This is a genomic window from Acidobacterium sp. FHG110202_01 (genome assembly GCF_059115305.1).
The window spans coordinates 346,029-403,699 of the sequence record NZ_JBZYWJ010000002.1; the positions used below are offsets into that span (position 1 = coordinate 346,029).

The window sequence follows — 57,671 nt, forward strand, 5'->3', positions numbered from 1 at the left end:
AGAGATCAAATCCTGGTATGCAAAAGCTGCGGAGTACCTGCTTTGCGGCAACGATAAGTTTGAGAGCCAGCCTGTCCAGTTACCTCCAGCGAACACAGCGTTGTCCATCGCCTGCCTGGAGCGGTGGGCAACAGAATCCCGAATAGCACTGATACACCGCGAGCGTATCGCCAGGTCTGAACGGATTACGCTTTGCCTGAACAGCACCGTTGTCGATCTCGAATTCGACAGAAGCGGGCATTCGGTAGAAGGTCTCGTAGTGGCTAAGCCCGATGGCACCAGAACGACAGTAAAAGCACGAAATGTCGTTCTTGCTACTGGAGGCGTAGAAACAACGCGTCTGTTGCTTGCTGTACAACGGAACTGGAAAGATCATTTCGGCGGCATGGACGGCCCTCTGGGTCGCTATTACATGGGGCATATATCCGGCAAAATCGCCAACATTATTTTCGATAAGCCTGAATATGCCGCCAGCCTCGATTTTGAGAAAGACGCCGCAAGAGCTTTCACGCGCAGACGCTTCACTCTTACAGCAGAAGCACAGATGCAGCACAGGCTGATGAACACGGCTTTCTGGCCGGACAATCCTCCGTTCTACGACCACACCCACCGCAGCGGAGTACTGTCAGCCGTTTTCCTTGCACTGAGTTTCCCCCCGCTGGGGCACCGCCTCGTTTCTGAAGGAATCAGACTGGCGCATATTGGAACCAGACCACGCCATTACGCTTCACATTTCAGCAATACCATTCTCGGAGCGCTCGCAGGGGCCAGAGATATTACGAATATTCTACGGGAGCGGTTCCTGTCCAAACCGCGCAAGCCTGGCTTTCTGGTGCGTAACAAGGCAGGCAAGTATGCGCTTCATTATCATGCCGAACAGGAACCTGATCCGGAAAGCCGCATTGTTCTGTCCGATGAAACAGACAGGTTTGGGCTGCCACGAGCGATCATTGACTTCAGATTTACTGACAACGATGTAAACAGCGTGATCGCATCGCACCAGGTACTCGATGACGCTCTACGCGCAAGCGGTATTGGACGGCTTGAGTACAGATATCCTGTCGAGACGTTGCCTGACCGGGTACGCGCCCAGGCTGCCGATGGATACCATCAGGCAGGCACGACACGAATGGGACGCGACACGAAAAGCAGTGTTGTCGACGCTGATCTGAAAGTGCATGGAGTGGAGAACCTCTATATTGCCTCCTCCAGCGTCTTCCCCACGACAGGCCAGGCCAATTCCACATTCCCCGCCGTCGCGCTTGGTCTCCGGCTTGTGCACCATCTGGCAAAGGCTGCAGACCAGTATGCTGAAAAAGCTGTAGCGAAAAACATGAATGCACCATGAACTACACCTCGCTATGCGATCGGTGTGGTTGTCGCATAACCTGTAGTCATAACCGCACGCAAGTTTATTCTTGAATCTGCTGCTCTCGCTACGAGGTGAACTTGAGGCCGTCTGTCGTTATTCTGACCTACAATTCTGAGCTGTCCATTGCCGAAACGCTGCAATCTGTGGCCCGGCTTTCGGACGACATTCACATCGTCGATTCCTACAGCAAAGACCGCACAGTAGAGATTGCATCAGACTTCGGCGCTAAGGTCGTGGAACATCCCTTTGAGAATTACGGAGCGCAAAGGAACTGGGCCATCGATTCCCTACCCGTGAAGTACGCGTGGCAGCTGCACCTTGATGCCGATGAGCGCTTGTCTCCGGAGCTGCAGGAGGAAATCCTCTTTCTCTGCGAAAATCCGCAAATGGATGGATTTTACTTCCCGCGACTCATGCTCTTTCTCGGCAAGCCCATTCGCCATGGCGGCATGTTTCCTACCTGGCATCTGCGTCTCTTCCGCACTGGACTCGGGCGTTGCGAATCGCGCAAGTACGATCAACACTTCTACCTCAAGTCCGGCAAAACGGCGCAGCTCAAAAATCATATGATCGACGACATTCGTATGCCGCTGAGCGAGTGGACCGTGCGGCACAACCGCTGGTCCGATCTTGAAGTGGAAGAACAAACCGAAGCCGCAAATGCTGGCAGAATTGAAGGCAGGCTCTCCGGCAATCCCGTGCAGCGCAAGCGCTACCTGCGCGGGCTGTATAACGATGCCCCTCTCTTTGTGCGGCCGTTTCTCCTCTTCCTTTACCGCTATTTCCTGCGCCTGGGTTTTCTTGACGGCGCGACAGGATTCATCTTTTTCGTGCTGCAGACCTTCTGGTTCCGCTTTCTCATCGATGCAAAGCTCTACGAGAAACGGCACAATCTGTAATCCTTCTTCATTGCACAGCTCCGGTTCTTGTAGACTCATTCAGTGATGGACTTGAAAGGTTGCGGCACTGCGCTGGTCACCCCGTTTCACGCGGACGGATCAATCGATGAACCGTCGCTCCGCGCGCTCACCGACTGGCAGATTGAAAGCGGCATCGATTGGCTGGTGGCATGCGGCACCACTGCCGAAACGCCAACGCTGAACGATGAGGAATGGCTGCGCGTCATTCGCATTGTGGCTGAGACCGCGGCAGGACGTGTCCCCGTATGGGCCGGCTGCACACACAACGCGACGCGCGAGGCCGTGCGGCGCACGCAGACTGCCGCACAAATCCCTGGTGTGACTGCAATCCTCAGCGCGAACCCTTACTACAACAAGCCTGGACAGGAAGGGCAGTATCAGCACTTCAAGGAGGTCGCCGATGCGGTGAAGCTGCCGGTAGTCCTCTACAACATTCCCGGGCGCACAGGCGCAAACCTCGAACCGGCCACGGTGCTGCGGCTCATTGCAGATGCTCCGAATATCGTTGGTGTGAAGGAATCAAGCGGCAACCTCCCCCAGATCACTGACCTGATTACCCAGGCGCCGCGCGATTTCCTCGTCTATGCCGGCGATGACAACATGGCGCTTGGCGTGCTCGGCGTAGGCGGTGCAGGCCTTGTCTCGGTGGCATCGAACGAGATTCCCGCAGAAATGGCACAGCTGATTCACGCTGCACTTGCCGGTGACTGGGCTGCAGCGCGGCAAATCAACCGGAGATTCTACCGGCTGATACAGGCGAATTTCCTGGAAACGAGCCCTGCTCCGGTAAAAGCAGTACTGGCCATGATGGGCCGCATTGAGGAGCACTACCGTCTGCCGATGGTCCCGGTTTCTTCAGCAACTCGTACGAAGCTCGAAAAACTGGCAGGCGAACTGGGACTGCTTCAGAGAAGCGCCGCGAGGGCCTCATAAGCAACATCAACGCTTGTTAGACTCGATTTGTGACCCAGAACAATTTACAGGCAAAAATTGAACAGTATTTCTCTGCCGGGCCGTCCGCGATTGGCGATCCTGAAGCACTGGCCGCATTTGAAGAGCTTCGCCAGGCACTCGAAGCAGGCACACTCCGTTCCGCTGAACCCGATGCCGCTGCGCCGACAGGCTGGCGTGTGAATGCATGGGTAAAACAAGGCATTCTGCTGGGCTTCCGGCTGGGACAGCTGGCGGCCTCGGGCAGCGAGCTCTCGTTTGTGGACAAGCATACCTACCCTGCGAGGAAATTCACTCCAGAGCAAGGCATCCGCATCGTTCCCGGAGGATCATCCGTCCGCTCGGGCGCGTATCTGGCAAAGTCAGTGGTCTGCATGCCTCCGATGTACGTCAACACCGGCGCATACGTTGACGAAGGCACAATGGTCGACTCGCACGCACTGGTTGGCAGCTGTGCGCAGATCGGCAAGCGCGTGCATCTCAGCGCCGCGGCGCAGGTTGGAGGCGTACTTGAGCCGGTGAACGCTAGCCCCGTCATTCTTGAAGACGATGTGCTCGTCGGCGGCAACTGCGGCGTTTATGAAGGCACGATCGTTCGCCAAAAAGCAGTGCTTGCAGCGGGAACCGTGCTGACGCGCGGCACTCCGGTGTATGACGTGGTGAGTGGAACCGTCCTGCGTGCCGACGGCGATATTCCACTCATCATTCCCGAAAGTGCAGTCGTTGTGCCTGGAGCGCGGGCCGTCACCAAAGGCAAGGGCCAGGAGTGGGGTCTGAGCGTTTATACTCCAGTCATCGTCAAATACCGCGATGAGAAGACCGAACTGAGTCTCGCTCTCGAAGACTTGCTGCGGTAAAGATGCCAAATCCCCCATGATTCTTTGCCTATCGATACTGTGATTTACTAGAAATAAGAACCGTTCCACAAAAACCTCATGCGCTGAAAGCGCGTGCGCCTGGACGGCAAGTCCCAAGATGGCTGACGCAAAACTGCAAATCATTCCGCTGGGCGGGTTAGGCGAGTTTGGCATGAACTGCCTCGCTATCCGCTATAAAGACGACATCATCGTCATCGATGCCGGGCTTATGTTCCCCGAGTCTGAGCTGCTCGGCGTCGACATTGTCGTACCTGACATTACTTTCCTCGTCGAGAACCGCGAACACGTGCGCGCCATCATCCTGACGCACGGGCACGAGGACCACATCGGCGGGCTGCCCTGGATTCTTTCCGAGCTCAACGTTCCCGTCTATGGCACCGAATTCACGCTGGCTTACGTCGAAGGCAAGCTCGAAGAACACAAGCTGCTCGACGAGACAGAGCTGGTCGAGATCACTCCCGGCGCCAAATTTTCACTTGGGCCATTCACGGTCGAGCCGATTCGCGTGACGCATAGTCTTGTCGATTGCGTCGCGCTCGCCATCGATACGCCGGTCGGCGTCATTGTCCATACCGGCGACTTCAAAATCGATCTCTCCCCGCCGGACGGCAAGGCCTTCGACCTGCACAAATTCGCTGAATACGGCAGGCGCGGCGTGCTCGCCCTGCTGCAGGACTCGACCAACGTCGACCGTCCCGGCTATACGCCGAGCGAGTGGGCGGTCAAGCCGCGCCTCGACGAGCTGTTTTCGCGCACCAGGAAGAAACTATTCTTCAGCTGCTTCTCGTCGTCCATCTATCGCATCGGCATTGCTGTCGATCTCGCGCACCGGCATGGCCGCAAGGTCGCGATTGTTGGCCGCTCGATGGTCGAATCGGCGGAGATTGCACAGGATCTCGGTTACCTCGACGTACCACCAGGAGTCGTCATCAATCCCGGACAGATCGGCGACTACGCGCCGGAAGAGGTGATGATCCTCATCAGCGGGACGCAGGGCGAGCCTATGAGTGCACTCAGCCGCGCGGCAGTCGACAACCACAAGCACGCGCGCATCCAGCCCGGAGACACGATCGTTCTCAGTTCGCGCGTCATTCCTGGCAATGAGAAGAGCATCTTCCGCGTCATCGACCACCTCTACCGCCGCGATGCGAACGTGATCTTCGATGATGGCGCGTCGGGACTGATCCACGTCAGCGGACACGCCAGCCAGGAAGAGCAGCGGCTGATGATCAACCTGCTGCGGCCCAAGTTCTTCATTCCTGTGCACGGCGACTACCGCCATCTTAAGAAGCACGCCGAGGTGGCGCAGAACATGGGCGTTGTCGACCTGGCGCTGGTGATCGAGAACGGCGATATCCTCGAGCTCTCACCGGACGATGCACGCAAGAACGGCACCGTCACCGCGGGCCGCGTATGTATTGACTCCGGCTCGACCGCCGATGTGGTAGAAGACCTTGTCATCCGCGACCGCCGCCACCTGAGCGAGGACGGCATTGTGCTGCCTATCCTGACCATCAACAAACTCAGCGGCAAGGTGGAGCGCCAGCCGGAGATCGTAAGCCGCGGCTTCGTCGGCGCCGACCCCGAGTTGCTGGAAGCAGCGCGCAGCGTGGTCACGCAGACGCTGGAAAATTCAAGCGCCGAAGAGAAGGCCGACTACGGCGTAATCAAGGAAAAGATCCGTATCGACCTGAAGCGCTACATCCAGAAAAACACCAGCCGCCGGCCACTGATCATGCCGGTCATCCTGGAAATCTGAGGGAAACGACCATGCGCAGTAAGCTGTTTGCAATCACGATTTGCCTGCTGTTTGCTGCGCCGCTCCTTCAGGCACAGGCCACTGCATCCTGCTCTTCCACCAAGACGCTCGATGAGCTGATTAAGGCTCTCGACGACGCTGTAAGCGGGCCTGCGGACAAGGACCGCACCTGTCTGCGGCAGATCATGGAATCAGACGCGCGCCTGATCCCCGTCAGCAAAGGCAAAGACGGTACGATTGCGCCGCACGTTCTCTCGGTAGATGACTGGATCACCCGCGTCAAAACGAGCGGGCACCAGGCATTCTACGAAGTGCAGATCAAGTCTCCCGCCGATGTGTATGGGCACATCGCCCACCTGTGGAGCACGTACGAAATCCGCCCCACTCCCGACGGCAAGCCGGAGATGCGCGGCATCAACAGCATTCAGGCTTACTACAACGGGACGGAATGGAAGGTTGTCGAAATCCTGTGGCAGGCCGAGACGCCGGAAGAGCCGGTGCCGCAGAAATATCTGCCATAATCTCGTTCACAATCAAGGGAGCCATCCTTTGCTCGTTTCACTCGAAGAGTTTCGTGCAGCGCAAAAGCGCATTCAAGGCGTGGCCGTGCATACGCCACTGGTGCAGTTACAAATTCCCGGTTCGCCGGGCAAGGTCTATATCAAGGCTGAAGGGCTGCAGCCCATCGGCAGCTTCAAGCTGCGCGGCGCGTACAACAAGATCGCCCAGCTGAGCGATGATGAGCGCAAACGCGGAGTCATTACTTATTCAAGCGGCAACCATGCGCAGGGCGTGGCTTATGCGGCTCGCGCTCTGGGAGCGAAGGCCGTCATCGTGATGCCCTCGAATGCTCCGGAGGTCAAAAAGCAGGCAACGGCGGCCCTGGGAGCGGAGATCGTTTTTGTCGGGCCCTCAAGCTCGGAGCGAAAACAGAAGGCCGAGGAGCTCGAAGCAAAGTTCGGCTATGTGATGATTCCTCCCTATGACGACCACGCCATCATCGCCGGACAGGGTACCTGCGGGCTTGAGATCATCGAAGACCTGCCCGAAGTGGACCTGGTGCTTTCTCCGGTAAGCGGCGGAGGACTGCTGAGCGGCGTGGCCACGGCCATCAAGCTGGTTAAGCCGGATGTGCGCGTCTTCGGCATTGAGCCGGAGCTGGCGGGCGATGCGCAGGAAAGCTTCCGCGCCGGAAAGCTCATCAGCTGGCCAGCGGAGATGACCACCCGCACCATGGCAGACGGGCTGCGCACGCAGAGCCTGGGCGAGCTGAACTTCGAGCACGTCCGCGCCTATGTGGACGACATTCTCACCGTCAAGGAAGAAGAAATTGCCGAAGCGATGCGCGTGCTGCTCTACCAGGCCCGCCTCACACCTGAGCCAAGCGGAGCAGTAACTACCGCGGCCATGCTCTTCCATCATGAGGCACTGCTTCCTTTCCGTAATGCCGTGGTGGTGATGAGCGGCGGGAATGTCGAGCCGGAGGTTTTGAAGAGGGTGCTGTTCGCCGGATGAGTGTACATCTGGCATCCTGCAAACCTCCCACCCTGACTACGTCAGGATGGGGCACCCAGGTAACACTTCCTGTCTATAGCTCTAGCTCCCACGTCTGCCCGATCAGGTCTGCGCCGAAGCTGTGGTGCGGTTCTTCATGGACCAGCTTGAACCCCACTTGCTGATAGATATGGTGGGCGGCGGTGAGAATGCTCTGTGTCCAGAGCGTCATCTTTTTGTAGCCGCAGGTGCGGGCGAAGTTCACGCACTCATTCACCAGCGCTTTGCCAAGACCCAGGCCACGTGCGCTCGGTTCGACCAGCAGCAGGCGCAGCTTCGCTGTTCCCTCCTGCTCGGGATGCTTGACGAGGAAGATGCAGCCGAGGCGGTCGCCATTGCGCTCAGCGATCCAGCAGCGTTCGCGTTTTGCGTCGTAATTCGTGATGAAATCGGCGACGATGCGTGCCACCAGCGCCTCGTATTGCTCATTCCAGCCGTATTCCCGCGCGTAGATGGCGCCATTGCGGCTGACAACCCAACCCATATCGCCCGGGCGGTTCTGCCGCAGGATGCAGGGCGCTGAAGACTCGCGCATGGCAAGTGCATCTTCGATCACAGCCATCGATTGGACAAGCGCGGCACGTTTTGCCGGAATCAGGCGATCGAGCAGTTCCCTAGCCTGTTTGTCCGAACGCTGGTTGAGCTCAGCAAAGGCTGCCTTGCCGCGCCGCGTCGGGCTCAGATGCATCTGGCGTGCGTCCACCGGGGACGCCTCTTTTTCCAGCAGCCCTGCTTCTTCAAACTTGCGCAGGATACGGCTCAGATATCCGGCATCGAGTCCCAACTCTTCGGCAATTTCTTTCGCCGTGGTCTGGCCGCGCGTCGCCAGCTCGTAGAGCACGCGGGCCTCGGTGAGCGAATATTGGCTGTCGAGCAGGCCTTCGTTCAGCGTGCCGATTTTGCGGGTATAGAGACGATTGAAGCGCCGGAAAGCTGCGATTTCGGTGTCGATGGAGGAAGGAATATCCACAACAGTTGCCATAAATCACCTCATGGCAATCAATTTAGTTGACCAAGTCAAATAAATGCAACTAAGCCGCTGCCCGATACAATCAAGAAACCAATGCTGCGCACAGTTCGAGCAACCCGGTATGTGACTCCCCTGCGCGAAGGCGGTTCGCTGCCGGCAATTGTGGAAGCGGACGACCTCGGCCTTTACGTTGTGAAGTTTCGTGGAGCCGGACAGGGGCCGCTGGCCCTGCTGGCTGAACTTGTGGCAGGAGAAATCGGACGGGCCCTCGGTTTGCATGTCCCGGAACTTGTGTTTATCGAGATAGATGCGGCGCTTGGACGGAATGAACCCGACGAAGAAATCCGTGACCTTCTGAAGGTCAGCACCGGACTGAACCTGGCGCTTGATTTCCTGCCCGGCTCGACGATGTTCGACCCGGCGGCGGGAGACACAGCCCCGGCACAGATTGCTTCTCTGGCCGTGTGGTTTGACGCGTTCGTGACTAACGTCGACCGCACTCCGCGGAACGCCAATCTGCTCAAATGGCACCACGAGCTTTATTTCATCGATCATGGAGCCGCGTTGTATTTCCACCACAACTGGCAGAATCTGCACCAGGCCGCCCTGTCGCCCTTCGTTCCTATTCGCGACCATGTGCTGCTGCCGTGGGCCACGCAGCTGGAAGCAGCCGAGATAGAAGCCCACAAGAAGCTCCATCGTGACGTATTTACGCGAATCCTGGACGATGTGCCCGATGCATGGCTGCGGCCTGAACCCGGTGTTCCTGACCCGGCGGCCAAGCGTTCTGCTTACGTGGATTACCTGAGCCGCAGGCTTCATGCCTCGTCGAACTTTGTAGAGGAGGCCATCCGTGCCCACGCTCAGTTCGTTTGATTACGCCATCATCCGGGTGGTTCCTCGCGTGGAGCGCGAGGAGTTCATCAATGCAGGCGTGATCGTCTTCTGCCTGGAGAAAGGATTTCTGGGGGCGCGCATCCATCTGGATGAGGCGCGGCTGAAGGCCCTCTGGCCTGACGTCGATCTAGAGCTGGTGCGTCGGCATCTTGAGGCCTTCCCGAAAATCTCTGCCGGCGATCCCTCTGCCGGTCCCATTGCGCGGATGAGCCTTCGCGAACGTTTCCACTGGCTGGTAGCACCGCGCAGCACCGTGATCCAGGTGTCGCCTGTGCACACGGGAATTTGCGGTGATTCTCCAGAAAAGGTGCTGGACGAGTTGATGGAGCAAATGACACAGTGACATTTACTCTAAAACTGTTTGCCATGCAAAACCGTCTGACTAGCGTGATGTGGAATCGAGTGCCTGCCTGCCTTGCCGTTCTTCTGTTCAGCGCCGCCGCGTATGGACAGAAAGACAAGCCGCCATCAAACGGTGTCAAAGCAGTCCTTGTGCACCAGGAGCCCCTCTATGTGCAAGCCGATGAGTCGGCCTCGAAGGTTGCAACCCTTGCGCCCGGGCGCGAGATGATCATCGCCGAACACAGCGGGCAGTGGCTGCGCGTCTTTGCCAACACGGACGTTTCGACTGTGCACGACCAGGATGTTCCTGTCTTCGGGCAGGAAACGAATACGCCGCCGATCTCCGGATGGCTGATTGACAAGGGTGTGGTCACCGGTAGCACTCCCAACGGAGACGCGATTCTTTTTGGCGAAGCGGCAAGCCTGGAGCTGCAGGCCAGCGAGTCGCATCCTCCACCGGGCGCGGCCCAGAGCGCGCGCGGACTTTATCGCATGACCGCCGAGCTCTTTCCTCAGTCGCAACGCATTCAGGAAGCGATGTGGCGCGCCGCGGATATCCGCTGGCAGCTGCAGAAGGCCGATGCATTCTCGCTGCCTTCCGCGCATGAGAAAGAATCGTACCTCCGCCAGCAGATTGACGAGACCGAGATGAAGAAGATCATCAAGCTCTACCCGCACTCACGCTGGGCAGCGCTGGCCGCTTACGACATGCTCGACAACAAGATTTGCGGCGACTGGCAGGGATCGGAGAAGTGTCCGGAAAAAGAGGCGGAGATGTTCGCGAAGTATGCGGACGAATATCCGGACTCTCCGAAAGCCGCCGAAGCGCTCTATGAAGCCGCATGGCGCGAAGCCTCGGCCGGCGATATGTTCCAGGCCGACAACGACGATAAAAAAGCTACTGAAGCGCGCGGACGTGCCAAAGACCTGGCCTCGCGCGCCATCAGCAAGTATGCGCAGAGCGATTACGCAGCGCGCGCCGCCGGTCTGGTATATAAAATGGAGCAGAAGATCCCAATCTATGGATCCACAAGCAACTAGGGACTGCGCGTCCAGCTAGCCTGTCCTGAGCGAAGTCGAAGGACGCCTTCGGCGCATTCTTGCCCTCGCATGTTGCTGCAATTTATTCAGACCTTGAGGAAAACTTAAGGAAGGTATGCTTTGCTAAGAATGCAGTTCTCCATCCTGCGACAAGTAATTCACAAAGAATGCATCGAATTCGGCATCTGAAGAAATGATCTCTTAAAATTTTTAGAACACTGGTGCCGAAGGCGTCCTTCGGCTTCGCTCAGGACAGGCTAGCTGGACTCGCAGTCCCACAATTCTATGGAGGATTTTTGAACGATTACATTGTTTCTGTATTGCTCGGCATTGTGGAAGGCTTAACTGAATTTCTTCCCGTCAGCTCGACGGCCCATTTGCGCATCAGCGAGGCTTTGCTGCATATTGACCTCACCGATCCTTACTGGAAGATGTACACGATCGTCATCCAGCTGGGCGCGATTCTGGCCCTGTTGTGGATTTTTTCCGGGCGCATCATTAATTTTCTGCGGACATTTCCCAACGGCGAACAGCATGACCGTACCATCTGGAACCACCCGCTGACGCTGACGATTGTGGCATTCATTGTGACTGCCGTTCCATCGCTCCTGCTGACCAAGGTGATTGGAAAGAATCTTGAAAGCATCCGGGTCATGGCCCTTGCGTTCATCATTGGCGGCGTGGTGATGTGGGCAGTTGATTTGTGGAGCGACCGCACTGAGCCTGCAACGAAGCATGTTGAGCAGATGTCGCTTGGGCAGGCCATCTGGATTGGATTTTGCCAGATCGCCTCGGCGGTATTTCCAGGCACATCGCGTTCCATGTCGACCATTTCCGCTGGACAGCTTGCTGGGATGTCACGTCCGGCAGCCCTGGAATTCAGCTTCCTGGTTTCTATCCCTGTCATGGTCGCCGGAACGGGATACGAATTGCTGAAGACACTTCATCCCAAGCACCTGGAAGGCGGAGACGCGATCACACCCCTGGTCATCAACTCCCATGGATGGGTCATTCTGATCATCGGCTTGGTCGTTTCGTTTATCGTGGCGTTCGGCGTGGTCGAATGGTTCCTGCAATGGGTACGCAAGCACGGATTTGTGCCGTTTGCCGTGTATCGCATTATCCTGGGGATTCTGCTGCTGATCTTCGGAGCAAAACTGGCCTGAACAGGGTACAGCGCTCAGAAAACATTGACGACGATATGGCTGAATCGTACCAGGACCTGAAAGTTTGGCAGCGTGCGATTCAGCTGTGTGTTGTCCTGTACAAATTAACGAGTCAATTTCCGCGCGAAGAAATCTATGGATTGACCAGCCAGCTTCGACGGGCTGGCGTATCTGTAGCCAGCAATATTGCCGAAGGATATGGTCGCTCTTCGAGAGGCGAATACAAGCATTTTCTCGGAATGGCACGGGGGTCTGTGCTAGAGATACAGACTCAGATTGTTATTGCAAGGGAGCTTGGCTTCGCCGATGCAACAATTCTGAGCGAAGCTGAAAGCTTGTCGCATGAAATTGGCCGAATGCTGTGGGTGATGCTGAGGAAGTTTTCTGCACCCTGAGCGCTGTGCGCTGCACCCTGAGCAATGCCTGTTCTCTCTTTGGGTTCCCCCTTCGATTTTTCATCGAGGGAACCCCTTCCTCGTCTGAAATAATAAAAGTGCTCTGGGGGTTCGGAACAGCGAAAAGCATACGTGTCTCCAATGAAGCCCCTTAAACTGGTTCTTACGCCAACGCGCAGCCGCCGCCTGAACGAGATGATCGGGCTGATGGTGCTGGTTGTCGCCGGCCTCCTGCTTCTCGCGCTCTTCTCTTATCACCCAACGGACCCGTCGTTCAACACCGTCGTCGGCGACCCCGGCGCGCGTCCTCAGAATTGGACTGGCCTTGTCGGCGCGTATGTAAGCGACATTCTGCTGCAGCTTGAAGGTGCGGCAGCCTTCTGCCTGCCGCTGCTGCTGGCTGCTCTTGGCTGGACATGGATGCGTTCCCTGCCCGCAGGCTCTCCGCTGGCAAAGGTACTTGGTGCGGCGCTTACGTTGCTCTTTGTGCCCACGATTTTTGGACTGCTGCCCGGGCATCCGCGCTTCCTGCATGGGCTCCCGATTGAGGGCCTCGTCGGGCGGCTGATCACCGACACGCTTGTCCATTACTTGAATTATCCCGGCGCGTGTATCTTCGCCATCGCCATGGTGGCCGTGGCTGTCTATCTTTCGACCACCTTCAGCTTCAATACGGCGCGTGAGTGGCTCTCGATCCGCTTCGCCTTCATCATGGCCTGGCGTGACCGCTTGGCGAACTGGAAGCTCGAGCGCGCCCGCCGCCGCGAAGAGAAGCGAGCCGCGCGTGAACAGGCGCAGCGCGAGAAGGAACTGGCAAAAGGGCTCAAGCGTGCGGCCAGACAGGAAAAGCTCGATCTCAAGAAGCAGCCTGCTGCGCCCCCCGCACCAGCGCCGGAAGAAGCACCGATACCTGCGCATCGCCAGAGCGCGTTTGCCGAAATGGCCGTCGAGCCTCCTCCGCAAAAAAGCGTGTGGGAACAGATGCCGCGCGCGACCGTGCCTGATCCTGAACCGGAGCCAGAGCCTGAACCCGAGCCACCTGCAGCGCCCAGCATCGCAGTGAAAGGACGCGCCGATGCCGATGTGCGCACCGTAACCGTCGCGCCTAAATCGCACAACGGATTCCGCCTGCCGCCCAGCACGCTGCTGCATCGCAGTGAAGATACACAGGTGGTCCGCGAAGAAGAGCTGCGCGAAGAGGCGCAGGTGCTGGTCGAGAAGTGCGCGGAATTCGATGTCCACGGGCAGATCACGCAGATCAATCCCGGCCCGGTGGTCACTACGTTCGAGTTCAAGCCGGAAGCAGGCGTGAAGTACAGCCGCGTCACCGGCCTGGCGGAAGATCTCTGCCTCGCGATGCGCGCCGAAAGCATCCTCATCGAGCGCATGGCGGGCAAGAGCACGGTCGGCATTCAGGTGCCGAACCGCGAGCGCGAGACCATCTGGCTGCGCGATGTGATTGAAGCTGAGAATTTTGCTCATTCGAAGAGCAAGCTGACGCTGGCGATGGGCAAGGACATCAACGGCCGCATCGTCATTGCTGATCTGGCGACGATGCCGCACGTTCTGATCGCAGGCTCCACGGGTAGCGGCAAATCGGTTGCGATCAACGCCATGATCATGTCGGTGCTCTACAAGGCAACACCTGAGCAGGTGCGCATGATCCTGGTCGATCCCAAGCGCGTTGAGCTGGGAATGTATGAAAACATTCCACACCTCTTCACGCCGATCATCACCGAGCCCAAGCTCGCGGCCAATGCTCTCAGAAACGCTGTCCGAGAAATGGAGCGCCGCCTGAAGCTGCTGGCCTCGCGCAGCGTGCGCAACATCGACCAGTACAACAAGCTCTTTGAAAACGGCACGCCCAGCCTCTTCGACGAACAGGAAGAAGAGAAGCCGCTGCCCTACATCGTCATCATCATCGACGAGTTGGCCGACCTGATGATGCTCGACAAAGCCAACGTCGAAGAATCAATCACGCGTCTCGCACAGATGGCGCGCGCTGTTGGCATTCATCTTGTACTGGCAACACAGCGGCCTTCGGTCGACGTTATCACCGGCCTCATCAAGGCAAACGTCCCCACGCGCATGTCCTTCCGCCTGGCCACCAAGGTCGACTCACGCACCATCCTCGATTCGAACGGCGCGGAATCACTGCTCGGACGTGGCGACATGCTCTTTCTTCCTCCGGGAACATCGCGCTTGCAGCGTGTACACGCTCCGTTTGTGACGGAAAAAGAAATCGCCGCGGTTACAGATTTCTGGAAGAAGCAGGGCGAAGCCGAATACGTGCAGGGCTTCCTCGAATCGCCCAGAGATGAGAAGGGCCGCGAGCTCGACATGGATGGCGACGGCGAAGACACGAACGACGAGCTTTACGAAGATGCAGTACGGCTCATTCTGGAATTCGGCAAGGCTTCGACTTCCCTGCTGCAGCGCCGTCTCCGCATTGGCTATGGACGCGCTGCGCACCTCATCGACATGATGGAGCGCGACGGCATCGTAGGCCCAGCCGAAGGCTCAAAGCCGCGCGAAATCCTGAAACCGCCAGACTGGCTGAACGAAGTAGAACAAGCCCTCCACTAGGGGGACTACGCGTCCAGCGACACGCGCCTTTGGCGCCATTCCTGCTTCTACTTGCGGTATTGATTTTCTTACCGCTCCCGTTGGTCGCTTTGTTGGCGATTTATCTGCAGTTGTCATCCTGAGTGGAACGAAGGATCTGCTTTTTGCACCAGTAGCCATAAACGTGGGTGCCCCATCATTTCGCGTTTTTTGCGACAGGGTGGGAAGCAATACCTTCATTCGCTCTTCTGCTGCTTTCGCAGGTTGAGCCAGTCGCGCTGATAGGCAAAGCTAACAGTGAGCAGCAGCGCTCCCAGGCCAAGAAAGCTGAGGATGCGGTATCCCTGGCTGAGCTGCCGCGTATCGACGATAAAAACCTTGCCGATGCTGACCGTAATCAGAACAAGCGCCTGCCAGCGCAGAAAGGCTGTCTTCTTCCAGAACCCGACAGCAAGCAGCGCAGCTCCAAAAAGCATCGTCCATGCCGAGTAGCTGAACTGCTCATACATCCTGTACTCATTCAGTCGACTCAGCGGCCAGACTTGCCCAGGCGGCAATTGAAACCGCCAGTAGGAGTGGATCTCCAGGCAGACGGCGATCATGATGAGTGCGTTCACGGCGATGACCGCTCCGCCGGCGATAGCGCGCCATGGCAATACATCTCCGGGTTTGTCTTCTGATGCAGCTTTGGCTGCGATCCACGCTGAAAACGCGAATGCTGCGATGCCTGCAAGATAAGCGGCAAAGCGCTCGTTGAAGACAACCATCGCTGATGCTGCAGGGTTCTCGACAATCAAGGCAAAGAACCCGAGCAGCAGCGCGCAGATCGCAAGCACGCGCAATGAGAGCAAATGCAGACGGCGCGCCAGCCACATAAGAGCTGCGCCTTCGACCAGCCATCCAATCGTGATCCAGCGGCCCTGCAGCTCCAGAGGAACCGCAATGGTAAGAAAAACGACCGCGATTGCCCGGTGTACGGAAGACAGGATGTCATGCCTGCCTTGAGTTCCCTGCCTTTCCGGAACCCATAAAAGCATGAAATAAAACGCAGCGAAAACAACAGCCATTCCGGGTTGCGCCCACCGGCGTCCAGGCTCTTCAAGAAGACTGTAGAACTCGAGAAATCCAAACGCGGCATTTACCAGCGGCAGAGCAACGAGCATAATGTCGTCCGGCATGGCCGCGCCTCCGGCTGCTCGCATCTTCGGAGCAACCGCAAAAAGCAGAAAGAATAAAGCAACAAAAAATGCCGTCTGCCAGAACTGTGAATCGTTGTAGAAACGGAAATACCAGGCAACGCTATAGAAGACCGTGCCGGCAAATGCTCCAAACAGCAGCCTTGACCACGGACGCAGCGCAATCAGCACGAGCACTGCGACATCGAGCAGCAGCAAATAGCTGAAGAGTATGAACTGATTGTTTTCTCCAGTAGAAAGCAGCAGCGGCGTAATAAAGCCGCCGACAATCGCGTAGAACGCGAGCAGCTCTGCATCCTGTACCCAGCACAGGAAGCCGTTCCACGCTGTCACCAGTGCCATCCCGACAAAAGCAACGCCATATGGGATGAGGTGGTATAGCTCAAACGCAGCCCACAGCGAGAGATACAGAATGCCGCTGCCGATGGCCTTCAGCGAGTATGCAAATGCAGGATATCCCTTGCTGCGAAAGCGCTCTGACCACACGACCAATCCAACGCCAGCGATGAGGCCAACCAGCACGCGCCCCAGCGGCCCGATCCAGTGATTATCGATGGCGAATTTAAGGAACCACGCCATGCCGATCAGCACAGCGAGAATGCCGACGCGATTGAAGATCTGAGAGCCGATGCGGCGTTCGAGCGAGCCTTTGCGTTGCGGTTCTGCCGCAGCGGCAGCAATCACCGGAACACTCGCCTGCTGCTCCACGCGAGGGATTGGGTTGGCCTGAGCCTGCTCCAGACGCCTGACGCGCTCGGTCAGCTCCGCGACCTGGCGCCTCAGCTCATCAACATCATTGCTCATCCCGTTCAATGTACAGGTAAAGCAATAAAAATGGGAGCCGGCGAGCGGCTCCCATTGTGGTGATTTACATCGATCAATAGGTCAGCTTCAAGCCAAACTGGATGATGCGCGGCTCATAGGTGGTTGTAATCTGCCCGCCGCCTGTCGGGCTCGATCCCTGCGTACCGCTGATGCCGCCCGGCAGATAAAAGTTCGTGTGGTTGAAGAGATTGTAGAACTCGGAACGGAACTCGACCTTCAGGCTTTCAAGAGGAGTGGTGAATTTCTTGTTCACTGCAAGGTCGGCTTCATTGTAAGGAGGCGTGCGGCCCGGATTGCGCGATGCATTGCCAAACGGGCTGAGCACATTTCCGGCAGCGTCCCTGATTCCCGGCAGCGCAAAGGCATTCAGGTTGATGTAATTCACATATCCGCTGCCCGCGGCACGGTTTGACGTGCCCCGTGTCACCTTCTGGCCAGGCACCCGATTCGGACGATATTCGTTGGCTCCGCGGTAAGTTGCGGAAATCTGCTGAGAAACCGCCTGCGCGCTGTTGGGCGAGTAGGTTACGTTGAAGGGTGTGCCCGCCTGCGAGGTATTGATGGCGCTGATCTGCCATCCGCCCACAACGGCATTCTCGATTCCATTGACATTCGAGAGGAACTGCTTGCCATGCCCGAAGGGAAGCTCATAGACCAGGCTGGTTACATTCGAGATCGGCAGGTTATAGTCCGACTGCGAGTAATCCGCCGCAATGTTGAAAGCATTCTGCGGCGAAGGCGTGTTGCCTTCGAGCGATGCGCTGGCATTGTCGAGCGAATGCGACCAGGTGAAGGAGTTGAGCAATGTGAGGCCGCCTACGAAGCGCTGCTCATAACGTACCTGCAGCCCGTTGTAGTTGGACCAGAACTGGTTCAGAGCCTCGGTGATGTCGCTTGGCCAGTTTCCAAAGGGACGCTTGAAGCCATTGGCCGGGTCCTTCTGGTTTCCGTTCATGAAGCCCTGCAGCTTGAGTCCATGGTTGCCGACATAGGCAACGTCCAGCACTGTGTTTTTGGCGAGCTGCTGCTGAACGCTGAAGAAATAGCTTTCAACATAGCTGTCCTTGGTATCTTTCGGGACCCAGGTAATGTTGTCGGTCGCCGGATTGAAGTTTGTGACCAGGCCTGAAGGATATCCCTGGCTGGCTGTGGCATAGCAACTCGGTGTCACGGAGTTGATGGGGATAATCTGCGCAGGCAGCGGAGTGCTGCACTGGTTTGTTGTAGTCGGAGCAATCTGCGTCACAGCGGCAAACTGTGCCTGCGGTGCATTGATGGCAAGGATATCGCCCGAACCGGCGCGAGTGTAATGCACGAACGACATGCCGAAGCCGCCGCGGATCGCCGTCTTCGGAGTAGCAGCATAGGCAAAGCCGATGCGTGGACCGAAGTCGTTCAGGTCCGGGTTCACCAGCGTCTTGCCATAAACACCATCGCGGCTGATAGGTGTAATGCCGTTGCCAGCGACCGCTCCCGGCGTAATGGTCAGCACGCTCTGCGAAACGGGATCGAAATTGGAGATGTAATTTTTATCTTCCGAATAGGGCGAGCCGTACTCCCAGCGGAGACCCAGGTTCAGCGTAAGGTTCGGCATCACCTTCCAGTCGTCCTGCGCATAAGCGCTATGCATGTTCTGCCGCAGGTGCACTACGAAGTAGTTGGCCAGCTGATAGCTGCTTGTCGTGCCGAACAGGAAGTCGGCCCAGTAGTTATCGGAAACGGTAGGAGCGGTAGCGGACACCTTGCTGTAGCCGCTGCCGTAGGTCCATGAACCGTAAAGAGGGTTGTTGTCGTTGACGGCCATCCAGATACGCTCGAACTCATAGCCGAACTTCAGCGAATGTCTTCCCTTGACCCATGTGAAGTTGACCTTGGGATCAAGCAGAGCCGGGTTTTGCCATTGCGGATTGGTGACCTGGCGACCGAAGGCCGTGAAGCCGGTAATTCCGATGCCCGGCAAGCCGCCGGCAATCGTCGGGTCCGAGGGCAGGCCCGGAATCGAGAAGGCATTGTCTCCGATGGAAAGCGTGAACTTGCCTGCCTTGGTGCGCGATAGCCCAAGACGCGCGTCCAACACCTTATTCCCACCGAAAAGGTGGGTATAACCCAGCGCTACCTGCTGATCGAGTACCCGGATCGTTCCGTTCGTCTGGCCGTCGAGAGGCAGAGGAATCGCAGGATAGTTGACGCCTGTTTCCTTGCGGTCACTGACGCGCAGGAACCAGGAGCTGCTGACATTCTGCTGCCAGTCAAGGCGCAGGTCACCTTTATCGGAGTTATCGGTAAACGGGACCTGGACCGGATAGTCATTCGAGGCCAGGCCGGTCGAAGACGCTCCGGCAACAGGAAGTCCCGGAATCTGCTTGAAGAAGTTCACGATCTGCAGCGAAGTGGGATCGAAGGCGCTGGTCGGAATCGGAGTGTTGGCCGGGTAAACGGCTCCCGTAAGAGGGTTTTTTACATCTGTCACGAGAATGCCGTTGAGCTCATTCTGTGTGGGCAGCGTAAGAACGCTCAGAGGCTTCAGCGTCTGGCGGAAGCCTTCGTAGTCGAGGAAGAAGAACAGCTTGTCCTTGAGGATCGGGCCGCCGACGTTCATGCCGAACTGGTTGCGGTTGAAGGTCGGTTTCTGGAATGGAGTGGTGCCGACCGTAGGCTTGAAGAAGCCAACCGCGTTCAGGTCGGTATTGCGGATGAACTCATACAGCATGCCATGGAACTGGTTGGTTCCGCTCTGCGAGGCAACGTTGATCGTCGCGCCTGAGGAGCGGCCGTATTCCGCGCTCTCGTTATTGGTGACAATCTGCCACTGCGAAACTGAATCCGGCGGGATGGCGATGATCTGGTTATCAAAGCCCTGGTTGCTCTCGCCGTAAGCATTGTTGTCCATGCCGTCGAGTAGAAAGTTGTTGAACATGCTGCGCTGGCCATTAATGTTGTAGGCTCCGGCGCGCACAAGGCTGTTGACGGAGCTGGTCATCGCAGCGGTAGGAGCCTGACGCGAACCTGTAACGAGGCCCAGCAGGTCAGAGTAGTTGCGGCTTACCAGAGGATAGGCAGCGCTCTGGTAGCCCGTGATCACCTGGCCGCGCTGGCTCGACTCGGTTTCAAGCTGCAGCGCCACGTTGGTGACTTCGACCGTCTCCGACGCCTGGCCTACCTGCAACGTCAGGTCGATACGCTGGCGGCTGCCGACTGAAAGTGTGACATTGTCCGCTACAGCATTTGAGAATCCCTGCATTGAAGCAACAACGCGATAGACACCGACGCGCAGCGAAGGGACTTCCCAGTCGCCATTGCTGTTGGTTGTGGTCTTGCTTTCAATTCCTGTAGCCGTGTTAGTTACAGATATCGAAGCTCCGCTGATGTTTGCTCCTGTGGAATCGTGAAGCGTACCCAGGAGGCTTCCATTTTCATATTGCGCTCTTGCAGCCATGGAGAATAAAAACAAAGCCAGGCCTGCCAGAAAAAGGCGTACTAATCCTAATTTTTGTGGTTTCATGTGGTTACCTTAGCGGCCTGTCTGAAATAAATGTTTAATTTAATGTGAATGCAAGATGAATGGCGCCGAAATTAGTGAGTCTGTTGGTAACACTAATTTCCGAAATTGGTTGCTCCAGCAAGATTAGATTTCACGATTATTTTCAGGCCGAAGCACGGTCATTTCGGCTATCCCTGCCTGTTCCAGGAGCATCTATTTATCAGCGGCAATATGCCGGCGGTTTCCGCTGTCATGTTGCCTTTTTTGCTTCACTGGCAACACGGAGTTTGATCATGAAAAAACAATTGCTTCTCTCTGCACTTTTTGCATTCACCATGTGCGGTCTTGCCCGCGCCCAGGAGCCGAACCCTGCGAGCTCCTATAAATGGCCGCAACAGGGACAGACGCCTCAGCCGGAAGTGCGCGAGGGCGGAGTTCCTGTGTATCGCATCGAGGTTGTGGGGCGTGACATTCCCGCGGTGAACTATTTTCATCGCAGCGGCAAGACAAAGATCGGCCTGGCAGGCACAAGCCTTCTGCCCGACGCCAAGGGCTCCGCGATAGTCGAGAGCCGCCGCGGACGCACAGTCATCGAAGCCAAGATGAAAGGCCTGAAGCCCGCCAATGCTTTCGGGGTGCAGTACCTCACTTATGTTCTGTGGGCCATCACGCCGGATGGACGTCCGGTGAACCTGGGAGAAATCCTTCCTGAAAATTCGGAGAATGAAATCACTGTGACAACCGACCTGCAGACCTTCGGCCTGCTAGTAACGGCTGAGCCATATTTCGCTGTCACCATGCCGAGTGATGTAGTCATCATGCAGAACTATGTTCTCAAGGACGAGACCCAGGGCATGGTCCAGCCCATCAACGCGCACTTTTCGTTGCTGCCCCGCGGCGCCTACGGCGAAACCAGCGGCCAGCACTCCACTCGCGAGCTGATTACGCGTAACGATCAGTGGCCCCTTGAGCTCTATGAAGCAGTCAATGCCGTACAGATTGCCGAAGCAGAGGGCGCAGGCAAGTACGCCAGTGAGACCTTTGCACAGGCAAAGCAGCAGCTGCAAAATGCCATGGACATGCAGAACCATGAGAGCCAGCGTAAGCAGGAAATCAGCTATGCCCGCGCTGCTGTCCAGACTGCCGAGGATGCGCGCATCATGACCATTCGCCGCAAGAAGGCTGAAATAGAACGGGCAAAGGCGGGGCCAACGGCTCCCGCGCCGCAGCCTGCAACCAATCCGAATTCTCCGCATCAATAACCAACTCTTCCCTCAACCCTCATGAGGCTGCCCGGCGTCGGGCAGCCTCTTTTTGTTACACTCGCATCCCGCACGCACCTGTGCTTATCTAAACTCGTATGCGCATTGCATTTCTTGGTTTAGGTCAGATGGGCTCGCCCATCGCTTCCCACCTTTTGAAAAACGGGCACGAGCTCACCGTATGGAACCGCACTGCCTCCCGCACCAAAGCGCTGGTCGAACAAGGCGCGCAGGCCGCGAGCGCTCCCGCAGAAGCCGTCAAAGAGAGCGAGGTCGTCTTCAGCATGCTGATGGATGACCGTGCGCTTGAAGAAGTCGTGTTTGGCGACGGTTTGATTGAAGCCATCCCTGAAGGCGCGATCCATGTCGCACAGAGCACCATCAGCGTGGAGCTTTCGCAAAAATTGACCGTGGAGCATACGGCGCGCAAGCGGATCTTCGTCGCCGCGCCGGTCTTTGGGCGGCCCAACGTTGCTGCCGATGGAAAGCTGTGGACAGTGGTTGCAGGAAAACAGGAGGCCGTCGGAAAGATAAAGCCCCTGCTCGATACCTTCAGCCGTGGCGTCACCGTTGCAGGCGAAAAGCCTTATAAGGCCCACGCACTGAAGATAGGCGGCAACTTCCTCATCACCGCCATGATTGCCTCGCTCAGCGAAGGCTTCGTCTATGCCGAATCGCAGAGCATCGATCCTGCGCTCTACGCAGAGGTGGTCAACTCCGCACTCTTCCAGTCGCCTTTCTACGCAAACTATTCGAAGATCATGCTCAACCCTCCTGAAGCTGCGAGTGCAAGCCTCGCCATCGGGCAGAAAGACATGCGGCTCTTCCACCAGGCGGCCGCAGCCACCAATACGCACACGCCATTGGCCGACCATTTTCTGGAGCAGATCAACGACGCAATCGAAGCTGGACTGAGTGATCGTGATTGGGCCGCCGGATATTATCAGTTCGTCCGCAGCATCTCGAATAAAAGTTAACTCCAAATATTGTCATCCTGAGCCCTTCGACTTCGCTCAGGGTAAACTTCGTCGAAGGACCTGCTTTTCGTCCGTTCAACCACCAGTCATAACATCAGCTACGATGATCACCATGGAAAATCTGAAGAACAAGATTGTCTTCATCACCGGAGCAAGCGCCGGCATCGGCGAAGCCACTGCCCTTGCCTTCGCTGCGGAAGGCGCGCGTCTTCTGCTGGCTGCGCGCCGCATAGATCGCCTGAACGAGATCAAGCCGAAGCTGACAGAAGCAGGCGCAGCCGATGTCCATACCTTCGCACTCGATGTACGCGATGCGGCACAGGTGGCAAAGCAGTTCGACGCGCTTCCCGAGGAATGGAAGGCCATCGATATCCTCGTCAACAATGCGGGCCTGAGCCGCGGTCTCGATAAGCTCTACGAGGGCAAGCTCCAGGACTGGGAGGAGATGATCGACACCAACGTGAAAGGCCTGCTCTATGTGACGCGGGCTGTCGTTCCCGGAATGGTGGCTCGCGGGCGCGGGCACGTGGTCAACCTCGGCTCGACTGCCGGCGAGCTGACCTATCCCGGAGGCGGAGTTTATTGCGCCACCAAGGCCGCTGAGCACTCCATCAATGATGGCCTGCGCCAGGACCTTCTAGGCACGCCGGTGCGCGTCACCAGCATTGATCCCGGTATGGTTGAGACTGAATTCAGCAAAGTGCGTTTTCGCGGCGATACAGGGCGCGCAGCCAAGGTCTATCAGGGACTGACGCCGCTTACGCCGACCGACGTTGCCGAGACGATCGTCTGGGCTGTATCCCGGCCGGCGCACGTCAACATCGCGCGCGTACTGATGACCAGCATCGACCAGGCAAATTCTCTCTTGTTCAACAGGAAATAGGATGCCGCACCCTGTCGCATTGATAGGGACAGGGCGGGAGAGGAAGGAAGACTGCGGCGCGAACCTCTACGAGATCGAAGACAGCTTGGTCTCGATATCCGTCAAAGCCGCTTCCAGCGCTGCCCTGCGGAGCGGACTTGACGTGCGTTCATCGAGAATCCGCTCGCGCTGCAGTTCCAGTTCCTGACGTTGACGTTTCCGCGCTGCCTCTGCAGCCGCATCCGGTTTTCCGTCGATTATCGCTGAAGCGCTTTGCATCTCTGCCACCTGTTCCTCCACTGATTTGCTTTCCCATCCACGGGCCATGTCTCTATGGTATCGCTACACTGCGCATCATTAAAGGGAATATCTCCATCTACATAGTTATCAGCACTATGGGAGACGATGAATGAAAGCCTGGCAGATCCCGGCATTTGGCATTGAAAATCTTGCATTGATGGAAAAGTCCGATTCGAAACCCGGCCCGAAAGAAGTTCTGATCAAGATCCACGCCGTTTCGCTGAATTACCGCGACCTGATGGTCACACTCGGCAAATACAACCCCAAGATGCGTCTGCCGCGTATCCCTGCCTCTGATGGAGCAGGCGAAGTCGTCGCAGTGGGCGAGGGTGTAACGCAATTCAAGACCGGCGACCGGGTTGCTGGAATCTTCATGCAGAACTGGCTCGAAGGGCCGCCGAGTGCTCAGAAACAACATGGCGCGCTGGGTGGAGACATCGACGGCATGCTGGCCGAATATGTCGTGCTGCCGGAAAGCGGCGTCGTTTCTGTCCCCGGGCATCTCTCATGGGACGAAGCCGCCACTCTGCCCTGCGCCGGAGTCACCGCGTGGAATGCCCTGGTGCATGCAGCCAGAATCAAGCCGGGCGATACCGTCGTAATTCAGGGCACAGGCGGTGTATCCATCTTCGCGCTGCAGTTTGCGAAGCTGCTGGGAGCGCGCGTCCTCGGCACATCGAGCAGCGATGAAAAACTAGCCCGCGCCAAAAAGCTTGGCCTCGATGCAGGCGTTAACTATAAGCAGAATCCTGACTGGACGAAGTGGGTGCTGGAACAGACTGGAGGCGAAGGCGCCGATCTGGTGGTTGAAGTCGGAGGTGCGGGGACCTTCGTGCAGTCACTCAAAGCTGTGCGGGTGGGCGGCACCGTGGCGCAGATCGGTGTTCTCAGCCAGTCCAGTGAGCCGCTGCAGATCACACCCATTTTGCACAGACAGATTCAGGTACATGGCATTTATGTTGGCTCCCGCACCGATTTTCTTGAAATGGATAAGGCCATAGTCGAAAACCGTCTTCATCCCATTGTGGATGAGGTATTTGCCTTCGCTGATGCACCAAAAGCGCTGCAGCGCATGGAGTCTGGCGCGCACTTCGGCAAGCTTGTAATTCATGTAAATTAATGAGTCTCCGAACTGCGCTGGGAGCGACATTTTTGCCCGACTTGCATCTTATCTGGTGTACGTCAAGGCCATTGTTGTTGGACTGAAACGTTAGATTCTTCATAAGCACTATGAAGGCGAGAAAGGGCCAGCAATGAAAGTGCTCCGAGCTATCGTCACTTTTCTGTATGAGATTTTCCTTGGTTGCCGTCACACCCAGGTAACACGTCCATTCACGATTGAACAGCAGACATATAAGGTATGCCTGGATTGCGGCAAGCGTATTTACTACTCGCCTGACACCATGCGCCCGCTGAGCGCGCGTGAAGTGCGCCGCATCGAGGCCATGCAGGCTGGCGAGCTCAAAGTCGTTCCCGTTGCCTCCGCTGCAAACACGCTGGCTTCTGAACCTGACTCCAGAGCAGCCTGATTCTCGAAGCTGAATCCTCAAAGCAGGTTCCCACACGGATGGCGCCGGAGGCGCGTATCGCTGGACGCATAGTCCCGCTTTGATAAAATTGTTGTGTAATCCCCTCTATGACAAGTTGACCGTCACAATTGTCTAATACAATTTGACCGTCAGTTATTCCTGCATGTCCGTCTCCTGGAAAATTCGTGCGTCTGCTGTGCTTGCGCCCCTGCTTCTGTTCGTCGCAGGCTGCGGCGTGCAGTTGAGCGGCATCAGCAGCGGTGGCTTTTCTGTCAGCGCGCAATCCGCCACTGTTAGCACTACGGGACAGCTGCATTTCACCGCCACCATGCCCGATGAAGAGCCTGCAGCAGTGACGTGGTCGGTCACCTCGGCTCAAAGCAACGGATCTCTCGGCGCCGGCTCCATCGATGCAACAGGCCTCTATACACCACCGAACGCGCTTACGACTGACAACCTGACCGTGCAGGTCACAGCACACTTGCAGAGCGATCCATCACGCGCCACAAGCCGCACCATCACCATCACTCCCGGATTTCTTCAGCCTCTGCTGCCGGAAAATGCAACTGTGACAGCAGGAGCAACGCTTGAAGTCTCGGCGCAGATCGCGGAGATCAACGGCGGCACAGTTCACTGGAGCCTCAATGACGGCACCACCGGAACGCTGACCCCAACCACCTGCACTAGCGGTAAGCGGCAATACACGATCTGCAAAGCCCTTTACACCGCGCCTTCAACCCTTTCATCAAAACAGTCGCTGCATGTAATTGCAACCGTGAATGATACAAATACGCAGGCGCGGCTGCACCTGCTGCTCAACAATGACGGGGTCAATTCGAGCGCTCTGGCCAATCAGTCTGTGCAGAATGGACCGGTAGTGCTTGGCGCTTCCGGCAGCAATGACACCGACTTCGACGTTTACAAAGATGCATCCGGCAACAGCTATATCGCGGACTGCTGCGGTGGCACGCTTGGCGCGCTGGTCGAAGACACGCAGCACAATCAATACATCCTGAGCAACAACCATGTCCTTGCCGAGTCCGATCAGGCAAAGATCGGCGACACCATCGACCAGCCCGGCCTTATTGACGATGCTTGCCGTCCCTTGAACCAACAGGGCTCGCCTGTACGTCCCGTAGGAACGTTGCGGCACTTCGTTCCTCTCGCCAGCAGCCTGACCAATGTGGATGCGGCTCTCGCAGCCGTCACTCCCGGCGCCGTGACCTCAGATGGCAGCATCCTTCAGCTCGGGGTACCGGACACAGCAGGCAATGCTTCGCTCGGTTCTGCTCCGCCGATGGCAGGCACAGGAGAGGACTTGAACGCCGACACCCTGAGCGGTCTGCGCGTAGTAAAAAGCGGACGCACCACCGGGCTAACCTGCTCTGCGGTCGAGACCGTGAACCTCGCAGTTAAGGTCGATTACTACAAGGACTGCGCAGAGACTCAGCCCTACTACACCAAAACCTTCACCGGACAGATCGGCATCGGCGGCGACAGTTTTTCTGACAGCGGCGATTCTGGCTCTCTCGTCGTGGACGCGAGCAATGCGCAGCCCATTGGCCTCTTCTATGCCGGAGGAACAGATGGCGACGGCAATGGTCTGAGCGTCGCCAACCCTATCAGCGATGCGCTGAACGAACTTGCCTCTGAAACCGGCTCCCGATTGAGCATCGTCGGCACAAGCAAGCCACACGCTGTCAGCTGTCTCGATTACGACAAGAACACAGAGACTCAGCCTGCGCTTCCTGACCTGTCGAACAAAGCGCAGGCCGCGGCAAAGAATGCTGCGCTTAATGCATCGGCTGAGCTGAGCCACGATAAAGGATTCCTGGGAGCCGTTGCAGGAAAGAGCGCCGACAATCCCGGTGATCCTGCGGTGGTCATCTACATTGACAAGACCAAACCCAGTGCATCCGTGCCGCAAGTCATAGCAGGTGTACGTACATCGGTTGTTCTCGCCGATGCCGCCAGCGTTGCCAGCGGCACAGCGCCAAAACTTCCTGCCGTCAGCGCAGGCATCGAGCTTTCTGCCAGTGCATTGACCAGCGCAGCCGGCATCGCAAAGCAGTATGCTGCGCAGTTGATGTCCGATCCTGCAATCTTTGGAGTTGGCGTATCACAGAGTCACGACGATCCGCGTGAAGCCGCGCTGCTCGTGCTTGTCGATATGAACAAGATGCCCAAGGCACAACCTGCAACCATCGGCGGCCTGCGCGTGCGCTACCTGCAGCTGCATCGCTTCCATGTTACCCGGTCAAAATACCCAGGAGCGCAGCGCCCGGTTTCAAGCTGTGCCTTGGCAGGGAATAGGTGATCAGCGGTCGGTAAGGTTCTGGTGTTGTTCTTCTATTCCCTACTTCCCTTCTCCCTATCTTCCTTCTAACTCACCGCCTGCTGGCTTGCTACCAGATTCTCAGCCTGCGCCTCTTCCTCCCTCACCAACGGGAAGAAGATCATGAAAACAGTACCGGATGGATGTTTCTTGTCGCTCTCCGCTGCTGCCCGGCTGCGAACGCGGATCACGCCGTGATGCTTCTGCACCACCTCCGCTCCCACCCAAAGACCAAGGCCAGTGCCGGTAGCTTCTTTCGTAGTGAAAAACGGCTCGAAGATACGCGAGCGCACCTCTTCCGGAATGCCGCAGCCTGTATCCGCAACCGCGACACGTATTCCCTCCACCGATGGGTCATTCCAGGAGCGCGACTTCCAGACATGAAGTATCAGCCTCCCTGGTCCGGGCATGATCGCGTCGAGAGCGTTGCCGATCAGGTTGGCAAAAAGCTGGCGCATCTCTCCCGCAAAGCAGAACAACTCCACATCAGGCTGATATTTCCGCCGCACTTCTACCTGCAATGAATTCACGCGACCATGGTGCAAAGTCAGCACGGAGTCCATCAGCTCACTGATATTTGCCGTTATAGGCAGCGTCGACTGCCGGTAGAAGCGCAGCGTCTGCTGCGCAATCTCTGAGACACGCGCCAGCTCGTGCTGCGCCAGCTCGACATATTTCTCTGTTTCCAGCGGAAGCCCTTCCTGGATGCGGATAAGGTAGAGGAGATTCGTCACCGCTTCCAGAGGATTGTTGATCTCGTGAGCAATCGAAGCGGCCAGGCGTCCTGCAGCAGCCAGTTTTTCAGTCTTGCGCAGCGCTTCTTCTGATGTGCGCCGCTCCGTCGTATCCACGATCACGGCGCCAACCCAGCGAACGGCATTTGTGCTGGTATGCACCGGATAAATATTCACGAGCCACGAATGCATGCGTCCCGACTCGCCGTCGAGCTCGCCCATAAGCTCCAGATCCTGCACCGGTTTGCCGGTGGCAAAGATGGAATCAATGGCGCGCTGCAGCGGCAATGCTGCCGACTGCGGAAAAACCTCAAGCACCGTGCGGCCAAGATGCCTGCTGATGGTGCTGCGGTTCATGTTCGCCAGAAACTGGTTCACGCGCACAAAGCGGAATTTGCGATCAAAGAAGGCGAAGCCGATCGGCGCATTCGCCAGCATCGAGTCGAGCAGCGCCAGCGTGTCGTTCAGTCCGGATCGCTGCTCTTCAATTGAAGCCACCATCATGTTGAAGGCGATCACCAGATCGGCCGCCTCGTTCGAAGAAGAAGCAGGCAGCGGAAATGCCGACGTGTCCTCGGGATCACGCACGATTTGACGGGTCGCGCGCATCAGCGTATTCAATGGCTTGGTAACGGTGCGCGCCATCAGTGTCGCCAGCAGCGTGCAGCCCAGTGTCGCCAGGATGGCGGAAATCAGCGTAACGCGAAGCAGCGAGTGGAGCTGCAGCCGGTCTTCCGCAACATTTGGATAAATCCACACCAGCGCCTTCACATCGCCGTCCACAATGACAGGAGCGACGATCTCGCGCAATTTGTCTCTAAGCGTAAAAATGGTTGGCTTTACCAGGCTGCGCAGATAGTTGCGCTCTGTAGGCGTCAGATTGAGCTTGCCGTTCATCGAGGCATCCGTGCCGGCAATCGCCATGCCATCGAGATCGGTGATCTGCACGCTCCCGATGCTGGGATAGCGCAGCATGGAGCCGACCATCTCCTGTAGCGAATCGGTTTTGCCCTCAGCAATAGCGCGGCCGGCCTGGAACGCCATCTGCGTCCCCTGGTACTCGAGTCGCCGGTCGACACGCTGCTGCAGCTCTTTCTGTTGCTCACGCACCAGAAAAAACGTAAAGAGGCCCAGCGCCAGCAGTTCAAATAGAACGAGGCTGGCAACCAACTGACCGCGAATTGTTCGTGGCCGAAGCAAGCGCCTGTGTCCTTTGGGTAGCAGGTATTTACAAGATTACGCCCTTCATACCCCGGCAGACTTTCCTTCAGATGGCACGCCCCCGCGCTTTTATTCACGCCATCCTGACTTCAGCATTCCCTGCAGTTCTTTTTCTTTTTGTAATCAAGGCCTTTAAGCCTCAGAACCACAGTCTTTCCAATCCGTCTCTGCTAGTGCGCCGCAAGGCGCGCATCTATTTTTTCCTTCAGATCTGCGGCGATCTGCCGCCCATGAAAACGGCCATTCTCAATAAAAATTTCGTTCGTCCGTTCGCCGGCGATAATCACTCCGGCAAGATAGATTCCGGGCACGTTGCTCTCCAGGCTCTGCGGATTGCACTCCGGGCAGCGGTGCCTGCTTTCCAGGCGTACGCCCATCGCTGTAAGAAAATCAAAATCAGGATGATAGCCCGTCATGGCAAATACATAGTCATTCTTGAGCGTCACGCTGCCCTCAGGCGTATTCAATGTGACAGTGTCTTCCTCAATGCGCTCCACCGAGCTCTCAAAATGTGCCGTGATTTCCCCATTCTTGATGCGGTTTTCAATATCCGGCAGAATCCAGTACTTCACATGTTTGTGCATCGAAGGCCCTCTATGCACCAGCGTCACCCGCGCTCCATGACGCCAGAGATCCAGCGCCGCAATGGCCGCTGAATTCTTTCCTCCGATTACCAGCACATCAAGATCATAGTATGGATGCGGATCGTCATAGTAGTGATGCACCTTGGGCAGGTCTTCGCCCGCAATACCGAGATAATTGGGCAGATCGTAATATCCCGTAGCTACCACCAGCTTGCGCGCATAATGCGTAAATTTGCGTCCGAAGTGGTCGGTTACGTGGACACGGAAGTCGCCATCCGAACCTATGACTGAATCCACGTTCTGGTACTGCCGCACATCGAGTTGATAATGCTCGGCCACCTTGCGGTAATATTCGAGCGCCTCGTTGCGGCTGGGCTTCTGGTTCACGCTGGGAAAGGGAATGTCGCCGATCTCCAGCAGCTCCGGCGTGGTAAAGAACGTCATGTGCGAGGGATAGTGAAAGATGGAGTTGCACAGACAGCCCTTATCCACCAGGACACTGCGCAGCCCGCTGCGCTGCGCCTCAATCGCGCAGGCCATTCCCGTAGGCCCGGCGCCAATGACAAGAACATCGAAGACCTCATGCGGCTGCGTATTTTCACCCATGTTTTTAGATTAGACGATATCAAAGCCCACGGGCTGCACGAACATGGGTGCCCCATCCTGTCGTCGTGTTTTTCGGCGACAGGGTGGGTTATTCGTTAAAATTAAAGAAGAAACCATGGCAACCATCAAGCAGGAAGACCTGATCCAGAGCGTAGCCGACGCGCTGCAATACATCAGCTACTACCATCCGGTGGACTACATCACCAATCTCGCTCGCGCCTACGAGCGCGAAGAGTCGCCTGCCGCGAAGGACGCCATGGCGCAGATTCTCATCAACTCACGCATGTGCGCCGAGGGCCACCGCCCCATCTGCCAGGACACCGGCATCGTCACCGTTTTCCTCAAGATCGGCATGGACGTCCGCTGGGACTCCGAGCTTACCGTCGAAGAAATGGTCAATGCAGGCGTGCGCCGCGCTTACCTCAATCCGGACAACGTTCTGCGTGCCTCCGTGCTCGCCGACCCCGCAGGAGCGCGCAAGAATACCCGCGATAACACCCCGGCTGTCGTTAGTATCCAGTTGGTAAAAGGGGGCGAGGTTGAAGTTATCGTAGCAGCAAAGGGCGGAGGTTCTGAAGCTAAATCCAAGTTCGCCATGCTGAACCCATCTGACTCCATCATCGACTGGGTGCTCAAGACTGTGCCCACCATGGGCGCGGGCTGGTGTCCTCCGGGAATGCTCGGCATCGGCATTGGCGGCACAGCAGAAAAGGCCATGCTGCTCGCCAAGGAAGCGCTTATGGAGCCGATCGACATTCAGGATGTCATCGCGCGCGGCCCGAAGAACACGATCGAAGAGATGCGCGTCGAACTCTACAAAAAAGTGAACGAGCTGGGCATCGGCGCGCAGGGACTCGGCGGCCTGACCACAGTGCTCGATGTGAAGATTCTCGATTACCCAACGCACGCGGCCAACCTGCCCATCGCCATGATTCCTAACTGTGCCGCCACGCGCCACGCTCACTTCACGCTCGATGGCTCAGGGCCCGTAGCGCTTGATCCGCCGTCGCTCGATGACTGGCCGAAGCTGACCTATGACACATCGTCTGCGCGCCGCGTTAACCTCGACACCGTGACCCGTGAAGAAGTAGCTACATGGAAACCCGGCGAAGTGCTGCTGCTCAACGGCAAGCTGCTCACCGGACGCGACGCCGCGCACAAGCGCATGACCGACATGCTCAATCGCGGCGAAAAGCTGCCGGTCGACTTCACCAATCGCTTCATCTACTACGTCGGTCCTGTCGATCCTGTGCGCGAAGAAGTGGTCGGCCCCGCCGGCCCCACTACCGCAACGCGCATGGACAAGTTCACGCGGCAGATGCTCGAACAGACTGAACTGCTGGGCATGGTCGGCAAAGCCGAGCGCGGCCCTGTGGCCATCGAGGCCATCCGTGATAACAATGCTGTGTACCTCATGGCCGTTGGTGGAGCGGCCTATCTTGTCTCGAAGGCCATCAAGGCATCACGCGTGCTCGCATTCGAAGACCTCGGCATGGAAGCCATCTACGAGTTTGAAGTCGCCGACATGCCCGTAACCGTAGCCGTCGATTCCAAGGGAACCTCCGTCCACGAAACTGGCCCGAAGGAATGGCAGGCGAAGATTCAAGCGAAGTTCGCCGGCATTCCGATTCTTGCCTGAGTTAGAAGCACAGTGTCTCTGTGATTTCTGTGCACTCTGTGGTGAAAGAAGTTTCTCTCGCGTATCTTGGCGTTTTTAGCGCCTTGGCGGTAGATTTTTCCAATCAGTCAGACGTGGATATCTCTTGCCCGTCTTTTACGTCGGGCATCTAATACTCAGAGATGCCCGGCACACGCAAAGAAAAAGATTCCCTCGGACAAGTCGAAGTCCCCGAGCGCGCCTATTACGGAGCGCAAACCGCACGCGCCGTTGAGAACTACCCTATCTCCGGCATGCATGCGCATCCCGCATTGATCCGCGCCTTCGGCATGGTGAAATGCGCGGCGGCTGAAGCCAATAAAGATCTCGGCTTGCTCGATGCAAAGCGCGCAGACGCCATCATCCAGGCCACTCAGGAAGTCATCGACAGCAAGTGGAACGATGAATTCGTGGTCGATGTCTTCCAGGCCGGAGCAGGCGTCAGCTTCCACATGAACACCAATGAGGTCATCGCCAACCGCGCCAACGAAATCCTCGGTGGCAAGCTGGGCGAATATGCCGTGGTTCATCCCAACGACCACGTTAACTATGGCCAATCGACCAACGACGTCTTCCCCACCGGAATGCGCGTGGCCACGCTGCTGAATCTGGAAACACTGTATCCCGTGCTCGATGCGCTCGTCGCTTCTTTCGCAGCAAAGGCAAAAGAGTTTGACGGGATCATGAAGTCCGGGCGCACCCATATGCAGGATGCTGTGCCCATCCGTCTGGGACAGGAGTTCGCCGCATACGGAATCGCGATTGCGAAAGGAAAGAAGGCCCTCGAACAGGCTGCCGGTTCCCTCCGCGAGCTGGGGCTGGGCGGCAGTGCCGTAGGCACGGGCATCAACACGCATCCCGACTATCGCGCCAGGGCCATCGCAAGCCTCGCCCGCATCTCCGGACAAAAATTAATCCCGGCCGAAGACATGCGCTGGGCCATGCAGTCGAATGCCTCGATGGGCGAAGTCAGCGCGGTGCTGCGGGCCATTGCGCTTGAAGTCATCCGCATCTCGAACGACCTGCGCCTCATGTCATCCGGCCCCAATACAGGCTTCAACGAAATCCATCTGCCCAGCCTGCAGCCCGGCTCATCGATCATGCCGGGAAAGATCAATCCGGTCATGCCGGAGCTCGCTGCGATGGTGAGCTTTCAGGTCATCGGAAACGATGCGGCTGTAGCCTACGCCGTGCAGGCTGGTCAGCTCGAGCTGAACGTGATGATGCCGACGATGGCCTATAACGTTCTGCAGAGCACTACGATCCTCGCCAACATGCTGCGTCAATTCAACGATCGCTGCGTCGCCGGAATCACCGCCAACGTCGAGCGCAACAACTTCTACGCGCAAAGCACCGTCTCGCTGGCCACCGCGCTCAATCCTTATATTGGCTATGCCAAGGCCGCCGAGATCGTAAAAGAATCGATTGCCTCCGGAAAGTCGATCATCGAGATTGCCCGCTCAAGGCAGCTGCTGAGCGAAGCGGAGATCGCCGAAATCCTGGACCCTGCGCGCATGACCGAGCCGCAGCCTCCGCTTGAAGCGGCGAAGAAGCGGGACAACGCGTGACCTGCGAATAGAAAAGCCATGCGCAATGCATGGCTTTTTCGGAACACTCACAACGGCCGCTTACTGCCGTCCAAAGCGATATACAACCCCCGCAGTAAATCCGCGATTGTTCTGCGTGGTACCGCCATATCTACTCATCAGGTAGTTCGGAGTAAGACGGATAGCCAGCCCAGGGCTCAGGTTGTAGTCCACCGAAGCGCCGACCGTCAGATTGAAAGAATTCCCGTCTTTATAGAGGCCGATCAACTCCGGAGGCAGTCCGCCTGTGCCGGTCCCGAAATTGCCGTGCCCCACACCAGCCAGGACATGCGCCGTCCATCCCCAATGCAGTCCTTCAAAAAAGCGGACTGTCGGGCCGGCCATGAAAGTGTATTGGCTGATGCTCGGCTGGTACACACTGTACGGGTTCCGGCCCGTGTAGGCTGTGCCGTAATAGCCGCGGCCATCGGCCGTAATCCCGATCTTGCCGAAAGCATAATCGGTAATGCCAGCATGCCAGCCGGACTCATTGATGTGCTGCAGGTTGTCCCCGGGACGGAAGCGCAGATAATCCCCGCCGAAATAAGCCTCGTATTTGTGCGTGTAGGTATCCTGAATCGTCTGCTGGTCGCGCAGCCGGCGGCGCGCCTTCACTCGCTCCTGCGCCTGGCGCAGCACCTGGGCGCGCTCCTGCGTATTCTGCTGCGGCTGTGGTGGAGGCGCAGTTTGTTGGGGAGCAGTCTGTTGCGTCGTCTGCTGTTGATCGGTGATTTGTTGCGCGTGCGTTTGAAGCGCCGCCAAAGTTACGAGTGTGAATGCCAGAACCGGATAAAAACGGTTGGATTGAAACATGAACCTGAGTGCCTCCACTGCCGGCGAAAACAAAAAGTCTAGGCCACCGTGCCTGGTCATAAAGACAGTACCGGTTTGTAAGGCCAAAGCTCTTTTTATTCTAGTGCCTTAGACGGATTTGCGGGGCTTCCGGCATCCGCTTTCTACCGCATGACATCTCTTACATCAAGAAATCACTTGCCCTGCGGACCTTATGCCTGTTTTCCTGTTGGGGCACCTGGATTTTGAAAAACCATCATCTTCTTCAGGAAAACAACTGCATGAAAGGATTCATCATCGGCCTTATTCTCGGGCTCGCCGTGATACCAGTCACTGTCTTTCTGTATTTCCGCACAGGCCATCCCCCAGTTGCCGTCGCAGACCCGCCCTTCCCCATGGAGCGCCAGTTTGTACGAGCTCCGCTGCACGCTCGCATTGACAAGGAAATGCCGAAAAGCGCGCCTATCTCTCCAAGTGAAACAAACCTTCTCATTGGTGCGCATATCTACCGGCAGCACTGCGCTGTATGCCATGGCCTCTATGGCCACCCCACGGATTTTGCCGAGCATATGTACCCCAAGGCTCCGCACCTGTGGCAGCCTCATGGTAACGGAATCGTGGGCGTCAGCGATGATCCGCCGGGAGAAACCTTTTGGAAGATGAAAAACGGCATTCGCCTTACCGGAATGCCGTCCTTCGATCAGGTACTGAATGACACGCAGATGTGGCAGGTCACGATCCTGCTGGCGAACGCCAACCAGACCCTTCCTGCAAGCGTCTTCAACCTGCTGAAACAGCCTCTGGATCTCGACCCACAGATAGCGCCGTCCGCAGGCGCCTTGCCGGATGCGAAATAGTAGTATCTTGGTGGTATGAAGGAGAAGACATCCATCACACTATCTCAGGATGTGCTGGTAAAGATCGACCGCATGGCTGGCACAAGAGTTTCACGATCGGCCTTCATTGAAGAGGTGCTCCGCGATTATTTCCGTCAGAGGGCCCGTCGACAGCAGCATACGCGTGATCTTCGCCGCATCAACGCTGCCAGCGATCGTTTAAATCAGGAAGTCGCCGAAGTCCTGGGATATCAAGCTTTTGACTAATAGAAAGGCGTCGGGAGCCAGCGATGAAGCGCGGAGAGCTGTATCGGGTGTTTCGGCCAGGCGGAGACTCAAAGCAATTTAGAGCTTTCGTTATCGTTAGCCGTCAAATCCTAGTTGATTCCCGTTTTTCAACCGTGATTTGCGCCCCCGTTTTCACTGCTGGTGAAGGTCTTTCAACGCAAATTGCTGTCGGCCCTTGATGAAGGATTGAAGCATGAAAGCTGGATCATGTGACAATCTCGTGAGCATCCATAAATCCGATCTCACCCAATATGTCGGTTCTCTTTCCAGCGCCAAACTCGCAGAACTGAACCGCTCACTGAGAACGGCCCTCGACCTGGGCTAAAAATGAAAGCGAGGCACGCAAACAAACCGTGCCTCGCTTTTAACTCAATACGACGACTTGATCGCGTAAGTCACGCCCATAGTGAACGTGAACGAGTTACGCTTTGTCGGCGGCACCGTGGCCGGCGGATCATTCAGATACGAATCCACCGACCCGACTGTGAAGCTCAGGTTCTTGTAAGTCGGGAAGACAAGCGAATCCGTCTCCGTGACCGAGTAGTCATGGAGCTGGTTCCATGCAGGGATATACAGCAGCTGCTGATTGAAGACCAGCCCTTTGGGCAGCTTTCGGTTGTAGTTGGCTCCAATCGTAGAACCGATCAGGTTTATTTCTGATTGCGCCGGCGGAATGACGTTGAAGAATGCCTGTCGCTCATACTGGACAGTTCCCTTCAAGTCGAGCTCCTGCTTGGCGTCTTTGAATGCTGTCCAGCCAAGACCGCCGCCATAAATCTGCTGCAGGCCGAGGCTCTGGCTGTAGTTGGTGTCGAAAGCAACCATGCCAAGCGCATATACGCGCGGCGAAAAGTACTCGTCGCGTTCCGCATCTGCATGCAGGATCGAGCTCTTCGTGAAGGTTGCCGGGACAACAGCACCCGTTGTCGGATCAGTATAGGCAGGCTGCGTGATCTTTCCGTAGGACTGCATATAATCGATCGTCGTGCGGTTGCGCGGATCAAGCCAGCTCACCGTCGGCACCACGCGCATAAGGTTCACGGCGCCGGTAAAGGTGTACTGGTTCTGTGTTGCTGAAACGATCGTGGCTCCGGCTGTTGCACCGCCGTTCCATCCCTGGAAAAAGCCCGGGTGACCGCGCAGCTGCTTGTCAAAAGTGGTTTCATCCACCACAACCTGCGCATTCTTCACGGGAATTGCAGGAATGGTTGCCGTAGCCGACTGCATCGCAATCTGCTGGTCAGATACGGAGACCGTCCCGATGGGGAAATCCGGTGGAACATGACCGTCTTTGATCTTAACGCCTTTTTGAAGGACAGCCAGCTTCTGCGCAGTGTGCAGTTCCTTCACCTTGTCCCAGCCAATGTTCACATCGCCTACAACATCGCTGTGGAACGTGACCGTATCGCCGATCGATCGCACGAATTTTCCCGTAAGCTGATCACCGTTCGTGAAGATGATCACGTCGGGTTGAGGCTTAGGCTGGTCGTCAGCGGCAAACAGGTTTGCTGTGGAAACGAAAAGCGCCGCTGCGGCAGCAAGCAGAAAAAATGGGCGGCTCACACGGGGAATGAGAGTCAGCATAGAAAAGCGTCTACTCCTAAAAAGATTTTTGCGGCTTCAATCAGGGGCCCGAACCCTATAGGTCTTTCTGATGCGCACACAGGAAAAGCAGCAAACGGAATTAAAAGTAAGTCAAGAGCCATGATACTGCTTTCAGCCCTTTAGAATCTTCACAATCAGGAAGAAAACCCGTGACAATTTCGATACTGCTTTGAACGCGAAACCCTGCCTTTAAAATAAATTCATGTCGATCACACGCCAGCAAGCCCTCGATTTCTTCCTTTCCGACGACCTCATCGGTCTCGGCATGGAAGCCAATGCAGCACGAAATAAGATGCACCCCGAGGGCGTGGTCACCTATGTCGTTGACCATGGTGCACCTTCTGATTCCGGGATACAACTGCAGCCCAATGAAGAGCGCTCGATCGAATGGTTTGAGCAGTCGCTGAGCAGCCTCCGGCAGCAATTTCCACAGACACCGTTGCACGGCTTTACTGGTTCCGAACTTCTCACCCTCGCAAAGCGAAGCAATGTCAGCCTGCACGAGACGCTGATGCGCCTGCACGATGCCGGTCTCGACTCCATCGCAACAGGCGGCAATGTCTTCGCAGTGTCTTCTCCTGATGAATGGCCGACGGTGCATCGCACTGCGCATCAAGTCGGTATGCGGACGTCTGTTTCTGTGATCTTTGGCGCTGGCGAGAACTTCGACGAGCGTCTGGATGTGCTCGACCAGATTCGCCAATTACAGGAAGAGACCCGGGGACTCATCGCCTTCACTCCCGTAAGCCATACACCTGAGCGAGAACTGGACGCCCCCACCGGCGTCGAGTACCTGAAGATGCTCGCCATCTCACGCCTCTATCTCGACAGCATCGAGAACATCCAGGCCAGCCCTGTCTCCCAGGGACTGAAGGTATTGCAAATGGGCCTGCGCTTCGGCGCTAACGATACGGGTTCCGTCCGAAACAATGCTGCAGAAGAAGATCTCCGCCGCATCATTCGCGATGCAGGCTATAGACCTGCCGAGCGCGACCTGCTCTACAGGACCATGTTCCTGAATTAGCTCCTGACATTCTGATATTCTGAATATCGGAGATTCTGCCATGGAAACCAGCCGCATGGGAAAACGCGGGACCATCGTTGTCCCGGTAAAGCTGCGTCAGCGCTTCGGGCTCAAAGAAGGCGACCTGCTCGTGACCGAAGAACGCGAAGATGGCATCCTCCTTCGCCCTGCCATTGCAGTGCCAGTGGAAATCTACACCCCAGAGCGCAAAGCCGAGTTTCTGCTGAACAATGCGGTGACTCAGGAGAACTACGACGATGCCTGCGAGGCCATACGCGAAATGGGTCTCAACCCGAGGAAAATCCCCAACACGAAGAATGCCCGTCGTGAATTACTCCCAACGAACAAGGAATTTGATGCAATGATGGCCGGGCTTCAAAAGAAACTGGCTAAAGCCGAACCACCCCGTAAAAGACGTCATGCCTGACCAGATTTACGTCTTCATCGACGCCAACATTCCCTTTTCGGCCTCTTACCAGATCAATCACCCTTTTCTCCAGTTCTGGAACACCCTTGGCGTAATTTCTATGACCTCGTTCTATGCTGCAAACGAAGCAAAGCGGAATTGCAAGAGCGTCGAACAGATGGGGCGCCTGGAACAATTGCTAGAAAGAACATTCATGGTTTCAGATATGCCGGGAGATTCTCTTCCTGCCCACATCAGGTTGCCTCGGAAAGACCAGCCAATAATCATGGCCAGTGCAATCCGTTCAGGGGCTCACTATCTGGTTACAGGCGATACGGCGCACTTCTCAGCGTTCATGGACCGCCCGATAACGACACATCTCGGCATACTCACTGTCTTGAGACCTTCAATACTGCTTGCAATGCTGGCAAAAAGAACTTGATTTCTACTCCCGTCCCGTACAATAACGTTTGGCCATTCGCGCGGAGGCTATGCGCTGTTTATCCAGGTTGCATCTCACATCCCGATGCTCTATCCAGTCCATAGCTGCATAGCATTGCTGGCGCAGGTGAACCAGCACAGCCTCTCGCACTACCTGCGCTCACACTACGGCACCAATCCCTTCCAGCATCTCTACCGTTGGAACCTCTTTGACACCGCACTGCTCATTCCCTATTTCGTCGTGATGGTGATCCTGGCGTTCTATGGGCTGCATCGTTATCAGCTGGTCTATCTCTATTACAAGCATCGCAAAAATGCCGCTAAAGAGCCTCCGAAGCATTTCACGCAGCTTCCGCGCGTCACCGTCCAGCTTCCGATTTTCAACGAGCAATTCGTCATTGACCGCCTGATCGATGCCTGCTGCAACCTTGACTATCCGCGTGAGCTGCTTGAAATCCAGGTGCTCGACGACTCGACCGACGAGACCAAAGAAGTGGCTCGAAATCTCGTCGAGCAGTATCGCGCCGCAGGCAATCCTATCGTCTACATCCATCGCGAAGACCGTTACGGATTCAAAGCCGGCGCCCTCGATCATGGCCTGAAGACCGCAAGTGGAGAACTCGTCGCCATCTTCGACGCCGACTTCGTCCCGCCGCGCGACTGGTTGATGCGGGTCGTCCATCACTTCGCCGAACCGGACGTGGGCATGGTGCAGACGCGCTGGACGCATCTCAACCGCGACTACAGCTTTCTCACGCAGGTAGAAGCCATCCTGCTCGATGGCCACTTTGTGCTCGAGCACGGCGGACGCTCACGCGCCCAGGTCTTCTTCAACTTCAACGGCACGGCCGGCATGTGGCGCCGCAACGCGATTGACGAAGCAGGCGGCTGGCAGCACGACACTCTCACCGAAGACACAGACCTGAGCTACAGAGCACAGCTCAAGGGCTGGCGCTTCAGATATCTCCAGGACGTGGAATGCCCGGCAGAAGTGCCCATTGAGATGACTGCTTTCAAAACGCAGCAGGCACGATGGGCCAAGGGCCTCATCCAGACATCGAAAAAGATCCTGCCCAGAATTTTGAAGAGCGACGCCCCGTTCCACGTCAAGACCGAGGCCTGGTATCACCTCACCGCAAACATCAGCTATCCGCTGATGGTCATCCTCTCCACGCTGCTGATGCCGGCCATGATCATCCGCTTCTATCAGGGATGGCTACAGATGCTCTTCATCGATGTCCCTTTGTTCATGGCGTCGACCTTCTCCATCTCATCGTTCTATCTGGTCTCGCAGAAGGAACTCTATCCGCGCACCTGGTACCGGACATTTCTCTACCTGCCTTTCCTGATGTCGCTCGGTATCGGATTGACCGTCACCAATACCCGGGCCGTGCTCGAAGCGCTCTTCGGTATCAAGAGCTCCTTCAAGCGCACGCCGAAGTATCGCGTAGAAAAGCGCGGAGAGAAATCAAAGGCCGCCAAATATCGCAAACGCCTCGGCATCGTTCCCTGGCTTGAACTGCTCATCGGCTGCTACTTCGCTCTTACCATCTGGTACGCCATCAGCAATGAGAACTACTTCACCGTGCCCTTCCTGCTGCTCTTCGTCGTAGGCTACTGGTATACCGGATTGCTCTCCCTGCTGCAGGGACGCTTCGAGCGCTGGCGTTCTGGCGCGAACTTTGAAGAATCCTCACCCAAGCCGTACCCTGTCGGTATTTAGTTATGTCCGATGCACGCTCTCAGATCGAGCACTTTCAACAACAGCGTGAATTACTCGAACGCGCACTGAATTCCGCACCAGAGACAAGTTTCGAGAACGGCATTCCCGGCAAATGGAGCGCGCGCGAACACTTTGCGCATCTGGCACGTCACCAGGGGATTTTTCTCGATCGCATCCACAGAATCCTTGATGAAGAGAAGCCAGCGCTTCCTTCGTATGTCGCAGAAAAGGATGAACACTGGCCGGAATGGAGCCGGTTGCCCCTGAAGGAAATCGCAGCACGATGGACAGAACAACGCTCCACCTTCATCGCTCTGCTTCAAACACTTCATCCTGATCAATTTCTCCGTATCGGAACTCATTCATCGATGGGAGACTTGACTTTAACTAAGTGGCTGGATTTCTTTCTCGTCCACGAAGGTCACCACCTATACTCAATCCTGAAACTCATACACAGGAGAAGTACGTGAAATTACGATGCATCATTGCGCTTTGTGTTTTATTTCCTCTTGCTGTTTCTGCTCTCGACCGCCAGCCCGCTTCCGACTACCACGCGCGCCGCGTTGCTCTTGCCGGCAAGCTGAATGGCGGCATCGCCGTCCTCTTCGCCGCCAATGAACCGCCGCTCGAATATATGGAATACCGCCAGGATGAGGACTTCTACTACTTCACCGGATGGAACGAACCCGGCGCCGCGCTGCTCATTGAATCTCCAGTCGAAGCCCAGGGATCGCACCCAGCACGTCCCTACCGCGAAATTCTGTTCCTGCCCACGCGCAATCTGCGCATGGAACTCTACACCGGAGTGAAGCTCGACGCGGCTACACCGAATGCGCCGCAGATCGCAGGCGTTGATGAAGTTAAATCCATGAGCGATCTCGCTGTCACTCTCAACCAGGTTGCAACAGAGAATCGCACAGCCCTTTACCGCATCTGGTCACAACCGGACATGGACCAGGCCAAATCGCTTCTTGCCTGGACTGCGACCACGCTCGGCATGGACAGTGCACCGCATTTCTCTGACGTGCACACGCTGGCATTGCAACTGCGCTCCACCAAAGATGCAGGCGAGTTGGCTTTGCTGCACAAGGCCGCCGATGCTTCCGTTGCCGCGCAGCTTGCCATGATGAAGTCCGTGCATCCCGGCCAGAAGGAGCGCACCGTCTCCGGCATCATCACTGAAAAGCTGATGGAGAACGGCTGCGAGCGTCCATCCTACCCGTCCATCGTCGGTTCAGGAGAAAAATCGACGGAGCTGCATTACTCTGAAAACAGTCAGATCATGAAAGACGGCGATGTGGTCGTCGTCGATGCAGCCGGTGAGTATTCGATGTATGCATCCGACATCACGCGCACCGTTCCCGTCAGCGGACACTTCACTGCCCGCCAGCGCGAGATTTATGACATCGTCCTCGGAGCGCAGAAAGCAGCAATGGAAGGCTTCGTCGCCGGCAAATCACACTTGAACGATCCGCAGCACAAGTACGCTGACTCACTCGACACCATTGCCTGGAACTATATGAATGCCCACGGCAAAGACCTGCACGGCGAGCTGCTGGGCAAATACTTCATTCACGGAATCGGCCACTCCGTCGGCATCGACGTGCATGATCCATACGATTACTCGCAGCCCATCCAGAAAGGCACAGTCTTCACCATCGAGCCGGGCATCTATATTCCTGAGGAAAAAATCGGCGTGAGAATCGAAGACACCTTCTACGCCAATCCAGATGGCAAGCTTGAATGCCTCAGCTGCGCGCTGCCTAAGGAAGCCGCCGAGGTAGAAGCAACGATGCGCGAAAAATGAAGCCCATCGCGCAATCTTTCCTGGCCATTCTCGCCGGATTCATCACCATCATCGGCCTGTCCGGAATTGCCGCCGCATTTCTGAAGCGCTTCGAAGAAGATGGGCCGCTTGATCCGCTCATAATGGCCGTGAACGTCGGCATAGGGCTGGTGACCTCCCTGCTCGGCGGCTACGTCGCTGCGCGTTTCGCCCAGGGCAATCCGCTGGTGCACGCCCTCATGCTGGCATTCGTAGTTCTGTTCTTCAGCGGATTCTCAGCCGTGCAGATGAAGAGCAGGCAGCCCGTCTACTATCTGCTCGTCATCACAGCGATTCCCCCGCTCGCGGTTTTATGTGGAGGACTGCTGCGCCTGCGGCAGCTCGGAGTTCATTGGTAAAAAAATAAAGGGCGGAACTCTGTCCGCCCTTTACAATTTTTCTTCAATTCTCCGCTTCCTAAAAGCGAATACCAAAAGTCACAGGAATCAAGCTTGAGGTTCCTGAGCCATATGGGTCTTGGTTGCTGGCGACCGGAGAATCCACCCAGGTATATCGGACCTCAGTAAACAGTTTTGCGTTGCTGTCTTCTCCGAAGGCTTTCCAGTAGAACCCAACTCCGATATTCAGGCCGCCCTGGTTGCTCGAGGAGTGAGCGATGGTTGTCGGAAAGTAGCCTTCATAGCAGAAGTAATAGCAGTTGATTCCCAACACCGGCGCGGTGAAGTTCGTAACCTTGCGGTAAAAGCCGCCACCGCCGGTCACATAGGCACCTGCATTAGCTGATACAGGGAGATAGTAGATCGGCTCGATAGTGAACGACCATATATTCACGTTGCCACCAAAAGGCGTAGACGATCCACTATCGATGGCAAGCTGTGTCAGCGTGCTTCCAGGGATTTTATCGCGGTTGAAGTTGTACTCCAGCAAGGTGCCGAAATGTTTCGTAAAGTTCCATCCCGCGCCGAGCCTCAGGTTGTATCCGTAGGTCTCCCAGCCATGCGTAGTGTTGCCTACCGGAGCCGTGAATCCACCGCCGCCTACAAAAGCAAGGTGACTCCACTTGCTCTGGTATGTGGGATAGGTGCTGCGCGTCTGCCCATATTGTGGACTGGGTGAAGGATTGGGCGCCGCCGCGGGCGATGCGCCGTCGATATCTTCTCCGTTCAGAAGAGCCGTGTTGTCCGAAGACGACGAAGAAGCATTGGAAAAACTGTGACTGGTATCTTGTGCCCGGACAGAAAGTGGAAGCGAAGCCAGTGCGACAACTGAAAACGCAATGGCAATACGAAGGAATGACTTGCGCAAAGGACTCGAACCGACCACCATAAAAGTGCCCTCTTAAATTGAATTGGCGGAGGCTCGTGGGATGGCCTCCTGCACTTTCATTAACACCGTTCCCATGCTTTTGATTCGCAGGGCAATATATTTATCCCGTTACTAACTAATTACCCCCTGCCTCCATGCCGAAATCAGGGGGTAAGAATGCCGCTAAGCACAAAATATCAGTGAATATCGAATTGCTCCGGATGCAGTGTCGGATCGCTCTTGACGATGATCGTCTTGCCCGTCATCTCTTCCATTTCATTCAGCCAGCGGGCATTGCTGGCCTTGAGCGTCTTTACCACTTCCGGATTCACGCGCAGCAGCACATCGTTGCGCTCCAGGTGCTTCTGCATCTTGCGCATCTCGATGTAGATTTCGTTGCACACCGTCATCGGGCTCTTCACCATACCGGTGCCGGTGCAGATGGAGCAGGGTACGCTCAGCGTCCGCTCAAGCGATTGCTTCACGCGCTTGCGCGTAATCGCAACCAGTCCAAAGTCGTTAAACTGCAGCACCTTTGAAGGAGCACGGTCGTTCTTCAGCTCCTCTTCAAGCGCCTGCATCACCTTGTGGCGGTTCTTGCGCTCATCCATGTCGATAAAGTCGATCACGATGATGCCGCCCAGGTCGCGCAGGCGAATCTGCCGCACGATCTCCGGAATCGCATCGAGGTTCGTCTTGAGAATCGTGTCTTCAAGCCGCGCCGTCTTGCCGACATACTTGCCGGTGTTGATATCGATCGCAACCAGCGCTTCCGTCTGGTTGATGACGATCGAGCCGCCGGACTTGAGCCACACCTTCGAGCGCAGCGCTTTGGTAATTTCGTCCTGAATGCCGAACTGCTCGAAGAGCGGCGTCTCCTTGGTGTAGAGCTTCACACGCCGCACCAGCGATGGCTGGAAGCGGTTCAGGAAGCGCACGATGCGCTCGTACTCGCTCTCACTGTCGGCCCAGATGGTCGAGAAGTTGTTGCTCACCTGGTCGCGCAGCACGCGCTCCACCAGGTTCAGGTCGTGATAGATCAGCGCCGGGGCCTTCGCGTCATCGGAACGCTGCTTGATGTCATTCCACAGGTTGATGAGGAAGCGCAGATCAGCGCGCAGCTCGTCTTCGCTCGCGCCTTCGGCTGCAGTGCGGACGATGAATCCGCCGGAAGCCGTTCCCTTCTCGCTGATCAGAATGCGCTTCAGGCGATAGCGCTCATCGTCGGAAGCAATCTTCCGCGAGACGCCGACATGATTGACTGTCGGCATAAAGACCAGGAAGCGTCCGGGCAGCGCAATGTGGCTGGTGATGCGCGCGCCCTTCTTTGCGATTGGCTCCTTGGCAATCTGAACGAGAATTTCCTGTCCAGGCTTGAGCAGCTCGGTGATCGCCGGCATGTTGGTCACCTGCGCAGTAGCGCGCCGCATGCCTCCACCACCCTGACGGCGGCGGTTATGGCGTCCACGTCCGCGACGGCGCTCACGCTGCTCCTGCGGACGGCCCTCTGTCGCTACGCGGGTCTCCGCGTCAGCCGTGCCTTCCTCTTCCTCGACATCCTCGTCCTCTTCTTCCTCGACGTCCTCATCGGAATCCTCTTCCTCTTCCGTCTCCTCGGCAAGCGCACCCTCAGGGCCGAAGTGCACGCGCTGATTGATGTGCAAATCGCGCACCATCGCTCCCAGGTCGGTGCCGTTGATCTCCTGGTGGTTCAGCGTCTCTTCTTCCAGCTCTTCGAGGTCATGCTCATCGGCATGCGCATGGATCGGCTCGAAGTCATACTCTTCTTCATCGATAACTTCTTCTTCGACCAGCCCCGCGCCGGGTGCGAAGTCATGGCTGTGAAGAGAATTTTCTTCCTCCGTTACAGCCGCACCGTGCTCCGGAGCCTGCGCTTCATCCTCTTCCTGAAATTCAACTGAGTATGAAGGCTCGGCCTGTACCGGCTCAGCCGCGACTTCTTCTGTAACTGTGTCAGGCACAAAATGCACATGCGCCTCGACGGGAGCCGTATGCTCTTCCTGCTCCACTTCTTCGGAATGCTGCGCGGTCTCGGATTCTTCTAAAACGCTGGAGACACGAAACTCGCTCGGAGCAACTGGATCAACACGATGTGATGCCGAAGCATGCTCCGGCTCATACTCGCGGACTTCCTCTACAACCTCGACGGGCGCGTGATGCTTGGCAGGCGCTGATTCCTGGGAAGCCTCTGGCTCTGATGAAACTTCGATTGCAGGTTCCTGCACTTCAGGTGTAACAGCTTCCGGCGCCTCGGGAGTAACTGCCTCAGGGAAAACCTTCGTCGTCTCGGCTTCTTCTATTGCAGGAATCTCCGGAACAATCGCAGCAGCCTCACCCGCCGGCACCGATGCCTCAACCTCGTGATGAGCAGGGCGCCACGCGCGCGACTCACCCGGCAACAGCGAGTTGCCGTCCCATGCAATCGGCCCTTCGATCAGAGTGGAAGGCTTCGATGTGGAAACCATCGGCTTGGGCGCAGCATGCGCCGTCGTTTCGCTGGCCGCCGGCTTGCCGCCGTACTTCGACAGCGACTCGCCCGGCAGAAGAATCGGCGAATGCGAAGTGGAAATGCCGCCTGGTGCTCCGTGCTCTGGTAGCGGAGTCGGTTCAGCCGAGATGCTTTCCTCTACGGCTTCCTGTGATTCGATGTGCCCGTTGCCTTCGTGGGCATGAGGATAGCGGTTGTTGTCGCGACCACGCCGTCCGCGGCGGCCTCTCCAGCGGCGGGTGCCTTCTGGAGAATGTTCGCCGTTATGCGACTCTTCGGTTTCCTCCGCTTCGTTCGTGCTCACTGTGCCAGGACCGGCCTCGCGAGACTGAGGCGCCCGCTGCGGCGGCCCGCCGATGCCCTCAAAGTCAGCTGAGTCTTCCTGCTCTTCAAGAAAATCCGTGACGTAGAGAAATGCGTCACGTTCGAGTCCGAGGTCCACAAATGCCGACTGCATGCCGGGCAGGACCCGCGTCACGCGTCCTTTGTAGATCGAACCAGCTAGGGTGTATTCGTTTTCGCGCTCGTAGTAAATCTCTGCGAGCTGATCATCTTCTAAAATCGCAAGCCGCGTCTCATGCGGCGTGCTGGAAATGCAAATTTCTTTTGCCATGCTGCCTCTCTTGCCCGCCGGCTCTTACGGCCCTAGGGCAATTGGTCGAGGCAGATTACACCGGAAAACCGGACGAGACCAGAGATGACAATGAGATGGCCATACTCCACCGGAATTCATGTTGCCGCGGCCCGTCTCCAGGAGGCGACTTGTGAAAGGGATGGATTGTTTCGGGAAGGCAATCTGGGCGCAGAGATTTTGTGACCGCTTCAGCCAACTCAACCGGCGGGGCCGTTACCCGTCTCAGCGCGCTCATTCCTTGGTCCTGACCGGCCCGGCGATCCGCCTCGGCCGGTTAATAGTTAAACTTCCTGAACTTCCTTTACTGGCTCCCGCAAACTGGCGAGAGTCACTGAAAATAAACCTTTTATGCCTTCAGTTCACGAAGCGGCTCATTCGCACATTCATCACCATGCCCAGAGCCAGAAACGTGAACAGCACCGACGATCCCCCGTAACTCATTAACGGTAAAGGAATTCCGGTAACTGGCATCAGCCCGATCACCATGCCGATATTGACCGCGATCTGAAAGATCAGTACGGCCACCACGCCCATCACAATGAACGTTCCCGGCAGGTCGGCGGCTGTTTGAGCGTTTTGAATCAAACGCATCAATATTAAAAAGTATAGCAGCAAGACGATCACCGCGCCGATAAACCCATGTTCCTCACTGTATGCGGCGAAAATAAAGTCGGTATACGGAATCGGCAGAAAGTCGCCCTGCGTCTGTGTGCCCTTTGCCGCCCCCCGGCCAGTCACACCGCCATCGCCCACGGCAATCAGTGACTGGCGAATCTGGTAGCCCGTACCCCGCGGATCGTCATCCGGGTTCATAAAGCTCGTCAGGCGGGCCTTCTGGTAGGGCTTCAATAGCTTGCCGCTCTTCCACACCACGCCCACCGCCAGCAGGCCGACCAGCAGAATGATTCCCCCCTTCTTCCAGTCAATGCCGCCCAGAAACAGCCCCAGCAGCAGCACCGGCGAATACGTCAGCGCCGTCCCCAGATCAGGCTGCTTCAGAACCAGCAGCATCGGCACGCCCACCAGCGCCATGGCCTTGAAGATGTCCTGCCAGGTCAGTTCCCTGCCTACCAGATTGGCGAAATATCGCGCCACAGCGACAATCAGCACCAGCTTGACCCACTCCGATGGCTGGAAGTGCGCTCCCCCGGGAAGCTTGATCCAGCGCTTGCCGCCATTCACCCTCGTTCCCACGGCAAGCACGGCAATCAGGGCAACAATGCAGAAGCCGTAAATCCAGTGGATGAAATCGAGCAACCGATGATAATCGATCAGCGAGACGATAAACATCGCCACCAGCCCGCCCATCAGCCACAGAATCTGCATCTTGTGGAAGCCCACAAACTTTGTATGCATCGTAGCGCTGTAGATTTCGAGAATGCTGATGATCGAAAGGATCATCACGAACCCCAGCAGGGTCCAGTCGAAATCCTGAAAGGAAAGAAAACGCCGCATTAAGGCACCTTCGCCGCAGCCACCGTCGCCGGCACATTCAGATAAAAATGGCCGCCCCACATGGCGTCTGGATTATGGTTGTCCGGGAGCACAGGCTTGCCGCCCAAGTTGTTCTCTTCGCCAGGATTCGTCCACAGCGCGCCCACATCCACCGTCGCCGGGCTCTTCGCAATCAGGTTGTTGTTCAGCCGCCGCTGCTTGGTTACATAAGCGGAAATCACTTGCGCCGCCAGGCGTCCGGCAAGCGTTCCATGTTCGCCGCCTTCAAATAACGTGCAGACCACAATGTCCGGATTGCGCCGTGGCGCGAACCCGACAAACCAGGCATTGTCGTTCATCGAATGCGCGTGTCCCATTCTGGCTGCCAGCTGATTACTCATCGTCTGCGCGCTGCCTGTCTTACCGGCAAAATCAATGCCTTCGAGGTGCGCGCTCGAGTCCGTGCCGCCCGGCGCCATCACCTGCGTCATGGCGTCGGTAATCGTCTGCCAGCTTGCAGGATCTATCGAAACCCGCTGCTCTCCGGTCCCGGGAAAACTCTCGTACATGGCCTTGCGATAGTCCGGCGAAAGCTCATCTGGAAACACAATATGCGGGCGTTTCAAAACACCACCCGAAGCGATGCCGCCGATAGCACGCGCCATTTGGATTGGCGTCGCTGCCACTGCTCCCTGCCCGATACCAACCGAGATTGTCTCGCCCGCAAACCACTTCTGATGGAAGTTTTTCATCTTCCATTCTTCTGATGGCATCGTGCCCGCAACTTCACTGGGCAGGTCTACACCTGTCTTCTGCCCCAGCCCGAAGGCGTGCGCCCACTTCGCGATCCGGCTGATGCCCAGCTTTTCGGCCAGCGTGTAGAAGAAAACGTCACAGGACTGGTAAATAGCCCGCGTGATGTTCACATCTCCATGTCCACTGTGGACCCAGCACTTGAAGTAGCGGCCATAAAAGCTTGCGCCGCCCGAGCAATGCACCTTCATGTCCTGAGCCACGCCCTCTTCAAGACCGGCCGCCGCCATGATGATCTTGAAGGTCGATCCGGGAGCAAGCTGCGCCTGAATCGCTTTGTTCAGCAGCGGATGCTCAGGATCGGTAATCAGCTTGTTCCACTCATCGCGCCCGATGCGAACAGCAAAAGCATTGGGATCGAAGACCGGCCGGCTCACCATTGCTAGAATCTCGCCCGTGTGCGGATCCATAGCGATAATCGAACCGTTGTGGCCCTGCAGCGCATTCTCCGCTGCACGCTGGATATCAATGTCAATCGTCAGCTTCAGGCTCTTGCCCGGAACAGGATGCTCGGTGCCCAGCTTGCCCACTTCACGTCCGTGGCTGTCGACAATCACATCGCGCGAACCATCCTGCCCGCGCAGAACCGCGTCATACGACTGCTCTATGCCCGACCTGCCCACCACGTCGCCCGGTTCATAGTAGGCATACTTCGGGTCATTGTTCAGCATGTCTTCGCTGACCTCGCCCACATACCCGATCAGGTGCGCCGCAAATCCATCTTTGGGATACAAACGCCGCTGCACCTCGACCGTTTCCAACTCAGGAAACTCGTCGCGGTGGGCTTCCAGAAACTCCTCCTCATCGGGAGTGATGTCCTGCTTGAGCGGCAGAGGCTGGTACTTGGGCGCAGTCTGATACTTCTTCAGAATCGCGTCGATCTGGTCGACCGTCATGTGCAGACCGCGCGCAATGATCGGCAGATCGGCCATGTAGTCATGGCCCTGCTCACGCACCAGAAAGCAGGAAACAGAAGGATAGTTGTCGACCAGCAGCCGCCCTTCGCGGTCGAAGAGCTTGCCGCGCGGCGCGAGAATAGGAACCTTGCGGATGCGGTTAGCCTGGGCTAGCGCATGATAGTTTTCCGCGCCTACCACCTGCAGCCGCCAAAGCCCGAAGATCAAAACCAGAAAAACGCCCACGATGACGTACTGGACGACCGTCAGTTTAAAGGATGGGAGCTTCTCTTCCCGGATGAGCATGGTCAGTGACTTCGCAGCCCGCATCACAGGCTGCTTTTAGGATACCCGCAAATGCCCGCTATGCGCTCATCAAAGACGTTACTGATTGAATGCAGAATTCCGTATTGGGATCTAGTTCTGGTAGACCTGAAACTGAATGCCTCCGAATTTGTAGGAAGCCTCAGACGAAAACAGTTCGCAGCCAGCAAATACGTCCTTGTGCAAGGGAGTACTGTAAATGAGCCAGAGCTTGCGTGGATGTTCTTGCAGCGAGCGGCGCAGGTTGGCCAGAAAGTCGACCATTACCGGCCGATCAAAGGGATTGAAGAGGAAAAGCACGCTTTCATCCGGGCTGAACCTGTAACTAGTCGCATCGGCTTCGATGATTTCTACAGCCCCTGAAAGGATCTTCCCTTTCTGTGAAAAAATATCGACGTTTTTCCGTGCGGTCTGGCAAAGTTTGCCGGAGAACTCAATACCGACCGCCCGGCGAAAACCATACTGCGACGCGATAATTGGCACTCGGCCTTTTCCAGCTCCGACATCCACAAACGTGCAGTCTCGGGAGAGGTCAAGCTCTCTGAAAAGCTTCAACAAGGGTCTGGCTTTTGTCACCCGATAATTGGCCGAATAGTGCAGATGGGCGGCGTCGACACCAAAATCTTCCCGCCTCATAAATCTGGCGGTATCGGTTCCGTGCATCCAGTCAAAATGCAGGTCAATGATAACGTTGAGAGCGATCTGAGCGGTCTGAATCAGGCCTTTCTTCTGCACACTCTTTGCCGCCCAAAGGATCGGGTTCCGCGATCTCATTCGTAATTATTTATTATTTCTGGATTGTTTTCGAGCTTTTAGTTTCGAGTCATGTCCTGGGCCGATCGGTCTGTTCCAACGATCAGAGAGCATTTCAGCCAGTCCTCAATTAGGAATGGCATGATCCGCCACCACATCCTCCCCGGCCCATATCCGCTTCTGTGTCCACGCCTTCGCCGGGGCCGTCCAGAAAGGATCACCCGGCGGCAGCCCCAGGTGCAGCAGCCCTACCGCGCAGAGATAAAGGCTCCCGGTAGAGATATATCCCTCGCCAATCCGCGCCTGATGCCCCACTGACCCAATCTGCAGCCAGCCATGCGAATCAAACGTCCCCGGAGCTTCAATCATCCGGTGCACCACCGCTGTCAGCGCCGAGCGTACCGCGCCCGGATCGAGCGGTTCGGGAAGCTGGTGCATCAGGGCCATCTGTGAAAGTACCTGAAACGCGCCAAACCGGTATGCGCTCGACCGTCCCAGCACAGGAAACGTCCCGTCCGGAGCAATCAGCCTCTCCTGAATCACCGCATAACGCCTCGCCCGCTCCAGCTCCTCGTCATAGAGCTTTCCCAGCGGATGCTGCTTCTCCCGGCAAATTGCTAGCACTTCCAGCAGCATGGGATGGATGACATAGCTGTTGTAGTAATCCCAGTGGAAATGCGCGCCGTCGCCATAAACACCGTCGCCCTTGTACCACTCCATGTGCTTGTTGACGGCGGTTTCGATCGGTCCGGTGTTGCATTCGCCGGTGAATTCCCACAATGCCGCCTCGATCGTCGCGCTGAAGAGCAGCCAGTTGTTTTCACCCGGACGAATCACCCGCGATGCCTTGAAGGCCGCAATCACATTTGCCCGGTCTGTTTCGGACAGGTTCCCCCACAGCTGCTTGGGCGCGCGCAGCAGAGCCAGCGCCAGAAATGCAGTGTCAACCAGCGGCTGCGAGCCCTTGTCGAAATTCATGTAGTCGGGCGATTTCGGATCGACAGCATGTGAAATTCCCTTGACCGCGAGCTGAATATATTTCTGCCGCAGCCTGCCTTCCTGAGTGCCGTCCGGCCCAAGCTCCAGCCAAGGAGCCATCCCTGCCAGCAGCCTGCCCAGCGCTTCGAGATGCGTATACTCAGCGCGCCCCGGAGGTCCTTCGACCGGCATCGCCTGTTTCAGCCGGTTCTCGCTCAAAGCCGTAAGCACAGGATCGGCAAGACGCTGCATCACTGCAATAGAATATGCACGATCATCTGCGCCTGCTGTCTGTGCCTTTGCCCCAATCAGGTATGAAAAGCAAACGATAAAAACACTGACCTGCCGCAACAGAAACAAGAGTCTGTCCATCCTGAGACCTGAGTGTAATCAAGACAAGAGGATGGAGCGGTCTGAAAAACCTCATCTATACCGGAAAGAGAGATTGCCGCTGCGATCCGATCCACACATGGGTGCCCCATCCTGACGCAGTCAGGGTGGGAGGTTCGCAGGATGCATGGTCACCGCAAATATAAAGAGAGTAAAGTGTATTTCCTGAGCCCTGAGCGCTGCGCCCTGTGGTTCAATATTCCCGCTGCCGCGTCCGGTCCAGCAGCACAAACAACGCCACCGCCACCAGCGAATTAATGGCCGCGCGCACCAGCTCGTGCAGCCAGCCCCACACCACAGGCTGAGCCAGCAGACGCCGCACCAGCAGCCAGTACATGCCGCTGTGCAGCATCACAAAGCAGAAGGTCAGAATCACGCGCGTGCTGTGGTTTTCCGTGTCAATGCGCACGCCCAGCGAGGCCGCAAGATACCCGATGATCGACTTGCAGATGCCGAAAATCCCCAGCGGCTGGCGCGTCAGTGCATCCTGCACAATACCGATGAGCGCGCCCGTGATCGTCCCGGCAACCGGATGCCGGTGCGAGATGGCAAAGTAAATCGTCACCAGCAGCGGCAGGTCGAGAATATCGAAGCGGTGGAAGTGCAGCGAGACAAATGACTGCAGCCCCAGCGCCAGCAGCGGCGCCAGGAACATCACCCAAAGAGGGTGCGATTGTATTTCAGAATCCCGGCGTGCCGCCGTGCCGATCATGCTCATCGCTGTGGATTCCCCTGCGGCTGGGCCGGCTGCTGGGCAGGCGGGGTAGGCTGCGGCTTCGGTTTGGGCTTCATCGTTGTTGGCGGGCGGCTGCCGTCATCGGGAACCAGTTCCGGCCCCTTGCGCTGCGGAGCAGCCGTCGGAGGTTTCTGTCCAGCCGGAGCTGTCGTAGACGCCGGAGGCTTCTGCCCTGCCTGACCTGGAGGCGTCGAAACTCTTTGTCCAGTCGGAGCTGCGGTAGATGGAGAAGACGGAGGCGTTACTGGCTTCTTCACAGCACGCATCGGACCATCGGTAACAATCGTGGTCCTGGGCACAGCCGGACTGGCTGGCGTCTGCTGCTGAGTCTGACTGGCCGGAGTCTGCGAACTCGTTGCAGTATGAGCCGGCCGCCCCGCCAGATTATCCGCATTGTCGATAGAAGGCCTGCTCGCCGGCTTCGCAGCATTGTCTGTCGAAGGACGGCTGGGAGGTTTCGTCGCGCCATCCTGCAAAACTACAGGGGCACGCTCCGTAGTTGCCGGAGCACGAGTCGCTCCGTTGCCATCCGGCGTCTCCGAAGGCGCAGGGTTCGTCTTCATCGTCGGCGGCGGACGGCTGCCGTCATCAGGAACCAGCTCTGCTGCCTTCTTTTTTGCCGCTGCCACCGCAGCTGCAGCCGCGGCAGCGGTTTCAGTCGAATCCCCATTGCTGGGCGGCGTAACGGTATGTGGCTTAGGCGCGCTGGCCTTATCACCTGAGCCCTGGAGCTGCGGCACTGACCTCGCTCCAGGAGTCAGGCTCGTGGCCGCGGGAGTCGTGTTGGGAGAATAATGATCCGGATGCAGGGCTACCGGTGGTTGCAGAGGCCGCGCAATACCGCCATCTGCCTCGGAAGCGCTGCCGCTAGCAGCCTGCTCGCTCTTCGGATTATCCGGATCGATGCGGGTCGGCAGCCGCTCCGCCAGAATCTCCGAGGCGTTCAGCTGTTCCACATCAGCAATCGCCTGGCTCTGAATCAAATCAAGCTTTTGTTTCGGAGTAATGGTAGGACCCGTATCCGTCACCACCAGAACCTCTTCCAGGCGCGCCAGGTTGGCTGCCGGACGAATCACCACATCCACCAGCGGATCGCGCTCCGGATCGACGACCACGCGGTCGACCACGCCCACGGCCAGCCCGCGCGGATAGATCTGGTCGCCGCCGCTCGTAAGCACGCGCTCCCCGGGCTTGATGCGGTCATCCGGCATCACGCCCACCACCTGCGGCTGGCCTAGCGTGTTGCCGCGCAGCACGCCGCGGATGCGCGTATCGGCAAGGATGACGCCTGCTCCGCTGGTCGAGTCGTTGATCTCAAGCACCTGGCTGGTATGCGGGAACACCTCGCGCACCCGCCCGACTATACCGTCCGGCGTAATCACCGGCATATCGACGGCAAGTCCGTCTTTGGCGCCCTTATCGATGTATAGGATGCGGGACTGATCCACCCCAGATGTGCCGATAATCTGCGCCGGCAGTGTCTTGTAGATGTACTTTTCCTTGAATGCGAGCAGTTGCTGGAGCCGCTGGCCCTGGCGCGCATCTTCGGCCACTCCGCCCTGCTCGATGCGCAGACGCTTCAACTCTGCCTGCAGGTCTTTATTTTCCTGCCGGACATGGATGAGGTCGATGTAATTTTCCCAGACGCCGAGGATTCCGCTGCCGACCCAATGGAGCAACCGCTCCGGCGGCGAAACCAGGCTGATCGCCCAGTACCGGATCAGGCGCACACCGCCCGCATCAGGCTGCGCGTGCTCCTTGGGCAGAGGACGCCGCACCTGCACAGCCACCCCGATCACCTGCACCAGCAGCACTACGATCAGGACCAGGGCATTCTTATAACGGCTGAAGAAAGATTCCATGATTCTGACGATTTACAGTGCCTGATCCTTAATATTGTGGACTGCCCACGAAACGGTGCACAACTAGTCAATCTTGATCTTACGCAGCAAACGGAAATCACTGAGCATTTTTCCTGTGCCCAGAACCACGCTGGCTAACGGGTCGTCGGCAATCGAAACCGGCAGTCCGGTCTCTTCGCGGATGCGCTTGTCCAGGTTCTTGAGCAGCGCCCCTCCGCCAGTTAGTACGATGCCGCGATCGCTGATGTCGGCGGAAAGTTCCGGCGGGGTTCGCTCCAGAGCCACCCGGATGGCGTTCATGATAGTGGCGATGCACTCGCCCAGGGCCTCGCGTATCTCGCTGTCATCAATGGTGATGGTCTTGGGCACGCCCTCAATCAGGTTGCGCCCCTTGATCTCCATGGTCAGCGGCTTTTCCAGCGGATAGGCCGAGCCGATCTCCAGCTTGATCTGCTCCGCGGTGCGCTCGCCGATCAGCAGGTTGTATTTGCGCTTGAGGTAGTTCATCACCGCCTCATCCATCTGGTTGCCGGCCATGCGTACCGACCGCGAATAGACGATGCCGGCCAGCGAGATGACCGCAATATCGGTGGTTCCGCCTCCGATATCGACGACCATATTGCCGCTCGGCTCGGTGATAGGCAGACCGGCGCCGATCGCGGCCACCATCGCCTGCTCGACAAGAAATACTTCGCTCGCCTTGGCGCGATAGGCCGAGTCCTCGACCGCGCGCTTTTCCACCTGCGTGATCTCGGAAGGCACGCCGATCACAATGCGCGGATGCACCAGCATCTTGCGGTTGTGCGCCTTCTGGATGAAGTAATTCAGCATCTTTTCCGTAACCTTGAAATCGGCGATCACGCCGTCCTTCATCGGCTTGATGGCGACAATATTGCCCGGAGTACGGCCCAGCATCTCCTTGGCCTCTTTGCCTACTGCCTCAACCTCGCCCGTGTTCTTATTGATGGCGACAATAGAAGGCTCATTGACCACAATGCCCTTGCCTCGGGCATAAACAAGAGTATTGGCAGTACCCAGATCGATCGCGAGATCACTGGAAAATACACTGAACAGCGAGCGCACACCGTGCGACCGCGAAGAGCGTGAGGAGAAACCGTTCGATGACATGGAAAAGATGCTTTATAAGGAACTCGACTTCATTGTAAGGCCTATGGGCATTTACCGTACCGTAACGGCATCTGGAAACTTAGGATTTTCTAAGGAAATTTGCGGGAATAGTAATCTCGTAAGTTCACTGTGTAGAAACCATGACGATAAAAAATTTCCAATGCAGTCATCAGAAATCTCCCGCACACTGTAACCGTAGCCGCATCTGAGCGTCTCCTGGGAAAAGCATGGCAACGTTACCGCAAGTCCGTCTCCTCGCCGTCATCGCATGCCTCGCGTTTCTAGGAATTCAATTCATCCGGCCTGTGCTTAAAAATCCTCCAGTCACCGCAGAAATTCAGGCTCCGCCGGAAGTGAAACAGATCCTCAGGAACTCCTGCTACAACTGCCATTCGAACGAAACAAAGCTGCCCTGGTTCGATCAGATTGCGCCCGCCTACTGGATTGTCACCAGTGATGTGAACGAAGCCAGAAAACACCTGAATTTCTCTGAGATCGGCAAGCTGCCCGCCGCACAGCAGAAGGGCGCGCTCTTTGAAGCCGTCAACATGATCCAGCTCGGCGCCATGCCTCTGCCCTCCTATGTCCGCGTGCATCCCCGAGCAGCCATCACGCCGGAACAGTTGGTCGTGCTGCGCGCCTGGCTCCATCCGCCGTCGCCTCCTAAAGCAGCCGCTCCGGAAAATGTAAGCGCCTCCGACGCGCAATATCAGCAATGGGTCCAGAACGGCAACAAGCAGGCATCGAACGTACAGCCAACGCTCAACGGCATCGCTTTCCTGCCCGATTACAAGAACTGGAAGGCCATCAGCAGCACCGACCGCTGGGACAACAACACCATGCGCGTCATCCTGGGCAATGACATTGCCGTCAAGGCAATTGCCGAAGGCCACATCAATCCCTGGCCCGACGGCACCAGCTTCGCCAAGGTCGCCTGGCAACAGCAGCGCGATGACAAGGGCGTCGTGCACACCGGAGCATTCGTCCAGGTCGAGTTCATGATCCGCGACAGCCAGAAGTATGCGTCCACCAAAGGCTGGGGC

Annotated in this window: 49 protein-coding genes (2 of these 49 cut by a window edge); 32 read left to right on the top strand and 17 right to left on the bottom strand. The window is 56.9% G+C overall.

What is annotated here, in order from left to right; translation table 11 throughout:
• The 7 genes from AC5S16_RS04740 to AC5S16_RS04770 all read left to right on the top strand — a co-directional run.
• Positions 1-1,348 carry the 3' portion of an FAD-dependent oxidoreductase gene (locus tag AC5S16_RS04740; protein ID WP_493928880.1) on the top strand. Its footprint begins 335 nt before the window's first position, so the window shows 1,348 of its 1,683 coding nt (coding positions 336-1,683); its start codon lies off the left edge, out of view; it ends in the stop codon at positions 1,346-1,348.
• A 101-nt stretch (positions 1,349-1,449) separates the two neighbouring features.
• Entirely contained in the window at positions 1,450-2,271 is an 822-nt protein-coding gene (locus AC5S16_RS04745; RefSeq protein ID WP_493928881.1) for a glycosyltransferase family 2 protein, read from the top strand.
• Positions 2,272-2,316: 45 nt separating this feature from the next.
• Positions 2,317-3,225 (top strand): 4-hydroxy-tetrahydrodipicolinate synthase, encoded by a 909-nt coding sequence (dapA, locus tag AC5S16_RS04750; RefSeq protein WP_493928882.1) that lies wholly within the window; start codon positions 2,317-2,319, stop codon positions 3,223-3,225.
• A 29-nt stretch (positions 3,226-3,254) separates the two neighbouring features.
• Positions 3,255-4,100, top strand: coding sequence for a 2,3,4,5-tetrahydropyridine-2,6-dicarboxylate N-succinyltransferase (locus AC5S16_RS04755; protein WP_493928883.1), 846 nt, complete (start codon positions 3,255-3,257; stop codon positions 4,098-4,100).
• Positions 4,101-4,218: 118 nt separating this feature from the next.
• Positions 4,219-5,880 carry a ribonuclease J gene (locus AC5S16_RS04760; protein WP_493928884.1) on the top strand — a complete coding sequence of 554 codons (1,662 nt, stop codon included), beginning with the start codon at positions 4,219-4,221 and terminating at the stop codon, positions 5,878-5,880.
• Between the two features lie 11 nt (positions 5,881-5,891).
• Positions 5,892-6,401 (top strand): hypothetical protein, encoded by a 510-nt coding sequence (locus tag AC5S16_RS04765; protein ID WP_493928885.1) that lies wholly within the window; start codon positions 5,892-5,894, stop codon positions 6,399-6,401.
• A 28-nt stretch (positions 6,402-6,429) separates the two neighbouring features.
• A complete protein-coding gene (locus tag AC5S16_RS04770) occupies positions 6,430-7,395 on the top strand; it encodes a threonine ammonia-lyase (RefSeq protein WP_493928886.1) in 966 nt (321 codons plus the stop codon).
• Between the two features lie 73 nt (positions 7,396-7,468).
• On the opposite strand, the gene AC5S16_RS04775 is transcribed toward AC5S16_RS04770, so the two are convergent.
• Positions 7,469-8,416, bottom strand: a complete 948-nt coding sequence (locus AC5S16_RS04775) for a bifunctional helix-turn-helix transcriptional regulator/GNAT family N-acetyltransferase (protein WP_493928887.1) — start codon at positions 8,414-8,416, stop codon at positions 7,469-7,471.
• Positions 8,417-8,497: 81 nt separating this feature from the next.
• On the opposite strand from AC5S16_RS04775, the gene AC5S16_RS04780 reads away from it, so the two are divergent.
• The 6 genes from AC5S16_RS04780 (at position 8,498) to AC5S16_RS04805 (ending at position 14,831) form a co-directional block, all read left to right on the top strand.
• Positions 8,498-9,280 (top strand): HipA family kinase, encoded by a 783-nt coding sequence (locus tag AC5S16_RS04780; protein WP_493928888.1) that lies wholly within the window; start codon positions 8,498-8,500, stop codon positions 9,278-9,280.
• Positions 9,258-9,644 (top strand): DUF3037 domain-containing protein, encoded by a 387-nt coding sequence (locus AC5S16_RS04785; protein WP_493928889.1) that lies wholly within the window; start codon positions 9,258-9,260, stop codon positions 9,642-9,644. The genes AC5S16_RS04780 and AC5S16_RS04785 overlap by 23 nt, the downstream gene beginning before the upstream one ends.
• Positions 9,641-10,684: a tetratricopeptide repeat protein gene (locus AC5S16_RS04790; protein ID WP_493928890.1), complete on the top strand. Its 1,044-nt coding sequence runs from the start codon at positions 9,641-9,643 to the stop codon at positions 10,682-10,684. The genes AC5S16_RS04785 and AC5S16_RS04790 overlap by 4 nt, the downstream gene beginning before the upstream one ends.
• Before the next feature lie 296 nt (positions 10,685-10,980).
• Positions 10,981-11,850, top strand: coding sequence for an undecaprenyl-diphosphate phosphatase (locus tag AC5S16_RS04795; protein ID WP_493928891.1), 870 nt, complete (start codon positions 10,981-10,983; stop codon positions 11,848-11,850).
• A gap of 35 nt (positions 11,851-11,885) precedes the next feature.
• The gene (locus AC5S16_RS04800) at positions 11,886-12,245 is read left to right on the top strand and encodes a four helix bundle protein (protein ID WP_493928892.1); all 360 of its coding nucleotides are present in this window, start codon (positions 11,886-11,888) and stop codon (positions 12,243-12,245) included.
• Between the two features lie 141 nt (positions 12,246-12,386).
• The gene (locus tag AC5S16_RS04805; protein ID WP_493928893.1) at positions 12,387-14,831 is read left to right on the top strand and encodes a DNA translocase FtsK; all 2,445 of its coding nucleotides are present in this window, start codon (positions 12,387-12,389) and stop codon (positions 14,829-14,831) included.
• Positions 14,832-15,046: 215 nt separating this feature from the next.
• Here AC5S16_RS04805 and AC5S16_RS04810 read toward each other — a convergent pair whose 3' ends face one another.
• Positions 15,047-16,810, bottom strand: a complete 1,764-nt coding sequence (locus AC5S16_RS04810) for a DUF2339 domain-containing protein (protein WP_493928894.1) — start codon at positions 16,808-16,810, stop codon at positions 15,047-15,049.
• Between the two features lie 73 nt (positions 16,811-16,883).
• Complete coding sequence (locus AC5S16_RS04815; RefSeq protein WP_493928895.1) at positions 16,884-20,333, bottom strand: TonB-dependent receptor; 3,450 nt, start codon at positions 20,331-20,333, stop codon at positions 16,884-16,886.
• 272 nt (positions 20,334-20,605) lie between these two features.
• Between AC5S16_RS04815 and AC5S16_RS04820 the strand changes: the two genes are divergently transcribed.
• The 3 genes from AC5S16_RS04820 to AC5S16_RS04830 all read left to right on the top strand — a co-directional run bounded on the left by AC5S16_RS04820 (position 20,606) and on the right by AC5S16_RS04830 (position 23,434).
• A complete protein-coding gene (locus AC5S16_RS04820; protein ID WP_493928896.1) occupies positions 20,606-21,574 on the top strand; it encodes a DUF4398 domain-containing protein in 969 nt (322 codons plus the stop codon).
• Positions 21,575-21,672: 98 nt separating this feature from the next.
• Positions 21,673-22,551 (top strand): NAD(P)-dependent oxidoreductase, encoded by an 879-nt coding sequence (locus AC5S16_RS04825; protein ID WP_493928897.1) that lies wholly within the window; start codon positions 21,673-21,675, stop codon positions 22,549-22,551.
• Between the two features lie 112 nt (positions 22,552-22,663).
• Positions 22,664-23,434, top strand: a complete 771-nt coding sequence (locus tag AC5S16_RS04830; protein ID WP_493929192.1) for an SDR family oxidoreductase — start codon at positions 22,664-22,666, stop codon at positions 23,432-23,434.
• 66 nt (positions 23,435-23,500) lie between these two features.
• Here the strand turns inward: AC5S16_RS04830 and AC5S16_RS04835 are convergent, their stop codons facing one another.
• The gene (locus AC5S16_RS04835; RefSeq protein WP_493928898.1) at positions 23,501-23,701 is read right to left on the bottom strand and encodes a hypothetical protein; all 201 of its coding nucleotides are present in this window, start codon (positions 23,699-23,701) and stop codon (positions 23,501-23,503) included.
• Between the two features lie 121 nt (positions 23,702-23,822).
• Between AC5S16_RS04835 and AC5S16_RS04840 the strand changes: the two genes are divergently transcribed.
• The 3 genes from AC5S16_RS04840 (at position 23,823) to AC5S16_RS04850 (ending at position 27,559) form a co-directional block, all read left to right on the top strand.
• Positions 23,823-24,833 (top strand): zinc-dependent alcohol dehydrogenase family protein, encoded by a 1,011-nt coding sequence (locus AC5S16_RS04840; protein WP_493928899.1) that lies wholly within the window; start codon positions 23,823-23,825, stop codon positions 24,831-24,833.
• Positions 24,834-24,966: 133 nt separating this feature from the next.
• Positions 24,967-25,242 (top strand): hypothetical protein, encoded by a 276-nt coding sequence (locus AC5S16_RS04845; protein WP_493928900.1) that lies wholly within the window; start codon positions 24,967-24,969, stop codon positions 25,240-25,242.
• Between the two features lie 163 nt (positions 25,243-25,405).
• On the top strand, positions 25,406-27,559 hold the full coding sequence (locus AC5S16_RS04850; RefSeq protein ID WP_493928901.1) for a chymotrypsin family serine protease: 2,154 nt from the start codon (positions 25,406-25,408) through the stop codon (positions 27,557-27,559).
• A 65-nt stretch (positions 27,560-27,624) separates the two neighbouring features.
• On the opposite strand, the gene AC5S16_RS04855 is transcribed toward AC5S16_RS04850, so the two are convergent.
• Both AC5S16_RS04855 and AC5S16_RS04860 read right to left on the bottom strand, forming a co-directional pair.
• On the bottom strand, positions 27,625-29,511 hold the full coding sequence (locus AC5S16_RS04855; protein ID WP_493928902.1) for a sensor histidine kinase: 1,887 nt from the start codon (positions 29,509-29,511) through the stop codon (positions 27,625-27,627).
• 191 nt (positions 29,512-29,702) lie between these two features.
• On the bottom strand, positions 29,703-30,722 hold the full coding sequence (locus AC5S16_RS04860) for a YpdA family putative bacillithiol disulfide reductase (protein WP_493928903.1): 1,020 nt from the start codon (positions 30,720-30,722) through the stop codon (positions 29,703-29,705).
• 115 nt (positions 30,723-30,837) lie between these two features.
• On the opposite strand from AC5S16_RS04860, the gene AC5S16_RS04865 reads away from it, so the two are divergent.
• Positions 30,838-32,361: a fumarate hydratase gene (locus AC5S16_RS04865; RefSeq protein WP_493928904.1), complete on the top strand. Its 1,524-nt coding sequence runs from the start codon at positions 30,838-30,840 to the stop codon at positions 32,359-32,361.
• A 161-nt stretch (positions 32,362-32,522) separates the two neighbouring features.
• Entirely contained in the window at positions 32,523-33,947 is a 1,425-nt protein-coding gene (locus tag AC5S16_RS04870; protein WP_493928905.1) for an aspartate ammonia-lyase, read from the top strand.
• A 60-nt stretch (positions 33,948-34,007) separates the two neighbouring features.
• On the opposite strand, the gene AC5S16_RS04875 is transcribed toward AC5S16_RS04870, so the two are convergent.
• Positions 34,008-34,778, bottom strand: a complete 771-nt coding sequence (locus AC5S16_RS04875; protein WP_493928906.1) for an outer membrane protein — start codon at positions 34,776-34,778, stop codon at positions 34,008-34,010.
• 260 nt (positions 34,779-35,038) lie between these two features.
• Between AC5S16_RS04875 and AC5S16_RS04880 the strand changes: the two genes are divergently transcribed.
• From AC5S16_RS04880 to AC5S16_RS04890, 3 genes are all read left to right on the top strand, one after another.
• Complete coding sequence (locus tag AC5S16_RS04880) at positions 35,039-35,614, top strand: c-type cytochrome (RefSeq protein WP_493928907.1); 576 nt, start codon at positions 35,039-35,041, stop codon at positions 35,612-35,614.
• 15 nt (positions 35,615-35,629) lie between these two features.
• Entirely contained in the window at positions 35,630-35,860 is a 231-nt protein-coding gene (locus tag AC5S16_RS04885) for a ribbon-helix-helix protein, CopG family (RefSeq protein WP_493928908.1), read from the top strand.
• A 214-nt stretch (positions 35,861-36,074) separates the two neighbouring features.
• Positions 36,075-36,206 (top strand): hypothetical protein, encoded by a 132-nt coding sequence (locus tag AC5S16_RS04890; RefSeq protein WP_493928909.1) that lies wholly within the window; start codon positions 36,075-36,077, stop codon positions 36,204-36,206.
• A 44-nt stretch (positions 36,207-36,250) separates the two neighbouring features.
• On the opposite strand, the gene AC5S16_RS04895 is transcribed toward AC5S16_RS04890, so the two are convergent.
• Positions 36,251-37,465 carry a DUF481 domain-containing protein gene (locus tag AC5S16_RS04895; protein WP_493928910.1) on the bottom strand — a complete coding sequence of 405 codons (1,215 nt, stop codon included), beginning with the start codon at positions 37,463-37,465 and terminating at the stop codon, positions 36,251-36,253.
• Between the two features lie 223 nt (positions 37,466-37,688).
• Here AC5S16_RS04895 and AC5S16_RS04900 point away from each other — a divergent pair, with 223 nt between their 5' ends.
• The 7 genes from AC5S16_RS04900 to AC5S16_RS04930 all read left to right on the top strand — a co-directional run bounded on the left by AC5S16_RS04900 (position 37,689) and on the right by AC5S16_RS04930 (position 43,264).
• On the top strand, positions 37,689-38,510 hold the full coding sequence (locus tag AC5S16_RS04900) for a radical SAM protein (protein ID WP_493928911.1): 822 nt from the start codon (positions 37,689-37,691) through the stop codon (positions 38,508-38,510).
• A gap of 40 nt (positions 38,511-38,550) precedes the next feature.
• Positions 38,551-38,937, top strand: coding sequence for an AbrB/MazE/SpoVT family DNA-binding domain-containing protein (locus AC5S16_RS04905; protein ID WP_493928912.1), 387 nt, complete (start codon positions 38,551-38,553; stop codon positions 38,935-38,937).
• Positions 38,930-39,358, top strand: coding sequence for a hypothetical protein (locus AC5S16_RS04910; protein WP_493928913.1), 429 nt, complete (start codon positions 38,930-38,932; stop codon positions 39,356-39,358). The genes AC5S16_RS04905 and AC5S16_RS04910 overlap by 8 nt, the downstream gene beginning before the upstream one ends.
• An 84-nt stretch (positions 39,359-39,442) precedes the next feature.
• Positions 39,443-41,080 carry a cellulose synthase family protein gene (locus AC5S16_RS04915; protein ID WP_493928914.1) on the top strand — a complete coding sequence of 546 codons (1,638 nt, stop codon included), beginning with the start codon at positions 39,443-39,445 and terminating at the stop codon, positions 41,078-41,080.
• Positions 41,081-41,082: 2 nt separating this feature from the next.
• Entirely contained in the window at positions 41,083-41,550 is a 468-nt protein-coding gene (locus AC5S16_RS04920; RefSeq protein ID WP_493928915.1) for a DinB family protein, read from the top strand.
• Complete coding sequence (locus AC5S16_RS04925; protein ID WP_493928916.1) at positions 41,547-42,887, top strand: aminopeptidase P N-terminal domain-containing protein; 1,341 nt, start codon at positions 41,547-41,549, stop codon at positions 42,885-42,887. Before AC5S16_RS04920 ends, AC5S16_RS04925 begins: the two co-directional genes overlap by 4 nt.
• Positions 42,884-43,264: a hypothetical protein gene (locus AC5S16_RS04930; RefSeq protein WP_493928917.1), complete on the top strand. Its 381-nt coding sequence runs from the start codon at positions 42,884-42,886 to the stop codon at positions 43,262-43,264. Before AC5S16_RS04925 ends, AC5S16_RS04930 begins: the two co-directional genes overlap by 4 nt.
• Before the next feature lie 58 nt (positions 43,265-43,322).
• Here AC5S16_RS04930 and AC5S16_RS04935 read toward each other — a convergent pair whose 3' ends face one another.
• The 9 genes from AC5S16_RS04935 to AC5S16_RS04975 all read right to left on the bottom strand — a co-directional run bounded on the left by AC5S16_RS04935 (position 43,323) and on the right by AC5S16_RS04975 (position 56,628).
• The gene (locus AC5S16_RS04935) at positions 43,323-44,192 is read right to left on the bottom strand and encodes a hypothetical protein (RefSeq protein WP_493928918.1); all 870 of its coding nucleotides are present in this window, start codon (positions 44,190-44,192) and stop codon (positions 43,323-43,325) included.
• Positions 44,193-44,368: 176 nt separating this feature from the next.
• Positions 44,369-47,293 carry an Rne/Rng family ribonuclease gene (locus AC5S16_RS04940; protein WP_493928919.1) on the bottom strand — a complete coding sequence of 975 codons (2,925 nt, stop codon included), beginning with the start codon at positions 47,291-47,293 and terminating at the stop codon, positions 44,369-44,371.
• Between the two features lie 375 nt (positions 47,294-47,668).
• Positions 47,669-48,769, bottom strand: coding sequence for a rod shape-determining protein RodA (gene rodA / locus AC5S16_RS04945; protein WP_493928920.1), 1,101 nt, complete (start codon positions 48,767-48,769; stop codon positions 47,669-47,671).
• A complete protein-coding gene (mrdA, locus tag AC5S16_RS04950; RefSeq protein ID WP_493928921.1) occupies positions 48,769-50,787 on the bottom strand; it encodes a penicillin-binding protein 2 in 2,019 nt (672 codons plus the stop codon). Before mrdA ends, rodA begins: the two co-directional genes overlap by 1 nt.
• Before the next feature lie 87 nt (positions 50,788-50,874).
• Positions 50,875-51,516: a class I SAM-dependent methyltransferase gene (locus tag AC5S16_RS04955; protein ID WP_493928922.1), complete on the bottom strand. Its 642-nt coding sequence runs from the start codon at positions 51,514-51,516 to the stop codon at positions 50,875-50,877.
• A gap of 144 nt (positions 51,517-51,660) precedes the next feature.
• Positions 51,661-52,884 (bottom strand): DUF2264 domain-containing protein, encoded by a 1,224-nt coding sequence (locus AC5S16_RS04960; protein WP_493928923.1) that lies wholly within the window; start codon positions 52,882-52,884, stop codon positions 51,661-51,663.
• Positions 52,885-53,095: 211 nt separating this feature from the next.
• The gene (mreD, locus tag AC5S16_RS04965) at positions 53,096-53,620 is read right to left on the bottom strand and encodes a rod shape-determining protein MreD (protein ID WP_493928924.1); all 525 of its coding nucleotides are present in this window, start codon (positions 53,618-53,620) and stop codon (positions 53,096-53,098) included.
• A complete protein-coding gene (gene mreC / locus AC5S16_RS04970) occupies positions 53,617-55,500 on the bottom strand; it encodes a rod shape-determining protein MreC (protein ID WP_493928925.1) in 1,884 nt (627 codons plus the stop codon). Before mreC ends, mreD begins: the two co-directional genes overlap by 4 nt.
• A gap of 63 nt (positions 55,501-55,563) precedes the next feature.
• Complete coding sequence (locus AC5S16_RS04975; RefSeq protein WP_493928926.1) at positions 55,564-56,628, bottom strand: rod shape-determining protein; 1,065 nt, start codon at positions 56,626-56,628, stop codon at positions 55,564-55,566.
• A gap of 227 nt (positions 56,629-56,855) precedes the next feature.
• On the opposite strand from AC5S16_RS04975, the gene AC5S16_RS04980 reads away from it, so the two are divergent.
• Positions 56,856-57,671, top strand: partial view of a heme-binding domain-containing protein gene (locus AC5S16_RS04980; RefSeq protein ID WP_493928927.1) — the 5' portion only. The gene runs 156 nt beyond the window's last position; 816 of the gene's 972 nt are visible here — the first part of the coding sequence; it begins with the start codon at positions 56,856-56,858; the stop codon falls past the right edge of the window.

Excerpts from the sequence above, each read along its gene's own strand:
- dapA (WP_493928882.1), top strand. The coding sequence starts at position 2,317 with ATGGACTTGAAAGGTTGCGGCACTGCGCTGGTCACCCCGTTTCACGCG.
- AC5S16_RS04760 (WP_493928884.1), top strand. The coding sequence starts at position 4,219 with ATGGCTGACGCAAAACTGCAAATCATTCCGCTGGGCGGGTTAGGCGAG.
- AC5S16_RS04765 (WP_493928885.1), top strand. The coding sequence starts at position 5,892 with ATGCGCAGTAAGCTGTTTGCAATCACGATTTGCCTGCTGTTTGCTGCG.
- AC5S16_RS04775 (WP_493928887.1), bottom strand. The coding sequence starts at position 8,416 with ATGGCAACTGTTGTGGATATTCCTTCCTCCATCGACACCGAAATCGCA.
- AC5S16_RS04780 (WP_493928888.1), top strand. The coding sequence starts at position 8,498 with ATGCTGCGCACAGTTCGAGCAACCCGGTATGTGACTCCCCTGCGCGAA.
- AC5S16_RS04800 (WP_493928892.1), top strand. The coding sequence starts at position 11,886 with ATGGCTGAATCGTACCAGGACCTGAAAGTTTGGCAGCGTGCGATTCAG.
- AC5S16_RS04805 (WP_493928893.1), top strand. The coding sequence starts at position 12,387 with ATGAAGCCCCTTAAACTGGTTCTTACGCCAACGCGCAGCCGCCGCCTG.
- AC5S16_RS04810 (WP_493928894.1), bottom strand. The coding sequence starts at position 16,810 with ATGAGCAATGATGTTGATGAGCTGAGGCGCCAGGTCGCGGAGCTGACC.
- AC5S16_RS04815 (WP_493928895.1), bottom strand. The coding sequence starts at position 20,333 with ATGAAACCACAAAAATTAGGATTAGTACGCCTTTTTCTGGCAGGCCTG.
- AC5S16_RS04820 (WP_493928896.1), top strand. The coding sequence starts at position 20,606 with ATGAAAAAACAATTGCTTCTCTCTGCACTTTTTGCATTCACCATGTGC.
- AC5S16_RS04825 (WP_493928897.1), top strand. The coding sequence starts at position 21,673 with ATGCGCATTGCATTTCTTGGTTTAGGTCAGATGGGCTCGCCCATCGCT.
- AC5S16_RS04830 (WP_493929192.1), top strand. The coding sequence starts at position 22,664 with ATGGAAAATCTGAAGAACAAGATTGTCTTCATCACCGGAGCAAGCGCC.
- AC5S16_RS04840 (WP_493928899.1), top strand. The coding sequence starts at position 23,823 with ATGAAAGCCTGGCAGATCCCGGCATTTGGCATTGAAAATCTTGCATTG.
- AC5S16_RS04845 (WP_493928900.1), top strand. The coding sequence starts at position 24,967 with ATGAAAGTGCTCCGAGCTATCGTCACTTTTCTGTATGAGATTTTCCTT.
- AC5S16_RS04850 (WP_493928901.1), top strand. The coding sequence starts at position 25,406 with ATGTCCGTCTCCTGGAAAATTCGTGCGTCTGCTGTGCTTGCGCCCCTG.
- AC5S16_RS04860 (WP_493928903.1), bottom strand. The coding sequence starts at position 30,722 with ATGGGTGAAAATACGCAGCCGCATGAGGTCTTCGATGTTCTTGTCATT.
- AC5S16_RS04865 (WP_493928904.1), top strand. The coding sequence starts at position 30,838 with ATGGCAACCATCAAGCAGGAAGACCTGATCCAGAGCGTAGCCGACGCG.
- AC5S16_RS04870 (WP_493928905.1), top strand. The coding sequence starts at position 32,523 with ATGCCCGGCACACGCAAAGAAAAAGATTCCCTCGGACAAGTCGAAGTC.
- AC5S16_RS04875 (WP_493928906.1), bottom strand. The coding sequence starts at position 34,778 with ATGTTTCAATCCAACCGTTTTTATCCGGTTCTGGCATTCACACTCGTA.
- AC5S16_RS04880 (WP_493928907.1), top strand. The coding sequence starts at position 35,039 with ATGAAAGGATTCATCATCGGCCTTATTCTCGGGCTCGCCGTGATACCA.
- AC5S16_RS04885 (WP_493928908.1), top strand. The coding sequence starts at position 35,630 with ATGAAGGAGAAGACATCCATCACACTATCTCAGGATGTGCTGGTAAAG.
- AC5S16_RS04890 (WP_493928909.1), top strand. The coding sequence starts at position 36,075 with ATGAAAGCTGGATCATGTGACAATCTCGTGAGCATCCATAAATCCGAT.
- AC5S16_RS04895 (WP_493928910.1), bottom strand. The coding sequence starts at position 37,465 with ATGCTGACTCTCATTCCCCGTGTGAGCCGCCCATTTTTTCTGCTTGCT.
- AC5S16_RS04900 (WP_493928911.1), top strand. The coding sequence starts at position 37,689 with ATGTCGATCACACGCCAGCAAGCCCTCGATTTCTTCCTTTCCGACGAC.
- AC5S16_RS04905 (WP_493928912.1), top strand. The coding sequence starts at position 38,551 with ATGGAAACCAGCCGCATGGGAAAACGCGGGACCATCGTTGTCCCGGTA.
- AC5S16_RS04910 (WP_493928913.1), top strand. The coding sequence starts at position 38,930 with ATGCCTGACCAGATTTACGTCTTCATCGACGCCAACATTCCCTTTTCG.
- AC5S16_RS04915 (WP_493928914.1), top strand. The coding sequence starts at position 39,443 with ATGCTCTATCCAGTCCATAGCTGCATAGCATTGCTGGCGCAGGTGAAC.
- AC5S16_RS04920 (WP_493928915.1), top strand. The coding sequence starts at position 41,083 with ATGTCCGATGCACGCTCTCAGATCGAGCACTTTCAACAACAGCGTGAA.
- AC5S16_RS04930 (WP_493928917.1), top strand. The coding sequence starts at position 42,884 with ATGAAGCCCATCGCGCAATCTTTCCTGGCCATTCTCGCCGGATTCATC.
- AC5S16_RS04935 (WP_493928918.1), bottom strand. The coding sequence starts at position 44,192 with ATGGTGGTCGGTTCGAGTCCTTTGCGCAAGTCATTCCTTCGTATTGCC.
- AC5S16_RS04940 (WP_493928919.1), bottom strand. The coding sequence starts at position 47,293 with ATGGCAAAAGAAATTTGCATTTCCAGCACGCCGCATGAGACGCGGCTT.
- rodA (WP_493928920.1), bottom strand. The coding sequence starts at position 48,769 with ATGCGGCGTTTTCTTTCCTTTCAGGATTTCGACTGGACCCTGCTGGGG.
- mrdA (WP_493928921.1), bottom strand. The coding sequence starts at position 50,787 with ATGCGGGCTGCGAAGTCACTGACCATGCTCATCCGGGAAGAGAAGCTC.
- AC5S16_RS04960 (WP_493928923.1), bottom strand. The coding sequence starts at position 52,884 with ATGGACAGACTCTTGTTTCTGTTGCGGCAGGTCAGTGTTTTTATCGTT.
- mreD (WP_493928924.1), bottom strand. The coding sequence starts at position 53,620 with ATGAGCATGATCGGCACGGCGGCACGCCGGGATTCTGAAATACAATCG.
- mreC (WP_493928925.1), bottom strand. The coding sequence starts at position 55,500 with ATGGAATCTTTCTTCAGCCGTTATAAGAATGCCCTGGTCCTGATCGTA.
- AC5S16_RS04975 (WP_493928926.1), bottom strand. The coding sequence starts at position 56,628 with ATGTCATCGAACGGTTTCTCCTCACGCTCTTCGCGGTCGCACGGTGTG.